The 56,231-nt window shown below is 69.9% G+C and carries 48 protein-coding genes, 1 tRNA gene and 2 pseudogenes; 24 read left to right on the top strand and 27 right to left on the bottom strand.

Translation table 11 applies throughout. The features are described 5' to 3' along the window. Nucleotides 1-124 precede the first annotated feature (124 nt). Complete coding sequence (locus ACT3SQ_RS04640) at nt 125-2,122, top strand: HNH endonuclease (protein ID WP_442331976.1); 1,998 nt, start codon at nt 125-127, stop codon at nt 2,120-2,122. 45 nt (nt 2,123-2,167) lie between these two features. Here ACT3SQ_RS04640 and ACT3SQ_RS04635 read toward each other — a convergent pair whose 3' ends face one another. The 3 genes from ACT3SQ_RS04635 to ACT3SQ_RS04625 all read right to left on the bottom strand — a co-directional run bounded on the left by ACT3SQ_RS04635 (nt 2,168) and on the right by ACT3SQ_RS04625 (nt 5,352). Next, nucleotides 2,168-3,163 (bottom strand): RNase H family protein, encoded by a 996-nt coding sequence (locus tag ACT3SQ_RS04635; protein WP_441443440.1) that lies wholly within the window; start codon nt 3,161-3,163, stop codon nt 2,168-2,170. Nucleotides 3,164-3,296: 133 nt separating this feature from the next. Then, entirely contained in the window at nt 3,297-4,331 is a 1,035-nt protein-coding gene (locus ACT3SQ_RS04630; protein WP_441443441.1) for an alcohol dehydrogenase catalytic domain-containing protein, read from the bottom strand. A 10-nt stretch (nt 4,332-4,341) separates the two neighbouring features. Further along, nucleotides 4,342-5,352, bottom strand: coding sequence for a GNAT family N-acetyltransferase (locus tag ACT3SQ_RS04625; RefSeq protein ID WP_441443442.1), 1,011 nt, complete (start codon nt 5,350-5,352; stop codon nt 4,342-4,344). 403 nt (nt 5,353-5,755) lie between these two features. Between ACT3SQ_RS04625 and ACT3SQ_RS04620 the strand changes: the two genes are divergently transcribed. Further along, a complete protein-coding gene (locus tag ACT3SQ_RS04620) occupies nt 5,756-6,232 on the top strand; it encodes a hypothetical protein (protein WP_441443443.1) in 477 nt (158 codons plus the stop codon). Nucleotides 6,233-6,275: 43 nt separating this feature from the next. Here the strand turns inward: ACT3SQ_RS04620 and ACT3SQ_RS04615 are convergent, their stop codons facing one another. Next, on the bottom strand, nt 6,276-8,225 hold the full coding sequence (locus tag ACT3SQ_RS04615; protein ID WP_441443444.1) for a glycoside hydrolase family 2 protein: 1,950 nt from the start codon (nt 8,223-8,225) through the stop codon (nt 6,276-6,278). Between the two features lie 110 nt (nt 8,226-8,335). Further along, nucleotides 8,336-9,355, bottom strand: a complete 1,020-nt coding sequence (locus ACT3SQ_RS04610) for a LacI family DNA-binding transcriptional regulator (RefSeq protein WP_441443445.1) — start codon at nt 9,353-9,355, stop codon at nt 8,336-8,338. Nucleotides 9,356-9,699: 344 nt separating this feature from the next. On the opposite strand from ACT3SQ_RS04610, the gene ACT3SQ_RS04605 reads away from it, so the two are divergent. From ACT3SQ_RS04605 to ACT3SQ_RS04590, 4 genes are all read left to right on the top strand, one after another. Next, nucleotides 9,700-11,304, top strand: coding sequence for a DEAD/DEAH box helicase (locus ACT3SQ_RS04605; RefSeq protein ID WP_442332199.1), 1,605 nt, complete (start codon nt 9,700-9,702; stop codon nt 11,302-11,304). Continuing rightward, the gene (locus ACT3SQ_RS04600; RefSeq protein ID WP_441443447.1) at nt 11,301-11,750 is read left to right on the top strand and encodes a rhodanese-like domain-containing protein; all 450 of its coding nucleotides are present in this window, start codon (nt 11,301-11,303) and stop codon (nt 11,748-11,750) included. The genes ACT3SQ_RS04605 and ACT3SQ_RS04600 overlap by 4 nt, the downstream gene beginning before the upstream one ends. Nucleotides 11,751-11,931: 181 nt before the next feature. Continuing rightward, nucleotides 11,932-12,291 (top strand): ArsR/SmtB family transcription factor, encoded by a 360-nt coding sequence (locus tag ACT3SQ_RS04595; protein ID WP_441443448.1) that lies wholly within the window; start codon nt 11,932-11,934, stop codon nt 12,289-12,291. Then, complete coding sequence (locus ACT3SQ_RS04590) at nt 12,288-13,280, top strand: cation diffusion facilitator family transporter (RefSeq protein ID WP_441443449.1); 993 nt, start codon at nt 12,288-12,290, stop codon at nt 13,278-13,280. The genes ACT3SQ_RS04595 and ACT3SQ_RS04590 overlap by 4 nt, the downstream gene beginning before the upstream one ends. A 17-nt stretch (nt 13,281-13,297) precedes the next feature. On the opposite strand, the pseudogene ACT3SQ_RS04585 reads toward ACT3SQ_RS04590, so the two are convergent. Then, nucleotides 13,298-13,690, bottom strand: a pseudogene (locus ACT3SQ_RS04585) (putative PEP-binding protein); the annotation flags it as partial. Between the two features lie 94 nt (nt 13,691-13,784). Between ACT3SQ_RS04585 and ACT3SQ_RS04580 the strand changes: the two are divergent. Beyond that, complete coding sequence (locus ACT3SQ_RS04580) at nt 13,785-14,606, top strand: hypothetical protein (protein WP_444599050.1); 822 nt, start codon at nt 13,785-13,787, stop codon at nt 14,604-14,606. 8 nt (nt 14,607-14,614) lie between these two features. Here ACT3SQ_RS04580 and ACT3SQ_RS04575 read toward each other — a convergent pair whose 3' ends face one another. Further along, on the bottom strand, nt 14,615-15,586 hold the full coding sequence (locus ACT3SQ_RS04575) for an MsnO8 family LLM class oxidoreductase (protein WP_444599051.1): 972 nt from the start codon (nt 15,584-15,586) through the stop codon (nt 14,615-14,617). A 106-nt stretch (nt 15,587-15,692) separates the two neighbouring features. Here ACT3SQ_RS04575 and ACT3SQ_RS04570 point away from each other — a divergent pair, with 106 nt between their 5' ends. Next, a complete protein-coding gene (locus ACT3SQ_RS04570; RefSeq protein ID WP_441443465.1) occupies nt 15,693-16,697 on the top strand; it encodes an LLM class flavin-dependent oxidoreductase in 1,005 nt (334 codons plus the stop codon). Next, nucleotides 16,694-17,293 (top strand): hypothetical protein, encoded by a 600-nt coding sequence (locus ACT3SQ_RS04565; RefSeq protein ID WP_441443466.1) that lies wholly within the window; start codon nt 16,694-16,696, stop codon nt 17,291-17,293. Before ACT3SQ_RS04570 ends, ACT3SQ_RS04565 begins: the two co-directional genes overlap by 4 nt. A 139-nt stretch (nt 17,294-17,432) precedes the next feature. Here the strand turns inward: ACT3SQ_RS04565 and ACT3SQ_RS04560 are convergent, their stop codons facing one another. The 4 genes from ACT3SQ_RS04560 to ACT3SQ_RS04545 are packed head-to-tail and all read right to left on the bottom strand — an operon-like array spanning nt 17,433 to nt 20,469. Then, on the bottom strand, nt 17,433-18,761 hold the full coding sequence (locus ACT3SQ_RS04560; protein ID WP_441443467.1) for a TRAP transporter large permease: 1,329 nt from the start codon (nt 18,759-18,761) through the stop codon (nt 17,433-17,435). Between the two features lie 2 nt (nt 18,762-18,763). Continuing rightward, a complete protein-coding gene (locus ACT3SQ_RS04555) occupies nt 18,764-19,219 on the bottom strand; it encodes a TRAP transporter small permease (protein ID WP_441443468.1) in 456 nt (151 codons plus the stop codon). Nucleotides 19,220-19,222: 3 nt separating this feature from the next. Beyond that, nucleotides 19,223-19,369 (bottom strand): hypothetical protein, encoded by a 147-nt coding sequence (locus tag ACT3SQ_RS04550; protein WP_441443469.1) that lies wholly within the window; start codon nt 19,367-19,369, stop codon nt 19,223-19,225. Continuing rightward, nucleotides 19,369-20,469 carry a TRAP transporter substrate-binding protein gene (locus tag ACT3SQ_RS04545; RefSeq protein WP_442332203.1) on the bottom strand — a complete coding sequence of 367 codons (1,101 nt, stop codon included), beginning with the start codon at nt 20,467-20,469 and terminating at the stop codon, nt 19,369-19,371. The genes ACT3SQ_RS04550 and ACT3SQ_RS04545 overlap by 1 nt, the downstream gene beginning before the upstream one ends. Nucleotides 20,470-20,788: 319 nt before the next feature. Between ACT3SQ_RS04545 and ACT3SQ_RS04540 the strand changes: the two genes are divergently transcribed. Then, the gene (locus ACT3SQ_RS04540) at nt 20,789-21,628 is read left to right on the top strand and encodes a CPBP family glutamic-type intramembrane protease (protein ID WP_441443471.1); all 840 of its coding nucleotides are present in this window, start codon (nt 20,789-20,791) and stop codon (nt 21,626-21,628) included. Nucleotides 21,629-21,869: 241 nt separating this feature from the next. Here the strand turns inward: ACT3SQ_RS04540 and ACT3SQ_RS04535 are convergent. The 4 genes and pseudogenes from ACT3SQ_RS04535 to ACT3SQ_RS04520 form a co-directional block, all read right to left on the bottom strand. Next, nucleotides 21,870-22,124, bottom strand: a pseudogene (locus tag ACT3SQ_RS04535) (SRPBCC family protein); the annotation flags it as partial. A 408-nt stretch (nt 22,125-22,532) separates the two neighbouring features. After that, nucleotides 22,533-24,170 carry a chaperonin GroEL gene (groL, locus tag ACT3SQ_RS04530; protein ID WP_444599054.1) on the bottom strand — a complete coding sequence of 546 codons (1,638 nt, stop codon included), beginning with the start codon at nt 24,168-24,170 and terminating at the stop codon, nt 22,533-22,535. Between the two features lie 428 nt (nt 24,171-24,598). Then, nucleotides 24,599-25,198, bottom strand: coding sequence for a LytR C-terminal domain-containing protein (locus ACT3SQ_RS04525; RefSeq protein ID WP_441443474.1), 600 nt, complete (start codon nt 25,196-25,198; stop codon nt 24,599-24,601). 63 nt (nt 25,199-25,261) lie between these two features. Beyond that, a complete protein-coding gene (locus ACT3SQ_RS04520; protein ID WP_442332204.1) occupies nt 25,262-25,729 on the bottom strand; it encodes a DUF3263 domain-containing protein in 468 nt (155 codons plus the stop codon). Between the two features lie 128 nt (nt 25,730-25,857). Here ACT3SQ_RS04520 and ACT3SQ_RS04515 point away from each other — a divergent pair, with 128 nt between their 5' ends. Then, on the top strand, nt 25,858-26,535 hold the full coding sequence (locus tag ACT3SQ_RS04515; protein ID WP_441443476.1) for a uracil-DNA glycosylase: 678 nt from the start codon (nt 25,858-25,860) through the stop codon (nt 26,533-26,535). A 46-nt stretch (nt 26,536-26,581) separates the two neighbouring features. Here the strand turns inward: ACT3SQ_RS04515 and ACT3SQ_RS04510 are convergent, their stop codons facing one another. After that, complete coding sequence (locus tag ACT3SQ_RS04510) at nt 26,582-27,238, bottom strand: hypothetical protein (RefSeq protein ID WP_444599055.1); 657 nt, start codon at nt 27,236-27,238, stop codon at nt 26,582-26,584. Nucleotides 27,239-27,366: 128 nt separating this feature from the next. Between ACT3SQ_RS04510 and treS the strand changes: the two genes are divergently transcribed. Further along, complete coding sequence (treS, locus tag ACT3SQ_RS04505; RefSeq protein WP_441443478.1) at nt 27,367-29,166, top strand: maltose alpha-D-glucosyltransferase; 1,800 nt, start codon at nt 27,367-27,369, stop codon at nt 29,164-29,166. 75 nt (nt 29,167-29,241) lie between these two features. On the opposite strand, the gene ACT3SQ_RS04500 is transcribed toward treS, so the two are convergent. After that, complete coding sequence (locus tag ACT3SQ_RS04500; RefSeq protein ID WP_441443479.1) at nt 29,242-29,706, bottom strand: hypothetical protein; 465 nt, start codon at nt 29,704-29,706, stop codon at nt 29,242-29,244. A gap of 358 nt (nt 29,707-30,064) precedes the next feature. Between ACT3SQ_RS04500 and ACT3SQ_RS04495 the strand changes: the two genes are divergently transcribed. Then, nucleotides 30,065-31,435 (top strand): variant leucine-rich repeat-containing protein, encoded by a 1,371-nt coding sequence (locus ACT3SQ_RS04495; protein WP_444600866.1) that lies wholly within the window; start codon nt 30,065-30,067, stop codon nt 31,433-31,435. A gap of 92 nt (nt 31,436-31,527) precedes the next feature. Here ACT3SQ_RS04495 and ACT3SQ_RS04490 read toward each other — a convergent pair. The 3 genes from ACT3SQ_RS04490 to ACT3SQ_RS04480 form a co-directional block, all read right to left on the bottom strand. After that, a tRNA-Thr gene (locus ACT3SQ_RS04490) sits at nt 31,528-31,599 on the bottom strand. Nucleotides 31,600-31,688: 89 nt separating this feature from the next. Beyond that, nucleotides 31,689-32,510: a thioredoxin domain-containing protein gene (locus ACT3SQ_RS04485; protein WP_442332206.1), complete on the bottom strand. Its 822-nt coding sequence runs from the start codon at nt 32,508-32,510 to the stop codon at nt 31,689-31,691. A 127-nt stretch (nt 32,511-32,637) separates the two neighbouring features. Next, entirely contained in the window at nt 32,638-34,758 is a 2,121-nt protein-coding gene (locus ACT3SQ_RS04480; protein WP_441443825.1) for a protein kinase domain-containing protein, read from the bottom strand. Between the two features lie 209 nt (nt 34,759-34,967). Here ACT3SQ_RS04480 and ACT3SQ_RS04475 point away from each other — a divergent pair, with 209 nt between their 5' ends. From ACT3SQ_RS04475 to ACT3SQ_RS04450, 6 genes are all read left to right on the top strand, one after another. Further along, the gene (locus ACT3SQ_RS04475) at nt 34,968-35,645 is read left to right on the top strand and encodes an AIM24 family protein (protein WP_441443826.1); all 678 of its coding nucleotides are present in this window, start codon (nt 34,968-34,970) and stop codon (nt 35,643-35,645) included. A gap of 36 nt (nt 35,646-35,681) precedes the next feature. Further along, complete coding sequence (locus tag ACT3SQ_RS04470; RefSeq protein ID WP_441443827.1) at nt 35,682-37,949, top strand: circularly permuted type 2 ATP-grasp protein; 2,268 nt, start codon at nt 35,682-35,684, stop codon at nt 37,947-37,949. After that, nucleotides 37,942-38,940 carry a transglutaminase family protein gene (locus tag ACT3SQ_RS04465; protein WP_441443828.1) on the top strand — a complete coding sequence of 333 codons (999 nt, stop codon included), beginning with the start codon at nt 37,942-37,944 and terminating at the stop codon, nt 38,938-38,940. Before ACT3SQ_RS04470 ends, ACT3SQ_RS04465 begins: the two co-directional genes overlap by 8 nt. A 176-nt stretch (nt 38,941-39,116) precedes the next feature. After that, a complete protein-coding gene (locus ACT3SQ_RS04460; protein WP_441443829.1) occupies nt 39,117-40,037 on the top strand; it encodes a formate/nitrite family transporter in 921 nt (306 codons plus the stop codon). A 156-nt stretch (nt 40,038-40,193) separates the two neighbouring features. After that, nucleotides 40,194-41,669, top strand: coding sequence for an FAD-dependent oxidoreductase (locus tag ACT3SQ_RS04455; RefSeq protein ID WP_441443830.1), 1,476 nt, complete (start codon nt 40,194-40,196; stop codon nt 41,667-41,669). Between the two features lie 156 nt (nt 41,670-41,825). Then, nucleotides 41,826-42,803, top strand: coding sequence for a zinc-binding dehydrogenase (locus tag ACT3SQ_RS04450; protein ID WP_441443831.1), 978 nt, complete (start codon nt 41,826-41,828; stop codon nt 42,801-42,803). Nucleotides 42,804-42,924: 121 nt separating this feature from the next. Here the strand turns inward: ACT3SQ_RS04450 and ACT3SQ_RS04445 are convergent, their stop codons facing one another. After that, nucleotides 42,925-43,347 carry an organic hydroperoxide resistance protein gene (locus ACT3SQ_RS04445; RefSeq protein ID WP_441443832.1) on the bottom strand — a complete coding sequence of 141 codons (423 nt, stop codon included), beginning with the start codon at nt 43,345-43,347 and terminating at the stop codon, nt 42,925-42,927. After that, a complete protein-coding gene (locus tag ACT3SQ_RS04440) occupies nt 43,344-43,934 on the bottom strand; it encodes a TetR/AcrR family transcriptional regulator (RefSeq protein WP_441443833.1) in 591 nt (196 codons plus the stop codon). Before ACT3SQ_RS04440 ends, ACT3SQ_RS04445 begins: the two co-directional genes overlap by 4 nt. Nucleotides 43,935-44,061: 127 nt before the next feature. Here ACT3SQ_RS04440 and ACT3SQ_RS04435 point away from each other — a divergent pair, with 127 nt between their 5' ends. Next, nucleotides 44,062-44,451, top strand: coding sequence for a DUF1304 family protein (locus ACT3SQ_RS04435; RefSeq protein WP_441443834.1), 390 nt, complete (start codon nt 44,062-44,064; stop codon nt 44,449-44,451). A gap of 153 nt (nt 44,452-44,604) precedes the next feature. Here the strand turns inward: ACT3SQ_RS04435 and ACT3SQ_RS04430 are convergent, their stop codons facing one another. Further along, nucleotides 44,605-45,816 (bottom strand): pyridoxal phosphate-dependent aminotransferase, encoded by a 1,212-nt coding sequence (locus ACT3SQ_RS04430; RefSeq protein WP_444600865.1) that lies wholly within the window; start codon nt 45,814-45,816, stop codon nt 44,605-44,607. 162 nt (nt 45,817-45,978) lie between these two features. Between ACT3SQ_RS04430 and ACT3SQ_RS04425 the strand changes: the two genes are divergently transcribed. The 4 genes from ACT3SQ_RS04425 (at nt 45,979) to ACT3SQ_RS04410 (ending at nt 51,644) form a co-directional block, all read left to right on the top strand. After that, nucleotides 45,979-48,219: an alpha-galactosidase gene (locus tag ACT3SQ_RS04425; protein WP_444600864.1), complete on the top strand. Its 2,241-nt coding sequence runs from the start codon at nt 45,979-45,981 to the stop codon at nt 48,217-48,219. Nucleotides 48,220-48,344: 125 nt separating this feature from the next. Continuing rightward, nucleotides 48,345-49,259, top strand: coding sequence for a carbohydrate ABC transporter permease (locus ACT3SQ_RS04420; protein WP_442332527.1), 915 nt, complete (start codon nt 48,345-48,347; stop codon nt 49,257-49,259). A gap of 13 nt (nt 49,260-49,272) precedes the next feature. Continuing rightward, nucleotides 49,273-50,244, top strand: coding sequence for a carbohydrate ABC transporter permease (locus tag ACT3SQ_RS04415; RefSeq protein WP_442332526.1), 972 nt, complete (start codon nt 49,273-49,275; stop codon nt 50,242-50,244). Between the two features lie 8 nt (nt 50,245-50,252). Then, complete coding sequence (locus tag ACT3SQ_RS04410; protein WP_441443839.1) at nt 50,253-51,644, top strand: ABC transporter substrate-binding protein; 1,392 nt, start codon at nt 50,253-50,255, stop codon at nt 51,642-51,644. A 99-nt stretch (nt 51,645-51,743) separates the two neighbouring features. Here ACT3SQ_RS04410 and ACT3SQ_RS04405 read toward each other — a convergent pair whose 3' ends face one another. The 4 genes from ACT3SQ_RS04405 to ACT3SQ_RS04390 all read right to left on the bottom strand — a co-directional run bounded on the left by ACT3SQ_RS04405 (nt 51,744) and on the right by ACT3SQ_RS04390 (nt 56,125). After that, nucleotides 51,744-52,907, bottom strand: a complete 1,164-nt coding sequence (locus ACT3SQ_RS04405; protein WP_444501787.1) for an ROK family protein — start codon at nt 52,905-52,907, stop codon at nt 51,744-51,746. Nucleotides 52,908-52,916: 9 nt separating this feature from the next. Continuing rightward, nucleotides 52,917-53,894 (bottom strand): LacI family DNA-binding transcriptional regulator, encoded by a 978-nt coding sequence (locus ACT3SQ_RS04400; protein ID WP_441443841.1) that lies wholly within the window; start codon nt 53,892-53,894, stop codon nt 52,917-52,919. Nucleotides 53,895-54,071: 177 nt separating this feature from the next. After that, nucleotides 54,072-55,073, bottom strand: a complete 1,002-nt coding sequence (locus tag ACT3SQ_RS04395) for a Gfo/Idh/MocA family protein (protein WP_444600863.1) — start codon at nt 55,071-55,073, stop codon at nt 54,072-54,074. Further along, nucleotides 55,070-56,125, bottom strand: coding sequence for a Gfo/Idh/MocA family protein (locus tag ACT3SQ_RS04390; RefSeq protein ID WP_444599077.1), 1,056 nt, complete (start codon nt 56,123-56,125; stop codon nt 55,070-55,072). Before ACT3SQ_RS04390 ends, ACT3SQ_RS04395 begins: the two co-directional genes overlap by 4 nt. Nucleotides 56,126-56,231: the final 106 nt, after the last annotated feature.

The following is a 56,231-nucleotide window of genomic DNA, read 5'->3' as shown; positions in this document are numbered from 1 at the left end:
ACCTTTCCTCCACAGTGGTCATCCATCCACAATTTCATCCACAATTCCGTCCACAACCTTGGAGGCTATCCACAGATTCCCTGCAGGGGTAGCGGACATTTTCGAATCTACATACGATGGAAGCATGGAATCGACACCGATGGGCCGCGGGGACCACCCCGGCGAGGACACCCCTCGCCGGGACGTGGCGCCGCCGTCGGGAGATGTCCTCGAGGAGGTGCTGGGCCGGTTCAGCGCAATCGAGACCAGTCCTGAGGCCCGCGCGCTCGTCGCCCAGGTCCTGGCCGCGACCCTGATGGCGTTCACCCGCACCCGCTCAGTGCGCGACTCGCTCCCGGATACCGCCCCCGAGAGCGCCGAAGAAGCGCTCGCCGTCCTCGCTGGCGTCGATCAGCTGCGCGCCTCCCTCGCCGCGATCGATGCGTCCTGGCAGGTCGCCGCCGAGGACCGGATCCGGCGCGATGACCTCGCGCGGGGCGTGCCGTCCTCAAAGCAGGGCCGCGGCGCCGGGCAGGAGATCGCGCTCGCCCGCCGGATCTCGCCGTCCACCTCCTCGTTCTCCCTGGCGAAGGCCCGCCGACTGACGCAGAACATGCCCAGTGCGATCGAGCGTCTGTGGGCCGGTGCCATGACTGATCAACAGGCCTCCGCAGTCTCTGGTGCGCTTGACGGTGCCAACGCGGACACCTGCCACAGGGTGGATGACCACCTCCGCGAGCACCCCGAGTTCCTGCAGGGCAAGGGATACAAGCGCTTGCGAAGCGACACTCAGAAGCTGGTTCAGCAACTCGAGCCCGAGACATCCCGCCAGCGTGCGGAGCGTGCCGCTCGCGCCCGGCACGTGCGGATGACTCCCCTGGCTGACGGGATGGCCAGGGTGACCGCCGTACTGCGAGGGGTCGACGCCGCCGGACTGATGAACTCCCTGAATACCCGCGCCGAGTCACTGCGCGTCGCAGGGGCCAAGGCCTCCGTCCCCGCGCTGGAAGCGGATCTGCTGGTCGACGACGTGCTGCGTGGTGGGCAGGCCGAGGAGCCCGGCGATCAACACGTCGAGCCCAGAGATCAGCACGTCACACCCGACGACCAGCACATCACCCCAAGCGACCCGGGCGCAGAGCCTGTCGATCCGGTCCACGAGCCCGGCGCTTCCGAAAAGCCTGAAGAGGCTCGGGAATCCCAAGAAGCCCAGGAAGCCCATGCGGCAGGCGCAGCCCCCGAGGTTGACGCCGCCGAGCAGGCGGCTCCGAGGATGCCCCGCACCCGTCCCGGCCTGGACGTCGGCATCGTCATCTCCGACACCGCACTGCTGGGTCAGGACGATGGCTCCGAGACCGCTGAACTCGAGGGCTACGGCACCATCCCCGCCCACATCATCCGAGACACCCTGCTTGGTCAGCCACCAGGTCACCTTCGAGCCGATGAGGACGAGCATCCCGATGACGTGGTCTCGGCCTTCTACCGTCGGCTGTACCGAAGTCCGCGCACCGGCGATCTGATCGCGATGGAGTCCCGGGCGCGGGTATTCCCCGCCGGTCTCGCCCGGATGATCCGCTGGCGCGACACGACCTGCCGCACCCCCTGGTGCAATGCGAAGATCCGCCACATCGACCACGTCGTCCCGCATCACAAGGGCGGCCCCACCAGCTATGCGAACGGCCAGGGGCTGTGCGTGCGCTGCAATCTGCTCAAGGAGCTCGGCCTGTGGGTGCTCAGCCCGCTGAGCAGTTCCCACGCTGCCGCCGACATGACCGCGGCTGGCAACGCGAATGGGCCTGCGACCGAGACGGGTGCAGCGACCGGGACAGGGGCCGAGGCAGAGACTGGGATCGAGACCGAGACAGGATCCGAGGCAGACGACTCCGGGACAGCTCTCGCCGACCCGTCATCACCGCCGCGAGCCTGGATCTGGAGCAGCCCGCACGGGGCCATGGGCACCTCGTTCACACCGTCACAGCTCACGCCATCTGAATTCACGCCGTGGCCCGGTCCCCCGCCCGAGAAACACAGCGGCGACGAGCCCAAGCACGACGACTCCGAGGACCACAATTCAGCGGACAACCCCGATTGCGGCGATGCCGACGACGAGTCGGAACCGCCGGAGACGCCGACCACCTCGTAGGCCGCTGAGTCCCAGCCTCGCGCTCCAGTGACGAGCAGGTGCGACTCAGCGACCTGCGCTGGCGCGGGTGCCCTGATGGTGGCGCAGCAGCCAGCGACCGTTCTCGCGCACCCACAGCGAACTGCGGTGCACGGTGTCGCCCTGCCCATGGGTCGAGTACTGCAGGAGCACCACGCCGGGGGCGATCTCGTCGGCGATGAACTCTTCCGCCTCGATGGCCTCCAAGGGTGCGAGGTGGGCGAGAATCTCGTCGCGGTCGTAGCGGCGCCCGCTCGCACCGACCTCGCTGAAGTCCGGGTGCAGCAGCTCGGCGGCGCTCGGCGGATCCGCGCGCAACGTCGCGCTGAGCAGTGCGAGCTCGCGTGCGGTGATCTGCTCGAAGTCGGTCGCGCCGGGCGCGTCGGCCACCAGCACCGTCTCCTCGGATGCGGTCGAGCAGCTCGCCGGGGTCGGCTGGGCGGCGGGTTCGTCGAAGAGGCTGAAGAGGTCATCAGCCGGGGCGGCGGCACTGGGCGCGCCCGCGGCGGCCTCCGGAGAGACCTTTGCGGCGGCTGGAGCTGACGGCGCAGCATCCGCGCCGGGATAGCCGGGGCCCACCTGCGGGTCCTGCTTCCTCTGGAAAGCCGTCGCGGCGGCGTTGGCGCGCTTGTCCGCAGCCTCGTTCATGGCATGGCCGGAATGGCCCTTGACCCATTCGAATTCGACGCTGCGCCCGGCGAGGGCACGGTCGATGTCCTTCAACAGCTCGACGTTCAGCACCGGCTTGCCGTCCTTCTTGCGCCAGCCCTTGCGCTTCCAGCCCGGCATCCACTTCGTGACCGAGTTGATGACGTACTGGCTGTCGCACAGGATGTGCAGGTGCTGGTCGGCGTCGACGGCGGTGGCCTCGAGCAGATCGAGCACAGCCTTCAGCTCGCCCATGTTGTTGGTGCCGTGGGGCCACCCGCCCGCACGCCAGGTGTCCTCGTCGATGTACCAGGCCCAGCCGGCCGGGCCGGGATTGCCGAGGGCGGAGCCGTCGGCTGCTGCAGTGATGGTCATGCGCTCAATGCTTCCACAGCAGGCGAGTTCGGCCGGGCACGGCGGGGCCGGTCGCGGCGTTCCTCACCCCGGCCGTGGTCTGCAGTGCCTGGGCGACGCACTTCCCGCCCGGCATCCATCCCACCCAGGCATCTCAGCGCCAGCGAGCGACGGTCATCCCCGGGGTGGTGGGCGGCTGGTCCATCGCGACCATCGCCGCCGGCAGCTCGGCGGCGTCGATCACACGGCCGACGGTCCCTGCCAGATCCAGTCGACCGCTCGCAACATCAGCGAGCAGCTCGCCGTATTCGGCGACGGCGAGGCCGTGACTGCCGAGGATCTGCAGCTCCTGGGCGATCACGCGGCCGATCGGCAGGGCGGGGTCGGCGTCCTCCCCCAGCAGCAGCCCCACCTGCACGTGCCGGCCGCGGGGTCGCAGTGACTCGATCCCCGCGCGGGCGGTCGCGGCGGAGCCGAGCGCATCGAGGCTGACGTGAGCGCCGCCACCGGTCACCTCCCGCACCCGGGCGGCGATGTCCGGCGACGAGGTCAGCGCAGCGGCGCCGAGAGCCTCGGCAGCGGCAAGGGCGCGGGGCGAGACGTCGACCGCGACCACCTCGGCGCCCGCGGCGAGCGCGACCATCACGCAGGCCAGGCCCAGCCCGCCGCAGCCGAACACGACGACCTGCTCCCCCGGCTGCACGTCGGCCTGTGCACGCACAGCGTGGTGGGCGGTGCCCACCCGGCAGCCGAGCCCGGCGGCGAGGGTCATGTCGATCCCGTCGGGAAGGGCGACGAGGTTGTGGTCGGCCTCGATCACGACCACCTGCTCGGCCCAGGATCCCGGCAAGTCGAAACCGGGCTGGCGCTGCTGGGGACACACCTGCGGGGCGCCCGCGAGGCACTGCTCGCACTGCCCGCAGGCGAGGATGAACGGGGCGGTGACGCGGTCACCGGGCGCGAAGCGGGTCACCTCCTCCCCGACTTCGGCGACGACGCCGGCGAACTCATGGCCGGGGATGTGCGGCAGCTGCACGGAATCGTCGTGTCCCTGCCAGGCGTGCCAGTCGCTGCGGCACACGCCGGTGGCGTGCACGGTGACGACTGCGCCGCGGGGCGGGCAGACGGGGCTCGGTACCTCGACCAGCTCGGGCGTTCCTCGGTAGGTCTCGAAGCGGACTGCTCTCATCGGGTGCTCCTCAGACCAGTCGGCCGACAGGCTTCTCGAACGTGCCGTAGACAGCGTCGCGGGCGAAGCCGAGGGCGTCGTAGAGGCGGGTCGCACCGGTGAGGGACTCGGCGTCGACCTCGAGCTCTGCCTTGGCATATCCGGCGTCGGCCGCCGCGGTGAGGGTGCGGGCGATGACCGCCCGCGCAAGGCCCCTGCCACGTGCCCCGGGGCGGGTGCCCACCAGTGCGATGTGCAGCACGCCGGGCTTGTCCTCCGAGGTGATGACGTAGGCGAGCACGGTGCCCTCCGCGTCGAGCGCGATGCTGGAGAGCTCGCGACGAGCGGTGTGGGAGGACCACCAGATGTTCCAGCGCTCCGGCGGGACCGGAGCCGAGCCCCAATGGTCGTCGAAGGCATCGATATGGGCGAGCCGGGTGGCCTCGGCGTGATCGTGCTCGGGCGCGATCACCTGCACCTGCTCCCGCTCGAAGGAGGGAAGCGCCGCCCCGGGGAGGTCGCGGACCATGACGAGCCAGCTGCGGGCCCGGCGGTAGCCGCGCCGTTCGATCAGCGGGCGCACGTCGGCGCCGCCGGTGAGCGGGGCGTCCTCCCGCGCGTCCAGGTCCGGGTCACGGCCTCCGGAGACACGGAAGATCGCGTCGGCCTCCGCGGAGTGACGCTCGGCGGCGAGCTGCGCGGCGCGGCTCTCGGCCCATTCGAACAGCTCCGCACCCAGGCCCTGGCGACGGTGGGCGGGATCGACCCCACCCATCAGCTGGCAGCGCACGCGGCCGTCGCGGTCCAGCGAGGTGTGGACGTCGATGGCGGCGAAGCCGATCAGCTCATCCCCATCGCGGAGCGCGAGGGTGTCCTCGCTCAGATCGAGCCCGGGCATCGTGAGCCATTCCCGGATGCTGGGCTCCTCGGCAGGTTCACCGAGCTCATCCGCCACGTCGATGCGATTCATCAGCGCGGTGAGCGCGGGGACGTCGTCAAGGGTGAGCGGGCTGCGGGTCATCACGGTGTCGGTGGAGGTCACCGGAACAGCGTAGTCGGGTGCCGCGGGCACCGCAGGCAGGCGATGAGATGCCGTTCGACGCCCTCTGCGCGACATCCCGCAGCTCCCCGGATCCGTGCTCTGTGAGTACCGGCTGCACGATCTCGGCGGCGTCGTCGAGGGAGGAGCGGAGACGATTTCCTTGCGGAGGGTGTCGTAAGTGTCCACAAGCGTAAATGTCTACAAGTAAGTACCCGAGCTCGGAGACCTGGTGAGTATTTCTCCATGCGGCATCGATCATTGGGATCAGCAATCATGGTGAGCTCTGGGGAGCAATGACTGGGGAGCAATGAAGGGGGAGGACGCGATCACATGGGTATCGGCGACCACATGAGTCTCGCCAGCTGGAAGGCGAAGCTCCGGACAGTGCCACGATCAGTGCGCCATGAATGATCCCCGATTCCCCCGCCGCGTCATCGCGGGCGTGATCGCATCGCTCGCCCTCACATCCTGTTCACTGCTCGATCCCGAGGAGGTCCCCGTGCCGGCGAAGAACATCGACAAGTCCGCGCAGACCGATCCTGCACCAGTGCAGAAAAGAACCAGAGATCTGCCCGAGGACGCCGAGTTCCTCTGGTACTCGGGGACCCTGGGCTCCGGGGCCCCCGGCCCCTCGACGTACTGGGTCGATGCCCGCCTGAGCACGACTGACCAGGTCATGAACAATTTCCGTGCGCTATGCCCGGACGGGTCCGTGAGCGTGCCGGACGTCGTCGACGAGCTGGCTCAGGAGCTCGGCGAGGAGGACTACGTGGAGTGCCCTGCGGCGGCGGGCGAGATCGCCGTCGACGGGTGGCGGACCCGGGTCTGGCTCGCGCAGGCCTCGCCGGTCATGGTCGTCACCCTGGTGGGCCAGGGCTGAGCCCTCGCCGGGACGTCGGCACGACGCCCCGGCACCGCGATGCTCAGTCCTGCTCGTACGCAGCCGGCTTCTCCTGCACCGCACGCAGTCGGGCGAGGTCGAGCTTGCGGCCGCGGTCGAAGTCGACCACGCCGTTCTTCTCCTGGAAGACGTCCGTCATCTGCGTGTAGCAGTAGCCGAACATGAGCGGGTCCTCGAGCAGCACCCGGGTGAGTCCCTCGAACCGCGTATAGAGCTCTTCCTCGCTGCGCACCCGCTCGCCGTAGCCCCAGGACTCGGCGGCGTTGTTGCCAGCGCGTTCGGCTTCCTGTGCCTCCCGGGCCTCCTGCTCGTTCCACCAGATGCCGCCGTACTCGGAGACGAAATAGGGCTGGCCGGCGAAGGGCAGGGAGAAGGTCCCGTCGGCGAAGGGCATCTCATCCGGGGCGAGCTCGCGACGGTTCGCCCAGGGGGTGCCGTCCGCCAGCCCGGACTGCTCGACGCGGAAGCGCTCCACATCCTGTTCGTAGGAGTGGGAGTCATAGATGTCGGCGCCGCGCACCCGGTGGGAGTAGCCGGAGGCGTCCAGGACCGGGCGGGACGGGTCGGCGAGCTTGGTCGCGTCGTACATCGCCTGGGTGACGTCATCGAGCTGGGTGAGCTGGTCATGCCTCACCTGATGGGTCTCGTTCAGCGGGCACCAGCCGATGATGCTGGGATGGCTGAGATCCCGCTCGACGGCCTCGATCCACTGGCCGATGAACGTCGCAGTGGGCTGCTGGTTGTCGCCCATCGGGCCGTGGCCGGAGATGCCCCAGTCCCCGAACTCGCCCCAGACCAGGTAGCCGTGCAGATCCGCCCAGAACAGCATCCGCTGCTCGAAGACCTTCTGGTGCAGGCGGGCGCCGTTGAACCCGGCCTCGAGGGCGAGGCGGATGTCGGTGGTCATCGCCTCGTCGGCCGGGGAGGTCATGAACGTCTCCTCCCAGTAGCCCTGGTCGAGCACGAGGCGCTGGAAGACCTTCTCACCGTTGATCCGGAACTCGTGGTCGCGCAGGGTGGTCGCGCGCAGGCCCGCATAGGAACGGACCTCATCGAGCACCGCGCCGTCCGCGTCCAGGAGGCGCGCGGTGAGGGAGTACAGCTCCGGGGCACCGGGTCCCCAGATCCGCACCTTATCCTCGGGGATCACCAGCTGGAGGTGCGGGGCGAGATCGAGATCAGCCCGCACCTCGGCGCGTGCGACCTCCTCGCCGCCGGGCACGGAGGCGACGACCTCAAGGCGCGTGCCGCCGGTGGTGCGCGCAAGCGGCGCGGTGAGGGAGAAGGCACGGCCGCCGAGCGAGGGGACGATCCGCAGGGAGCGGATCTCGTCGAGGGGGACGCCCTCGAGCCAGACGCTCTGCCAGATGCCGGTGGTGCGGTGGTAGCTGGCGTGGGTGGCGTGGAACCAGGTGGACTGCTTGCCGCGGGCCTGGGGGACGTCATGCGGGTCGCGGGCACGGACCACGATCTCCACCTCGGAGCCGGGGCCGACGCCGGGCACGCTCGAGAGGTCCGCCGCGAAGGGGGTGAAGCCGCCTCGGTGGCGGGCCACCTCGACACCGTCGGCCCAGACCGTGGTGTCGTGGTCGACGGCCTCGAAGCGCAGGATCGGGCGCAAGCCGTCCCAGTCTGCGGGAATGGTGACGGTGCGCCGATACCAGACGGCGTTCAGAAAATCGCGGTTCCCGATCCCGGAGGCCTCGGTCTCCGGCGCGAAGGGCACGGTGATCGTCTGCGCGAGCTCGCGCTCCAGCAGCCCACGCTCCCGACCGGAGTCGCCCTGGTCGATCTCGAACTGCCAGGTCCCGTTGAGGCTCAGCCAGGCGGGGCGCTGCAACTGGGGCCGCGGATGCTCGGGCCGGGGGACTCCAGCGGCCGACGGCGGGGCGTCCAGGATGGCAGCGAGCTCATCGGCCCGGGCGAACAGGGCGGCGAGCTGCGCGGGCAGGGTGGGGGTCTGAGCGGTCATAGGGCGGCTCCTCGGCACGAGATCGGCACTGATCGGGCGCGTCCAGTCAAGCGCATCTCGCCTGGGATTGCAACGTGGGAATTCAGCCTTCCCGTGGGATGCCCTCGCAATCAATCCTGCTCTCGGACGCCGGTGGATCCGCGCTCGATGAGTCGGTGCCCGACCACCAGTTCCGCGCCGCCTGACGCCGCTCCTCCAGCCTCGGCCAGTGCGGCATCCAGGGCGGCGGAGATCAGGGCCTCGAGGTCCGGGGCCACCGTGGTCAGCGAGGGGGATGCCCAGGTGGCCTCCGGAATGTCATCCCACCCCACCACCGCGACCTGCTCGGGCACGGCGACGCCGCGCTGGGCGAGCGCGCGCAGAGCGCCCAGGGCCAGCAGATCGTTGCCGGCCACCACCGCGTCCACCTCGAGCCCGGCCGCGAGCACGGCCTCCAGCTCTCGCCACCCGGCCTCGCGGCTCCACTTCGTCACGGTGCGGATCAGCTCGGGCACGATCGGCACCCCGGCGAATCGCAGTGCGGCCCGGAATCCGGTGAGGCGGTCGGTGGCCGTGGAGCGGACGGCGCCGTCGCCGCCCAGGAACAGCAGTCGCCGCCTCCCCTGATCGACCAGGTGGCGCACCACGTCGGCGGCTGAGGCGGCATTGTCGATCGCCACATGGGAGACCTCCGGTGCTGCGGGCAGCATCTCGCCCAGCAGCACCACCCGGGGCCCGCCGGAGGGGAGCAGATCGGCCGGCACCAGCGCGGAGGGGGAGATGATCACCGCATCCACGGGCCGGGGCGTGTGGCCGCGCACCAGGGCCCGTTCCGTCGGGGCGCTGCCCAGGGACACCTCGACGCTGACGGTGTACCCCCGGTCGCGAGCCGCGACCTGCATGCGCTCGGCGAGGCGCGCGAAATAGGGGTTCTGCAGCTCCGGCACCACCAGCGCGATGGTCCGGGTGGGCCCGCCGCGCAGTTCCCTGCCCGCATGATTGGGCACGTAGCCGAGCTCCTCGATCGCCAGCCGCACGCGGGCGCGGGTCTCGTCCCGCACCACGGGGCGATCATTGACCACATTGGAGACGGTCTTCCAGGAGACTCCGGCGTGCAGGGCGACGTCCTTGATGCTGACGCGACGTGTCATCGGCCCTCCTGGAAACGGGATGAATGCTTGCGCAGGAGGCTACCGGAGGGTGCCCTTGTGTCCCACGTGAGAACGCGGGCACCCGGCACATCCCACCGCATCGTCGGCGACCCGGTGGTATCTCACACCACGGGCCCGCTTCATCGCCACCGAGCTGGCCTGGACGTAGTGTGGTTGGCAGTGCCGTCCTCCCGCCGCGGCACAGGTCCCGCACAGGCAGCCCCGATCCACGCGATCGGCTGGCTCCGCTGCGGAGACAGCGTCGGCCGAGGATCACTGCCCCTGGGCAGTGCCGTGCGACGATGCCCCGGGTGGGATGCACTGAGCAGAACGGATCACCTTTCGTGACCACCCCTGATTTCGCACGCCTCGGCGTGCCCGCCGCCCTCATCAAGGCGCTCGCGCCGCGAGGCATCACCCAGCCCACCCCGATCCAGGCCTCGACGCTGCCCGACTCGCTGGCCGGCCGGGACGTGCTGGGCCGGGGCCGTACCGGCTCGGGCAAGACCTACGCCTTCCTGCTGCCGCTGGTGGCCCGCCTGATCGCGGAGCCCCGCCGTCGCGTCGCGCGCCGCCCCCGCTCCCTGATCCTCGCGCCGACGCGTGAGCTCGCCTCGCAGCTCGCCGAGTCGCTGAAGCCGCTCGAGCTGGCCGCCGATCTGCGCAGCACCGTCGTCTTCGGCGGCGTGGGCCAGAACCCCCAGGTGAAGGCCCTCGCAAGCGGCGTCGACGTGCTCGTCGCCTGCCCCGGCCGTCTGCTCGACCTCATGAACCAGGGTCACGTGGACCTCGGTGCCGTCGAGATCACCGTCATCGACGAGGCTGACCACATGGCTGACATGGGCTTCCTGCCCATGGTCCGCAAGATCCTCGCCAAGACGCCGTCGAAGGGCCAGCGGATGCTGTTCTCCGCAACCCTCGATTCCGGGGTGAACAAGCTGGTCAAGGAGTTCCTCCACGAGCCGGTCACCCACTCCGCGGATCCGGCGACCAGCCCGGTGGGCACCATGGAGCACCACGTGCTCGAGGTCGCCGCCACCACCCGCTTCGATGTGCTGCGTGATCTTGCCGCCGCACCCGGGCGCACCATCATGTTCACCCGCACCAAGTACGGCGCGAAGAACCTCGCCCGCAAGCTCAGCGCGCGCGGCGTCGATGCGGTGGACCTGCACGGCAACCTCTCGCAGAACGCCCGCACCCGGAACCTCGAGGCATTCGGCGACGGCACCGCGACGACGATGGTCTGCACCGACATCGCCGCCCGCGGCATCCACGTCGACGATGTGGCCCTCGTGGTCCACGCCGATCCGCCCGTCGAGCACAAGGCGTACCTGCACCGCTCGGGTCGCACCGCCCGCGCCGGCGAATCGGGCACCGTGATCACCGTGCAGACCCCGGATCAGAAGCGCGATGTCAGCGACCTGATGCGCAAGGCCGGGATCACCCCCACGTACCACTCCCAAGTGCAGCCCACCAGCCCGGTGCTGTCCTCGCTCGCCCCGGGCGAGCGAGTGGCCACCCATGAGCCCCGCCAGCCCGAGCCCGAGCTCGACCAGGCCCGCATGAACGGGGAGCGTCGCGGACGCTCCGGCGGTCAGGGTCGCGGGGGCCAGGGTGGCGGCCAGGGCCGTGGCGGTCAGGGCGGCGGACAGGGCGGCGGCGCCCGCCGTGGCGGTCAGGGCGAGGAGACCCGCACCGAGGGTCAGGGTCGCGGGGGTCAGGGCCGACGCGGCCAGGGCGCCGGCGGTCAGGGCCGTGGCGGTCAGGGCGGCGGCGGTCAGGGCGGCGGTCGCCGTGGCGGCCAGGGCGGGCAGGGCGGCAGCGCCTCCGGCGCGCGCCGTCAGGGCCAGGGCGCTCCGTCCCGCTACTCCACGAGCTCCGACGGCGGCGGCACCGGCAACTCCGTCGGCGGCGGTCTCGCCTCCTTCTCCTCCGGTCGCAAGCGGTGAGCAGCACCGCCCCGGCCGGCGGTCGACGCCGCGCCGGAGCGCCTGCGCCGCACAGCATCGACGAGGTGCTCGAGGCTGCCCGGCAGGGCGTCCATCGGCTCACGCCGGAGGACCTCCTCACCGCTCAGGCGCAGGGGGCGCACGTGATCGACATCCGCTCGGCCGCGACCCGGGAGTCCGAGGGGCATCTGCCCGGAGCCACCGTCATCGAGCGCCTGGTGCTCGAATGGCGGCTTGATCCGAGCAGTGCGCACCGGATGGCGGACGGGCCGGAGCATGATGATCTGGTCGTCGTGGTCTGCAACGAGGGGTACTACTCCTCGCTCGCGGCCCGCGACCTGCGTGACCTCGGCTTCCACCGTGCCACGGATCTGATCGGCGGCTTCCGGGCCTACCGCGATGCTGGCCTGCCGATCCAGGCGGAGCCCGCTCGCAGCGTGGACTGACCCGCACCTGCACGGCGGGGAGAGGACGACGGGGAGAGGACGACCTTCGGGCATCGTCCGCTCCCCGCCGTCCTGCTCTCTGTCGTCTTGCTCCCTGCACCCGCCAGCGCCCGACTGCGGCATGCCCCACAACCTCACTTCGCTTATTGCGCAACTATGGAACCGCTGGGATCCTGGACCCATGACGATTCCGGGACCCCCTGCGGGCTCCTCCCCCACCGCGCCGCAGCTCGCCGCCGCGGCGAACACCTTCGCCCTGCTGGCGAGCCCCTCACGGCTGCATCTGGTGCGCCTCATGAGCGGCGGCCACTTCGATGTGGGCACCCTTGCCGAGAAGGTCGGGCTCAGCCTGCCCACCACCAGTCAGCATCTGAGCAAGCTGCGCCTGGCCGGGATCGTCTCCGTTCGCCGCGAGGGCCGCCACAGCTACTACACGGTGGAAGATCCGCACGTCCTCTCCCTGGTCGAGCAGATCTTCGAGCACATCGCACCCGACGGCACCCTCGCCCCCGATCCGACCACGAAGGATTCCCGCGCATGACCGCCCCCGCTCCGACCACCCCTGCCGCGGGCAAGCGCGTGGATCTGCGCAGATTCGCGTGGCTCTCGATCGTCGCCGCAGTCATCACCATCGCCCTGAAGACGGGCGCCTGGGCGATGACCGACTCCGTCGGCCTGCTCTCCGACGCCGCGGAGTCCACGGTGAACCTGGTCGCCGCCGTGGTCGCCCTCATCGCGCTGACGGTCGCCGCCCGCCCCGCCACCGAGCGCTTCCTCTACGGCCGGGCCAAGGCCGAGTACTTCTCGGCCGCCGTCGAGGGGCTGATGATCTTCGTGGCGGCCGCGGTCATCATGGTCACCGCCGTCGAACGCTTCATCAACCCGCGGCCGCTCGAGAACCTCGGCATCGGCCTGGTGATCGTCGTGATCGCCTCGCTGATCAACGGCGGGGTCTCGCTGGTGCTGATGCGCGCCGGGAAGGAGCACAACTCGATCACCCTGCGGGCCGACGGGAAGCACCTGATGACCGATGTGGTCACCAGCGCCGGCATCCTCATCGGGGTGGGCCTGGTCGCTCTGACCGGCTGGGAGAGACTGGATGCGCTGGTCGCCTTCGCGGTGGGCGTGAACATCATCGTCACCGGCATCGGGCTGCTGAACGAGGCGGTCTCAGGCCTGCTGGACAAGGCGCTGCCGGAGGAGGACCACGAGGTCATCACCGAAGTGCTGCGCCGCCGCACCGACGGCACCATCACGTTCCATGGGCTGCAGACCCGTGAGGCCGGCCAGCAGAAGTACATGAACGTGCACGTGCTGGTGCCGGACGAGTGGACCGTCAAGCGCGGCCACGACTACATCGAGGGGCTCGAGGACGAGCTGCGCGACTGCCTGCCGGACCTCACCGTGCTCACCCATCTCGAGCCGATCTCCGATCCGGCGTCCTATGAGGACATCCCCGAGCAGCACGTCCCGATCCACGGCGACGATCACGACCCGACCCGGCCTCCGGCGGAGCCGGGCACTCCCTGACCCCCGGCGCCGAACGATCAGACCGTGGCGAGCCGCTTCCAGGTGTCGACGATCGTGTCCGGGTTCAGCGAGATCGACGAGATCCCCTTCGCCCTGAGATGCTCGGCGAGCTTGGGATGGTCGCTCGGGCCCTGTCCGCAGATCCCCACGTACTTCCCCCGGGCCCGGCAGGCATCGATCGCCATGTCGATCAGGCGGATCACCGCAGGATCGCGCTCGTCGAAGGCTCCGGCCACGAGCTCGGAGTCGCGGTCGATCCCGAGGGTGAGCTGAGTGAGGTCGTTCGACCCGATCGAGAATCCGTCGACATGGTCGAGGAAGGCATCGGCGTCGAGCGCATTCGAGGGCACCTCGCACATCATCACGATCTGCAGCCCGTTCACCCCGCGCTCGAGCCCGTGGCCCGCGAGCGCGGGCGGCGCTCGATCTCTGCGGGACGATCTGAGCAGGACCGGCTCGTCGGAACCCGGCGCGCCTCACCATGAACGGTGACAGGATGCCGCCATGGTGACCCGGCGCACAGCAAAGTCGTCCCCGGCCTCCGCCCGACCGCTGCTCCTGAACAACCTCGTGGCCGCGCTCATCGCGAGCGCGCTGATGATCTTCGTGCACGAGCTCACGCATCTGGTCGCCGGGCTCGCGCTGGGACACGCCTCGGTCCTGTACCCCTTCGGGGTGATCGACCGCGGTTCTCCGCCGGAGGGCGATCAGGTGCTGACGCTGCTCGTCGGCCCCGCCTTCAGCCTGGTCACCGGCGTGCTGCTGCAGCTGTGGACCCCGCTGCGGGCGCGTGCTGACTTCCTGCACCTGGTGTGGCTGTGGTTCGCCTTCACCTCGGTCCAGGAGGGCATCATGTATCTGTGCCTGACTCCTTTCGGCGCCGGCGACACCGGGCAGGCCGCACAGCTGCTCGGGCTATCCCTCCCGCTGCAGTTCCTCGCGCTCGCGATCGGCATCGGCGGCATGTTCCTCAACGCCCGGGCCTTCGCGCCCCACATGGCGCGCCACGCCGGGGCCGATCCGCGCCTGCGCAATGCGATGACGCTGTTCCCGTGGCTGTACGGGATGACCGTCTCGGTGCTGCTGAGCATCGTGTACCTCGCGATCAGCCCGGCCGAGCTGCCGGCCTCCGCACAGATCGCGATCCTCGCGGCGGGGACGGCGCTCCTGGTCTTCGCGCCGATGGCGCACATCTTCGCCCGCAGCGTCACCGCGGTGCCCTCTGAGCCGCTGCGGCTCCGCGCGATCCCCGTCGGCGGCCTCGTCGTGCTGGGCGTGCTGGTGCTCGGGAACATCCTGCTCAGCTTCGGCCTGCAGCTCGGCTGAGCGGAGGCTCAGCCGGCCAGCAGCTGCGCGAGCGCCCTGTCCGAGGTGCTGAGCGCCTCCCGGTCATAGGTCGCGCCGGTCGCCATCACCTCGTGGGCCCCGGTGCGTTCGACCAGCTCCTCGATCCGTCGGCGCACGGTCGTCGCCGCCCCGGCCACGGTCGCCGCCAGGCCCCTCTCCACCCGGCGAGCCTCCTTCTCGCTCATGGTGGACGCTCGGATCCGCGCGACGGGCTCGAGCGCCTCGAACAGGCCGGTGGTGCGGGAGCGGCCCATCGCCCAGACCTCCGGCAGCGCCAGTTCACGAGCCTCCTCGTCGGTGTCCGCGATCAGCGCATCGATGGAGACGATGACCTGCGGCGAACTGCCGCGATGCGGCCGGAAGCGTCGTCGGTAGGCGGCGAGCCGATCCGCCAGCTCCGGCGAATCCAGGAAGGGGCCGCCGAGCACCACCGGCAGGCCGAGCGCAGCGGCGGTGTCGACCCCGCTGCCGGTGGCGAGCACGAACATCGGCACCTCGCCGGCGTCGGCGGGCCGGACGGTCAGCGGGGCGGAGCCCTCGAGAAGCGCCCGCACGTCGGTGATCTCCTGCGCGAACTCCTCAGGGCTCGCCTCGAGGCGGCCGAGGGCGCGCCGCACCGGCTCGGTGAACCCCAGCGACCGACCGAGGCCCAGATCGACGCGGCCCGGAAACAGCGCGGCCAGCATCCGGAACTGCTCGGCGACCACGAGCGGCCGATGGTTGGGGAGCATCACCCCGCCGGAACCCAGCCTGATCCGCCGGGTGCGAGCACCGATCGCCGCCAGCAGCACCGCCGGGGCGCCGCTCGCAATCCCGGGCACCGCATGATGCTCTGCGACCCAGAAACGTTCATAGCCCAGCTGCTCGACATCGATCGCACGCTCGACGGAATGCTCCAGAGCAGCGGCCTCGGGCAGCCCATGGCGGGTGCGGGAGCGGTCGAGCAGGGAGAACCTCATGCCGGGGCCAACGCCTGGTGGGGCGCGAAGCTTCCCTGATCGGAGGTCGAGAAGCTCTCATCCCCGAGCCCGCCACCGCAGCGGCTCCCTCGATAGCCTCAGCAGTATGAACGCTCCTCATGTGCCGCTGTCCATCCTCGATCTCGTCTCCATCTCCGAAGGGATGACGACCCGCGAGGCGATCAACGCGTCGATGGACGGCGCGAAGGCCGCCGACCGGCTGGGCTACGAACGGCTCTGGTTCGCCGAGCACCACAACACCAACAGCCTGGCCTCCTCCGCCACGTCGCTGCTGATCGACCGGGCGGCATCACTGACCGAGCGCATCCGTGTCGGCTCCGGCGGGATCATGCTCCCCAACCACGCGCCGCTGACGGTGATCGAGCAGTTCGGCACCCTGGTGCAGTTCCACGGCGACCGCATCGACCTGGGCCTGGGTCGGGCGCCGGGAACGGACCAGCTCACCGCACAGCTGCTCGCGCGCACCTCGGCGGAGCCGTCTGCCTTCATCGCCGCCGTCGAGCAGATGCGGGACTGGTCCCGCGAGGTGCCCATCGGTTCCCTGCCGATCACCGCGGATGTCGCCCGCGGGACCGAGGTGCCGATGTGGATCCTCGGCTCGACCGCCAATGGCGCCCGCCTGGCCGCTCAGCTGGGGATGCCCTTCTCCGTCGCCTCGCACTTCGCCCCCTTCCAGTACCTGCACGCGCTCGACGTCTACCGCGACAACTTCGACCCGGACGCCGCCTCGGCACAGATGTCGACGCCGCGCACCATGGTCGGCGTCAACCTGGTGGTGGCCGACACCGACGAGGAGGCGCAGCGTCAGTTCACCACCCTCCAGCAGATGTTCCTGGGGGTCGTCACCGGCCGGCGCCAGAAGATCCAGCCCCCGCGGCCGATCGACGAGGTCGCCGCGCCGCAGCTCATCGCACAGGTCGACCAGACCCTGTCGATCAAGGCAGTCGGCTCCCCCGCCACAGTGGTCCGGCAGCTCGAGGAGATCGTCGCCGCCACCGGCGCCGACGAGCTCATCCTCACCGCCTACTACTACGACCCGGCGGACCGGCTGCACGCGCTCGAGCTGCTCGCGCAGGCGTGGGGCTTGTGAGACGACGCCACCAAGGCGCGGCTCCCGCCGCATGGCTCGCGCTGCTCTGCCTCTCCGCAGCAGCGCTCACCGGCTGCGGCGAACTCGAAGAATCTCGCCCGGGGCAGGGCGACCCATGGATTCACGACGAGGACAGCGAGCGCTGGTTCCTGCCTGACTCCCTGACGACCAGCTCCGAGCTGGTGGCCGAGCACCTGCCCACGCTGGACACGGCCTCTGAGCTCACACTGATCGGCGGCCAGTTCACTGATCCGCACGAGCGGGTCCCGATCCCCGCCCAGGACGACTACTGGTGGCAGGCTGTGGTGACACTGGCCCCGGCGGAGGTCGAAGAGCTGGCCACGACCGCACAGTCACAGGCTGCCGCAGGATCGATCGGCGGCGAGCCCGAGCGGCTCACGGACGGAGAGCTGCGCGCTGCGATCGTCGGCCCGCTCGAGGAGGCCCTCTCCTCCTGCCCCGAGGAGTGGCTCACCGTGATGCCGGTCCTCACCCAGCCGGGATATGAGAACCGGACCGCGGCCGGCGACGGGTTGGGCGTCCTCGCGGTCTGCCCCGGCGGCGATCAGCTCGTCATCTCTGCCTTCGACATGTGAGCGGCCCGCAGGTCGCTGCTGCGAGTCGCTGCCGCAGGCCGCTGCCGCAGGCCGCTGCCGCAGGCCGCTGCCGCGGGCGACACCGCGAGCATGAGAACGGGGCCACGGCGCGTACGCCGTGGCCCCGTCGCGAGCAGCCTCACTCGCTGGACATCCCGAGCAGATCGGGGATGAACATCGAGATCTGCGGGACGAACACGATCAGCAGCAGGCCGATCACGAGCGGCACGTAGAAGGGCAGCAAGCGCATGATCACCGGCTCCACCTTCATCCGGCCCACCCTCGCGCCGACGAACAGGATCACACCGACCGGCGGGGTGATCGTGCCCAGGCACAGGTTGAACGTCATCATCAGGCCGAAGTGGATCGGATCCACACCCAGCTCAAGGGCGACGGGCAGGAAGATCGGGGTGAAGATCAGGATCGCCGGGGTGGGGTCCATGAACATGCCCACCACCAGCAGCGCCAGCATCATCAGCAGCAGCACGATGATCGGGGAGCTGGAGACCCCCAGCAGGGCACCGGCGATGAACTGCGGGATGGTCGCATAGGCGAGCACCCAGCCCAGCACTCCGGAGACCGCGATCAGCAGCAGCACCACGGCGGTGGTGCGGGTCGCCGCCAGGATCACCGCGGGCAGCTTCTTGACGGTCAGCGCCCGGTAGATGAAGCCGAGGACCAGCGAGTAGACCACGGCGATCACCGCGGATTCGGTGGCGGTGAAGAACCCGGCCACCAGACCGCCGATGACGATGACCATCATGAACACCGCCGGCACCGCGGCCAGCAGGGTGCGCAGTGCCATGGCGAGGGTGAGCTCGCCGCGGGCAGCACCGTTGTCGTTGCCCACCAGCTCGGGGCGGCGCTTCGTCATGATCCAGACCATCGCGATGCAGGCCAGCATCCATACCGCGCCCGGGCCGTAACCGGCGGCGAACAGCGTGGCGACCGAGGTCGAGGACACAAGCGAATACACGATCAGAGTGTTCGACGGCGGGATCAGCATGCCCGAAGGCGCCGAGGCGACGTTCACCGCGGCGGCGAAGGCCGGGTCATAGCCTTCCTTGCGCTGCCGGGGGCTGAGGATCCCGCCGACGGCTGCGGCAGAGGCCACAGCCGCGCCGGAGACGGAGCCGAACATCGCGTTGGCGACCACGTTGGTCTGGGCGAGCGAGCCGGGCATGCGGCCCACCAGCACCTTGGCCGCGTCGATCAGCCGGGCGGCCACTCCGCCGGTGTTCATCAGCTGGCCTGCCAGCACGAAGAACGGTATCGCGAGCAGGGAGAACGAATTCGCGCCCATGAACATGCGCTGCGCGGAGACGAACACGGCCGGCTCGATGCCGATGACGGCGATCAGGGCCACCACAGAGGGCAGGCCGATGGCGATCGCGACCGGGGCGCCGATGGCGATGAGGACGAGGATGCCGATGATCAGGATGATCCCGGCGAGCATTGCGGGATCCATGATCAGCGCTCCTTCTCGGTGTCGGTGCGGGGGTCGGAGTCCGGGAGCGACTGCCCGTCGGAATCCTGGATGACGGCTGCCGCCGCGGCGGCTCCGGCGCTCTCGGCGGCCTCGTCGTCGGTCTCCTCGAGCGGTGCGAGCTCATCGCCTCGCACAGCGAGCAGCAGATCTTCGAGCGCGAGGAAGGCGATCATCAGCCCGCTGACGGGCAGTGCGAGGTACATATGGCCCACGGAGAACGGGAAGCCCGGGATCACCTGCTCCCAGGACATCGCGACCCCGCGCAGCCCGCCCCACACCATGCCGAGCGCTGCGAAGGCGAGCGTCGAGGCTTGGACGGCGACGACCAGCACGCGGCGGGAGAGCCCCGGGGCGCGCTGCGCTAGCACGTCGACCGCGATGTGACCACGTTCGCCGAACACCAGGGTCGCGGCGAACAGGCTCAACCACACGAACATGTACTAGGCGGTGACGGTGGGCCAGGCGCTGGGGGCACTGAGCACCTGGCGGGTGAACACCTGCCACACCACGACCAGCACGAGCACCGCGAACAGCACGATGCACAGCACCTTGAGGGCGGAGAGCAGCCCTTGACGGATCTTCCACATCAGGAATCGCCCCCTTCGGCCGCACCGCGGATCGCCTCGTACAGGGCGAAGTCCGCCGGGTCCTCCAGCAGGGAGATGCCGGTCTCCTCGATGATCGCGGTGAACACCTCGGGGTCCGGCTCCGTGATGACCACTCCGCGCTCGAGCATCGTCGCGGTGGCGTCCTCGGTCTGCTGCTTCCAGATCTCGACGAACTCGCTCTGGGTCTCGGCCCAGGCGGCTCGGAGAGCCACCGAGTCCTGCTCGTCCATCGTCTCGAGCAGGTCGGTGTTGGCCAGCAGGAAGTCGAAGCCGATCAGGTGATTGGTGAGCGTGAAGTGCTTGGCGACCTCGTAGTGGCGCTGGGTGACGTAGGAGATCTCATTGTTCTCCGCACCGTCGAGCACCCCCGCCTGCAGCCCGGTGTAGACCTCGCTGTAGGCCATCGGAGTGGGAACCCCACCGATGTTCCTGATCAGGCGCAGGAAGATCTCGGACTCCTGGACTCGGACTTTGAGCCCCTCCAGATCTTCGACGGACTCGATCGGACCCTGTGCCGTGTAGAGGTGCCGGCCGCCTTGGGTGTAGCCGCCCAGGACCGACAGCCGCTTCTGCGGCTCAAGCGATGCGAAGAGCTCGCCGACGATCGACTCGTCGAGCATCACCCGGTTCTGGTGGTCGATGTCGTCGAAGACCCCGGCGACGTTCATCGGCAGGAAGCGCGGTGAGGAGTTCTCGATCTGGGTGCCGGAGACGACGGCCATGTCGATCGCGCCGTCGGAGACCAGCTGCACGGTCTCCTGCTGGTCGCCGAGGGAGTTGTTGGCGTACACGCGGGCGCCGTAGCGGCCGTCGGTCGCTTCCGCGATCCGCTCACCGAAGGAGACCAGCGAGCCGTAGCTGGGGTGGGACTCCGCCTGGCCCAGGGAGATGGACAGCACCCGGTCGACACCGGTGACTGCACCCTCCTGGGAGGCACAGCCGCCGAGCAGCGCAGCACCTGCGCCGACCACGGGCAGGGACTTGAGGAATCCGCGACGTCCCACTCCCTCCCTCACATCGGCACGAGTACCGGCGAGCGAGCGGGGGGCTCCTCGTCGGCGGGAGAAAGGTGTTCGCACTGCATTCCTCCTCGAATGGGACGCTCCGTACCGCACCGCCGGGGACGGCGCAGACGTGCGTTCGCCACCATCGAGCCGGTCTGGCCGACGGCGGGACGCTCAGGGTTCTCACTGTGATGCGCGGCGGTGAACCCTGCCGAGGGCCCACCCGAGGGCAATCTCCGTGCCCTATGGCGACGGTGCCCGGTCGCATCAAAAGCTCGACCACGGACAGGGTGCCAGCGCCCGGGAAACCGGTCTCACCACTTGCCGCATGTTGCCACTGGCGGGCCGTAGTGAGTTGTGTCCCACCGAGCGCTCGACTGGCATGCTGGTGCCCATGGCAACGCCGCCCACCCCCACCGCTGTCACCGCTGTCGACACCGCGCCGCCCACCCCGACGACCTGGCTGCTTCCTGCCGCCGGGGTATCAGCCTCCGCCTTCCTCCTCTTCGGCCTCCAGCTCGCCGGCTGGGGCCACGGACTGCTCGCGCTCAGCCTGCTCGGCGCCTTCGTCCTCTCCCGGGAGCTCGGCAAGGATCTCTCCCTGATCGGCCTCGGGATCGCGATCGTCTCCACCACCTCGGTGAAGGCGAATGTGGACTGGGACCGCTTCTTCACGATCGGGACCGTGCTGCTCCTCGCCGTGGCAGTGCCGCTGCTGGTGGACCGTCTGGTGCTGCGCCGTCGGGCGATCCGCTTCCCCTGGCTCTCCGGCGAGAGGTGGAATCGGTGGCAGTGGGGGTACATCATCGCCGTGCCCGTGCTGGGCTGGCTGATCCTGCCGTACTACTTCATCACCTCGGGCGCCTACGAGAACTGGCCGGCGATCACGGACAGCGGCGCGCTGGGACGCTTCCTCGTGGGCGTGAACTTCGTGGGCACCTGGGACGAGCTGTTCTTCATCTGCACCTGCTTCGCGCTGCTGCGCCGCCACTTCGGGCTCTGGACGGCGAACCTCCTGCAGGCGGTCATCTTCGTGTCCTTCCTGTGGGAGCTCGGCTATCAGGCCTGGGGGCCGCTGCTCACCGTCCCCTTCGCGCTGCTCCAGGGCTGGCTGTTCTCCCGCACCGGCTCGCTGCTGTACGTGCTGGTCGTGCATCTGCTCTTCGACGTGATCGTGTTCCTCGCCATCGTCCACGCGCACAACCCCGGGGTGATCCCGATCTTCCTGATCTGACCAGGCCTGGCGTGGCGTGGCGCGTCCGGTCAGAGCAGGGCCTGCTCAGCGGCTGGCGAGCACCTCACGGATCGCGGCGAGCGTCGCCGGGATCCCGGTGCGTGCGGCCCGCTGACGCACAGCGATCTCCTCCTCGGCGCGGTCGCCGTAGCGTTCGGCGAACACCTCTTCGAAGTACGGGGGGGGTGAGCGTGTACTCGGTCAGCTCCGTACCGCCGCCCGCGGCCGGCCGCAGCCGGTACCCCCACTGGGCACGGCCGGGTCCCACCGACCAGGCGAAGTGCTCTCCCGGGGTGGCCGCGATGACTTCGGAGGTGGTCTGCCATTCGCGCTCCGGGGTGCGGTTGAACCCCGTGAAGCGGGCGCCCACTCCTCGCTGCTCGCTGTCCCACTCGCAGCGCAGGCACTGCTGACTCCACTCGCCCGTCCGCGTGACGTCGCTGATCAGCGCGTACACCTCGTCCGGGGTGGAGGGGACGACGATCGAATCCTGCATCTCGTAGGTCATGGCTCCATTGTCCCCGCGCCCGACTGCGTCGTGGCTGGCGGCCGCGCGGAGCAGGTGATCAGTCCTGGACCTCGACCAGAGACACCCGGACCGTTCACGGGTTCGTCATCGAGGCCTCGCTCCGAGCATCATCTCGAGATGCTCCGCTCGCTCCCGGGCGACCTGCTCCCGCAGTCGGCGGCGTCGTGCCGCCTCCCGGCACTGCTGATGCTCGCCATTGCCCTCGAGACAGGGTCAAGGGCCCAGGGTGAGCACCGGGGATGGGGAGGAGTGCGGCAGCAGGGCCACCGGACAGCGCAGGGCTGGATACCGCTGGGCCGGACAGCACAGTGCCCCGACCCTCCGGAGAGGATCGGGGCACTGCGGTGCTCCGGTGGGAGCGGCGTGATCAGGAGATCACATCATGCCGCCCATTCCGCCCATGCCACCCATGTCGTCGCCGCCGCCGGCCGGGGCCTTGGGCTCCGGCTTGTCGGCCACGACGGCCTCGGTGGTGAGGAACAGGCCCGCGATCGACGCCGCGTTCTGCAGCGCGGAGCGGGTGACCTTGACCGGGTCGATGATCCCGGCGGCGATCAGATCCTCATACACACCGGTCGCGGCGTTCAGGCCCTGGCCGACGGGGAGGTGCTTGACCTTCTCCGCGACGACGCCGCCCTCGAGACCGGCGTTGACCGCGATCTGCTTGAGCGGGGCCTCGATGGCGACCTTGACGATGTTCGCCCCGGTGGCCTCGTCACCCTCGAGGGTGAGCTTGCTGAAGGTGTCGGCACCGGCCTGCAGCAGCGCGACGCCGCCACCGGCGACGACGCCCTCATCCACAGCAGCCTTGGCGTTGCGCACGGCATCCTCGATGCGGTGCTTGCGCTCCTTGAGCTCCACCTCGGTGGCGGCGCCGGCCTTGATGACGGCCACGCCGCCGGCCAGCTTCGCGAGGCGCTCCTGGAGCTTCTCGCGGTCGTAGTCCGAGTCGGAGTTCTCGATCTCGGTGCGGATCTGGGACACGCGACCGGCGATGCGCTCGGCGTCGCCGGAGCCCTCGACGATGGTGGTCTCGTCCTTGGTCACGACGACCTTGCGGGCCTGGCCGAGCAGCTCGAGCCCGGCGGTCTCCAGCTTCAGGCCGACCTCCTCGGAGATGACCTGGCCACCGGTGAGGATGGCCATGTCCTCGAGCATCGCCTTACGACGATCGCCGAAGCCCGGTGCCTTGACGGCGACGGACTTGAAGGAGCCGCGCAGCTTGTTGACCACGAGCACCGCGAGCGCCTCGCCGTCGACATCCTCGGCGAGGATCGCGAGCGGCTTGCCGGACTGGATGACCTTCTCCAGCAGCGGCAGCAGATCCTTGACGGAGGAGATCTTCGAGGAGATCAGCAGGATGTAGGGGTCCTCGAGGACCGTCTCCTGGCGATCGGCGTCGGTGACGAAGTAGGGCGAGATGTAGCCCTTGTCGAACCGCATGCCCTCGGTGAGCTCCAGCTCGAGGCCCATGGTGTTGGACTCCTCGACCGTGATCACGCCTTCCTTGCCGACCTTGTCCAGCGCCTCGGCGATGAGCTCGCCGATGGCCGGGTCAGCGGCGGAGATGGCTGCGGTGGAGGCGATCTGCTCCTTGGTCTCGATCTCGTGAGCCTGCGAGAGCAGGGTCTCCGTGACGGCTGCCACGGCCTTGTCGATGCCGCGCTTGAGCGCGATCGGGTTGGCGCCGGCGGCCACGTTGCGCAGCCCCTCCTTGACGAGGGCCTGTGCGAGGACGGTGGCGGTGGTGGTGCCGTCGCCGGCGATGTCGTCCGTCTTCTTGGCGACCTCCTTCACCAGCTCCGCGCCGATCTTCTCGTAGGGATCGTCGAGCTCGATCTCCTTGGCGATCGACACGCCGTCGTTGGTGATGGTGGGCGCGCCCCAGGACTTCTCGAGCACGACGTTGCGGCCCTTGGGGCCGAGGGTGACCTTGACGGCGTTCGCGAGCTGGTTCATTCCCCGCTCGAGGCCGCGCCGGGCCTCCTCGTCGTATGCGATGAGCTTGGCCATTGTGGAATCTCTCCCGTGTGGTGTGGTGTCCACCCGACCCTGTGCCCGCGACGGACGAGAGCCGACGCCGTGTTCATGTCCCACAGCGGCGACCCCCTCACGGGGCCGGAATGTTCGTGGTCGGCGAAGCGGTGGACCGCCTGCCGATCGTGCCCCCGGTGCGCGCGAGCTCGAGCGCACGAGGCGCTGTCACTCTCGATCACCGAGTGCCAGATCATCATAAGCACTCGAAGGCGGAGAGTGCTAACTCTCTGCTCATGGCGGACACATCGGTCGAGTCGCTGTCGGGTCGCAGTCGCTTCGCCCTGTGTCAGAGCTCCGCGCTGCGGAGCCCTCCGGAACGGCCCGGGAATCAGGAGAGCGACAGGCGCCGACCTCCTGGGTCGCCGCCTGCCGCTCGAGCCTCCTGCTGTCGAGAGCGAGCTCTGTCAGCCTTCGCCCTCGGCGTCACCGCCGGCATCGCCGGGCTCAGCCACGGCGACCAGGGTGATGCGGGCGTCGTACTCGTCGCTCTGACGGGCTTCGCCGGCGCCGGCGCGCTCGGCGAGAGCCTGAGCGGTGTCCGCGTCGCCCTCGTCGCGGTAGAAGACCACCGGCTCCTGCTGGGCGTTGTCCGAGGTGGTGACGCTGACGTCCTCCCAGCCTTCACCTTCGAGGGTGTCGCGCCAGGTGCCGGCCAGGCCGTTGATGCCGCCGGCGTTGACCACCAGCACCGGAGTGGTGAGGTCGGGCTCGGGGGCGGGCTCGGCTTCCTCCTCGGCAGCGGTCTCCTCGGCGCTCTGCTCGGCGGCTTCGCTCTCGGCCGCGGCGGAGGTGGGGTCCTCTGCGCGGTCATCGCCGTTGTTGCCCATGCCTCCGATGAAGAAGAGCAGCACGACGAGCAGCACCGCGGCGGCGCCGATGATGATGATGTACAGCAGGTTCTCCCGCCAGAACGGGAGCTCGGCGCGGTGGGCGCCGTGGAAGGACACGGCGTCCGCCTCATCGTCGAAACGGTCCGGCGGGTACGGATACTGGGAATCAGCCACGGCCCCATTAAACCTGCTCCACCCGCGCCGGGTGCGGAGCACACGCCCTGCGGGTGACTCCGCTCAGGCCACTCGGTGGGTGTCGGCGGCGCCCGTGGCGCCATCCTCGGACGTGCGCCGGCCCCGCAGTCGGTGGACGACGGAGGGCGCGGCCCGCAGTGCGGCGGGCTCGTCCAGAAGTGCATTCAGACGCACGTAGTACGCGACCTTCGACAGGCCGATCTGCTCACGGATCGCCCGTTCCTTCGCGCCGACGTAGCGGAAGGTGCGACCTTCGAGGGCGAGGATCCGGCGGTCCCGCTCGCTGAGCCCGCCCTGCGGGCCGGGCAGTGACGCATCGGACATCGTGGCGGGAGTGTCGTCGCCCTGCTCCGGTTCTTCACCCGCGGAGAGCTGCTGCTCCGATTCTGTGGCCTCCACAGCCTCCACAGCCTCCAGAGCCTCCAGAGCCTCCAGAGCCTCCGCAGCCTCGACGGTTCCCGCGGCGGCGAGCGCTGCGCGGGAAGCTCGATGAGCGATATCGGAGGACATAGCCCCAGGGTAAGGGCCGGGACGCGCCGGTCCTGTCCGGCGCGCCGCTGACCCGGCCCGGGTGGGGAACGGCTCACGCGCGCCGCTCAGCGGGGCGCCGGTGACTGGTCCGGTGGAAGACTGGAGCCGTGTCGACATCGCTCGCCGAGAACATCGCCGCCGACTGGGCTGAGGCGCTCGCGCCCGTCGAACCCCGCCTTCGGGAGCTGGAGGGGTTCCTGCGTTCCGAGGAGGACGCCGGTCGCGGCTATCTGCCCGCTCCTGATCGGGTGCTGCGCGCCTTCACGCGCCCGCTGGCCGAGGTGCGGGTGCTGATCGTCGGCCAGGATCCGTATCCGACCCCTGGCCATCCGATCGGGCTCTCCTTCGCGGTGGAGCGGGAGGTGCGCCCGCTGCCGAGGTCGCTGACGAACATCTACACGGAGCTCGAGAGCGATCTGGGGATCCCGCGCGCACCCCATGGCGATCTCTCCGCCTGGCAGGACCAGGGTGTGCTGCTGCTGAACCGGGTGCTCACCGTCGCCCCCGGGGCCGCCGCCTCACACCGTCGCCGCGGCTGGGAGGAGATCACCGGGCAGGCGCTGCGCCAGCTGGTGGCGCGCGGCGGTCCGCTGGTGGCGATCCTGTGGGGACGCGATGCCCAGTCCCTGATCCCCCTGCTGGGCGAGGTGCCGTACATCGCCAGCCCGCACCCCAGTCCGCTGTCGGCCTCGCGAGGGTTCTTCGGCTCCCGGCCGTTCTCGGGTGCGAACGCGTTGCTCGCGAAGCAGGGTGCGGCGCCGATCGACTGGCGCGTCGGGGACTGACGCGGGGACTGACGCCGGGGATTGACGCCGCCGGCGCAGCCCGGGCTCAGCCCTCGGTCCAGACCCAGCTGTCGAGGATCTGCCGGATCTCGGGAGACAGCTCCGTCGCGCCGTGGGTCTCGACCACGATCTGCACCACGTCATCGGCCACGTCGGCGCAGTACATCTCCCCCACCGCGTCCTGTCCGTCATGGGTGCCCGTGGTGCGATGCGCCGCGAGCTCCTTGCCGTCGAGGGTGATCGGGTCCAGCTCCTCGGGGTCCCCGGGCTCGTCCCAGCCGAAGCCCGTCCAGGTGGCCTGCGTGCGGCAGGTCATCACCGCGTGCAGGTCGGAGTCGAACATGTACACCGTGATGCTGTTGGTCGCGAAGCTGTAGAGGTCATCGGGGGCGATGTCCTCGTCGGCGAGCTCCGCCACTCCCACGGCATCCGCCGGGTCTGCGCTCTTGTTCAGGTCGAACCACGTCGCCGGATAGGCGAAGCTGAAGAACTCGTGCTCGAAGCTCACCAGCTCGGGTCCGCTCGCGGTCTCCGTCGGCCCCGGCGGGGAGCCCCGGTCCCGGCTCACGAGGTAGACCACCCCGCCGGTCACCGCCAGGAAGACGATCGCGAGGAGGGTGAGGACGCAGGCCAGCGCGCACCAGAAACCGGTGCGCGAGCGCTGCTGCGGCGAGGGCTGCTGCCCCGGATATGGATGCCCCATTGGTCTCCCCCGACGTGCTGACATGATCCGCGAACGGCACTGTCCGCAGCTGCCCCGCCATAGTACGGCGGACGCTACTGTGGTGGCACGTCGCACGCCCTGCTCCTTACCCCGCCGTGGAGGACCCGATGCCCCTGCACACCACTCAGTTCACGCCGCAGGGACCAGGGGTCGACTACGACCCCCACTGGTACCGCAGGGCCGTCTTCTACGAGGTGGTGGTGCGCGCCTTCGCCGACGGCAACGGCGACGGCACGGGCGACTTCTCCGGCCTCATCGAACGCCTGGACTACCTGCAGTGGCTGGGCATCGACTGCCTCTGGCTGCCGCCGTTCATGGCCTCGCCGCTGCGCGACGGCGGCTACGACATCTCCGACTACGAGGCGGTGCTGCCGGAGTTCGGTTCGATCACCGATTTCGAGCGCCTGGTCAGCGAAGCCCATCAGCGCGGGATCCGGGTGGTCATCGACCTGCCGATGAACCACACCTCGGACAAGCACCCGTGGTTCCTGGAATCGCGTTCGGACCCGGAGGGGCCCTACGGCGACTTCTACGTGTGGTCGGACACCGACGAGAAGTACTCCGAGGCCCGCATCATCTTCGTGGACACCGAAGAGTCCAACTGGGCCTTCGACCCCGTGCGTCGGCAGTTCTTCTGGCACCGCTTCTTCTCGCACCAGCCCGATCTGAACTTCGAGAACCCGAAGGTCCGCGAGGCGATGTTCGACGTCGTGAAGTTCTGGATGGACAAGGGCATCGACGGCTTCCGCGCCGACGCGATCCCCTATCTCTACGAGGAGGAGGGCACCGACGGGGAGAACCTCCCCGCCACCCACGACTTCCTCGCCGAGCTGCGCAGCTACGTCGACGACCACTGGCCCGGACGCGTGATCATCGCCGAGGCGAACCAGTGGCCCCGCGACGTCGTGGACTACTTCGGAACCGAGGAGAAGCCCGAATGCCATATGTGCTTCCACTTCCCGGTGATGCCCCGCCTGTTCTACGCACTGCGTGAAGGCAGCGCCCGCCAGATCATCGACATCCTCGAGGACACCCCGGAGATCCCCCGGGGTGCCCAGTGGGGGACCTTCCTGCGCAACCATGACGAGCTGACCCTCGAGATGGTCACCGGGGAGGAGCGCACCGCGATGCTGGGCTGGTACGCCCCGGACTCCCGGATGCGGGCGAACGTGGGCATCCGTCGGCGTCTGGCGCCGCTGCTGGACAATTCCCGCAGCGAGCTCGAGCTGATCCACGCCCTGCTGCTGTCCCTGCCCGGCTCCCCGTTCCTCTACTACGGGGACGAGATCGCGATGGGTGACAACATCTGGCTCACCGATCGTGATGCCGTGCGCACGCCGATGCAGTGGACCCCCGATCGCAATGCCGGGTTCAGCGAGATCACCGATCCCGGCAAGCTGTACCTGCCGGTGATCCAGTCGCTCGTCTACCACTACGCCACCACCAATGTGGAGGCGCAGATGGCGCATTCGAGCTCATTGCTGCACTTCGTGCGCTGGATGCTCGCGGTGCGCAAGGAGCACGAGGCCTTCGGCATGGGCGCCTACCGCAACGTCCCCGCCGATTCGGACCGCGTGCTCGCCTTCACCCGCACCTACGACGGGGCCGAGCACGGCGAGGACGCGGAGTTCCACGCCGAGACCCTGCTGTGCGTGTTCAACCTCTCCGCACGTCCCGTGACCGTCTCCCTGGAGCTCGGAGGGCTGGCTCGGCGCACGGTGCGCGACCTGTTCGGCGGGCACGAGTTCCCGCCGGTGGGCGAGGACGGCTCGATGACCATCACCCTGGGCGGGCACGGCTACTACTGGCTGAAGGTGCGCCCGCTGCACCCCGACGGGGAGCCGATGACGGTCACCACCGCGCTGCCGGTGATCACCGTGGAGGATGCCCAACCGCCGGCGAGCTGACGCCTGCTTCCAGGGCGGGCGGGGCCCGTCAGTCCGAGCGGGCGGGGTCCGTCAGCCGGAGCGGGCGGAGCCTCGTCAGCCTGTGAAGGCTGCGGCGAGGGTCGCGCCGGCGAGGACGATGCCGCCGACCATCGCGAGGATCCCGATGACCTCCATCGGGATCCAGAACACCGAATGGGGACCGTGGCGGCCGATCGCGCGACGGCCATCGGCGATGACGGACTCGATCATCTGCGCCGCCTCCTCGGGGCTGCTGGGCAGCGTGTTGCCCACGACCAGCACTCCGCGGTCCGCTGCGTCCTCGAGCCGGGGCCGTTCGGCCGCCTCCCACTGCTCCGCCCGCTTCCGGGGCAGGAGCACGTTGAGGTACCACCCGTGCACTGCCGTGATCGCCCCGCCGATCAGGATCCCCAGTCCCGCCAACGGTCCTGCCGCTGTCGAGGACTGCAGGATCGAAGCGCCGAGCAGCCCTCCCAGAAGTGCCGCGCACGCTCCGATGTACACGATGGCCAGGCCGCCCCATCCGCGCCAGATGATCATGTGGTCCCCTCTCGATCCGGCACCTGCGGCGCCGGCGCCCTTGAACTGCCCCGGCATCCGCCGCGGCACAGTGGTCGAGGCTATCGGGGTCCCGGGATCGGCGATATGGGGAGAACTCCCCTGCGGCACCACCGCAGGCGATCTCCTCCTGCCTCGCCTCCCGCGAGATGCCGACGGGGCGGCGCACATGGCCAGTGAAAAATCTCCGTTGCACACCTGCCCCGTGCCTCGAGCACGCCCGATGTGCCATTCTCGGGGATCGGCACGAGGCGCGGGCACGAGGTCCGAGCTCGAGATGCGGGCGGCGGGACACTGTCTCGTCGCAACGGCCGACACAGCGTGACGAAGGGAGAATGCGGTGGCAGAGCCCCGTTCAGCGGCACAGGAGGCAGGCGATCCGAGCACCAGCCCGGAGCGTCTGCTCGAACTCACCGAGAAGCATCCTCAGCTGCAGCGGATGATCCTCCTGAACCCGTCGTGCCCCGAGGTCGCGCGCCAGTGGATCCTGGCCACGAATCCATGGGCGAAGCGCGCCTACGAGGAGAGCCGTGAGCAGGATGTCTCCGAGCCAGAAGCCTCTGAGAGGGACACTGCCGACGACGACACCCAGGTCGCAGGTCTCGCTCCCCTCCCGGCTCCCGGCCCCTCCTCCGAACTGCAGCCAGAGCTCGTCGCGGAGCCGGCGGCCGAGGACCCCGACGACGTCTCTGTCTGGGGCGACTTCGGAGACGACGCCTTCTGGAACGGCGCAGACGACTCTGACGAACCCGCGCCCGGTGCCCCGACCTCCTCCGTGAGGATCGCGCAGGATGCGGGCGTGGTCCCCCTCGGTCCGGCGCCCTCCCCGGCATCGCCGGATGCTCCGCCCGCAGCAGCCGCGGCACCCGCCGCCACCCCGGCCCCGGCCCCCGCACCAGCACCAGCACCAGCACCAGCACCAGCACCAGCACCAGCTGAGTATCCGGACTACGCCTTCCCCGCCGTCCCCGGTGCCTATGACGCCACAGCGATGCACGGCGCGCAGTCCTCCGCCGCACCGCAGTTCCCGCAGGGGCAGAGTCCGCAGACGCCCTACGGTGCCGCGGCATACGGTGCCGCGGCACCCGCTGCGGCAGCTGCCGCGACGCCCCCTGCACAGCACCCCGGCGCGACGGGCGACGAGGGCTCGGGGCCCTCCCGCCGCATCTGGTGGGCCTGTGGCGGCTGCCTGCTGCTCTCCCTCCTGCTGGTGGTCGTCATCGCCTTCGCCGGACGCGCCTGGCTGTCCGCAGACGACGACGGGTATGAGCGAGACAGCTCGACCACGGCACAGGAGGCCCCGGCGGAGCAGCCCACCGAAGAACCCACCGAGGAGACCCCCAGCCAGGACCCGGTCTCCCCTGCCCCCGACGGCGCACAGGAGATGACCGAGCTGCGCTCCCCGACCGGGAACATCATCTGCCTGCTGGAGGGCGACTCGGTGTCCTGCAGCGTGCTCGAGCGGGACTTCGGCGAGTCCGGTCTCGAGGACTGCGAGAACGGTCCGTTCTCGATCCAGGTCTCCGACGGCGCAGCCGCCACGGCCTGCGGATCGTCCTTCCTCAGCGACTCCGCGACTGCGCTCGAGTACGACCAGAGCGCGACCTCCGGGAATGTCGCCTGCACCAGCCGCTTCGACGGCATGACCTGCTGGAATATCATGACCGGCAAGGGGTTCATGGTGAACCGGGTGACCTACGAGACGTTCTGACCCCCGGCGCGGACGCTATCGGGATCGCAGAACAGCCCCTCACCGGAGCACATCGGAGACGATGTCCTCGCAGGTGAGGGGCTGTTTCTTCGAGCTGGAGACGGGAATCGAACCCGCAACCACCTGTTTACAAGACAGGTGCGCTACCGTTGCGCCACTCCAGCGGGCGGACCGGCCGACGGATCAGCCGGTCCGAAGCAGTCTAGAGGGAATTGCAGAGCTGCTCGTCCCCCACCGCAGGTCGCTCAGAGGGTCAGCCCTCGCCGCCGTCGGACGCGGGCGCCTCGCCACCGCCGTCGGACGCCGCAGGAGCGCCGCCGGCCGCCAGCACCGCCTCACGCAGCGCACCGGGCTGGGTGAAGCCCTTGAACTCCGTGCCGTCGATCTCGACGTACGGGGTCCCGCCGCCGGTCTCCTCGCCGTACGGGTTCGAGACCCGCTTCACCCACGGCTCGTACGTGCCGGCCTTGATATCGCTGATCGCCTGCTCGGAGGCCCCTGCCTCCAGGGCGAACGCCTCGATCTGCTCGTCGGTCAGCCCTTCCGCGCCGGGCTGGTTGGCGAACATCAGGGTCTGGAAGGCCATCGCATTGACCGGATCATCCGCGTAGACCGCGACCAGGGCGTTCGCCGCGCGCGAGGAGTAGTCGCCGGAAGAGGACTGCATGTCCATGAAGTTGCGAGGCACGATGTGCACGATCGCCTCCTCATCCGCGACCATGGTCGAGATGTCCTCGGCGTTGATGTTCTCGAACTCCCCGCAGTGCGGGCACAGGAAGTCCAGGTGAATCTCCACCACAGGTTTCCCGGAGTCCTCCGGGGCGCCGAGGGTGAGGTACGGCTGGTCCGCGCTCATGCCCTCGGGCACCGCGACCGGGCCCTCCGGCTGCATCGAACGGAATATGAGGTAGCCCGCTCCGGCGACGATCACCAGCGCGACCACGGTGATCGCGGCGATCACCACGGTGCGCACGGTGCGCTGGCGCTTGAGCTCCGACTGCCGCTGCTTGCGCAGGACCTCCCGCTGCGCTTCGCGGCGCTCCTGCGCTGACTTTGATGAACCGGTCGCGGCCATGGAATCTCCTCGCCCCCGATGCGGGGCTGCGGTGGGTGATAGATCGATGAGAGTTTAACGGCCTGCAACTGGACGGTGCCGGGAAGGATGGGGCACCTCACGTGCCAGCCCCTGACCGAGCGCGAGCTCAGCGCCGCCAGATGGCGATGTCCTCGAGCCGAGGTCCGCTGGGGAAGGGGAAGTAGTCGACCGCTCCCCCGCGGGCCAGGAGGGTGAAGATCACCGCGCCCAGCAGGAGCAGGAGCAGCACCGCCACCACTGCGCTCCAGAGCAGGTCCGGCGCGGCGGCGTCGACCATCCGGTGCGCACCGTTGCGGGTGGTGCGACTGCCCAAACCCACCCAGGTGATCAGCAGGGTGATCGCCGCCGCGGTCGCGAAGGCGACTCCGTCCGGCGGCGGAGCGCCCTGGAGCAGCGTCCAGGACACATCGAGAGCGATACACACCAGCACCCCGAGGACCAGCGGGAACACTGCCTGCACCGCGATCTCGAGCAGCCCCAGCAGGAAACGGAAGGGACTGGCGAGGCCCGTCCTCCACTGCGGCCCCGCACCGGTGGCTCCGCGCATCCGCTGAGCGGTCACGGACAGATGCGACCGCTCCCAGGTGCGGGCCAACGCCCCCAGCAGCAGCAGCACGGCCAGCGACACATAGGGCGCGATCGCAGCGAGGGACACGATCAGCAGGTGCCCGATCCACACCAGCAGCGGACGGCGCGGCGGCGGCGCCGGCCACGCACCGTACGGCGCCGACGGCTCGGCTGCGGAGGGCGGGTACTGCGCAGGGTGCTGCGGCCGTGCCTCGATCGTCTGCTGAGCCTGACGCTGCGGAGCCGGATGCTGCAGATTCGGATGCTGCGGAGCCAGCTGCTGGGAGTAGGCGTACGGCTGGCCCGGGTGCTCCTGCACCGGAACCTGCTGGCGCGGCAGCTGCTGAGTGGATGGTTGCTGAGGGGGCGGTTGCTGGAAGGACTGCGGCTGAGGGGAAGGCTGCGGGGAGTAGTGCTGCGGCACATGCGACGGCGGCGCGCTGTGCTGCGGCGAGGAGACGACCGGCAGCGCCATGGTGGGGTTCCCGATGACGGGCAGCGCCTCGGTGACCGAATCCGCGGCAGTCGTGATCCGCGGCAGCGCCTCGGTGGGATGCTCCGCTGGGGTGGCGATCATCGGGATCGCCTCGGTGGGCTGGTCCTGGGCGCCTGCGGTCGCCTCCGCGGCAGCGGCCGGTGCCCCGGGCGACGCCCCCTCCGGGGTCCCACCTGTCGGGTCTGCGTCCTCAGCACCGGGCGGGGCCGCTCCGATCACCGGCAGCACCGCGGTCCGAGACCCCGCATCCAGCATCTCCGTGTCCCCGGGGTCCGCATACCGCGTGAGGTCCAGCTCGGCGAGCCGCGCGATCATGTCCTCGGGAGCCGGGCGTTCCGCAGGGACGGAGCGCAGCGCCGCGCGCAGCCAGTCCGCGAGCTCCGTGGGCAGCCCGTCGACGTCGATCTCCCCGCGCTCGGCGCGCAGGAACACCAGGTCGGCACGGCCGCTGCCGAAAGGATCACGGCCGGTGGCCGCGAAGGAGAGCAGCGCGGCCCAGGCCCACCAGTCCCCCGCCTCTCCCGTGTGATCGCTGCGGATCACCTCGGGATCGAGATAGGCGGCGGTGCCCATGACCAGGCCGGTGGAGGTCAGTCGGGATTCCTCGGCCGCGATCGCGATGCCGAAATCGATGATCACCGGATCCAGCCGATCCCCGTCGGGATCGAACCCGGTCAGGTCGCCCTCGGTGGCGCCACGCAGCATCACGTTGCTGGGTTTGAGGTCGCGGTGGATCACCCCGGCACGGTGGATGTCGCGCAGTGTCTCCCCCATCACCAGGCCGATCTCCCGCACCGACTCGGGGTGCAGGCCACCGTGGGAGCGCACCGCATCCTCGAGCGTCGGCCCGGGGATGAACTCGGTGACCACGAAAGCATCCGAGGAGTCGAGCTCCGCGTCGAGGATGCGCACGATGTTGTCGTTGCGCACCAGCTTCTGCGCCGTGACCTCACGCGCCAGGCGCTCGCGCGCCTGCGGGTCGTCCGAGATCTCGTGACGCAGCAGCTTGATGGCCACGTCATTGCCGTCGGCATCGTGCGCACGGTAGACGATCCCCATACCGCCGGCACCGATCCGGCCGAGGATCTCGTAGCCGGAGTCCTCGGCGAGCGCGAGCAGCCGCGGGTCGCGGGCGTCGCGGCGGGAGATGCGGGACTCTGCCATGGTCTCCATGCTACGAGGCCCGTGCCCGGCATCGTGCCCGCTTCACCGCTCCCCCACACTGTCCGCACCTCGGCCGCACCCCGGACACGGGCCTGATGGAGCATTCCTGAGGGGTGACGGCGTGAGACGATCGCCTCGCGGCGCGGTGGGCGCCGTGGTGCGGGGCGGCTGCCGTCCGGCACCCGAGAGCGACCGAAGGACTCCGTGCCATGCGTTCGAACCTGTTCGATGCCTCCAACCAGGAGCGCCAGACCAACGACCGATGGGCGCTGCAGTCCAACAAGATGCTGCGCTGCTCGCTCACTCCGGACGCGCCGGAGATCATCTCCGCCTCCGGGGCGATGGTCGCCTACCAGGGGCAGATGGACTTCTCGTACCAGGGCTCCGGAGGCGGCATGAAGCTGCTGAAGAAGATGGCCACCGGCGAGGGCGGCAACATGATGCGCACCCGCGGGCAGGGCGAGATCTTCTACGCCCGTCAGGCCAATGAGATCTTCCTGATCCAGCTCGAGGGCGAGGCCCTCACCCTGAACACCAAGAACATGCTCGCCTTCGACAGCTCCATCCAGTGGGACATCAAGTCCCTCGGCGGCGCGGGCTTCATGGCCGGGGGCCTGTTCAACCTGTTCCTGCAGGGCCAGGGCATGGTCGCGGTCACCTCCGACGGCCCGCCGATGCTGCTGGACTGCTCCCAGCAGCCCACCTACGTGGATCCCCAGGCCGCGGTGTGCTGGTCGGCGAACCTGCAGCCGCAGATCAAGAACGACTTCAAGATGGGCTCGCTGATCGGCCGCGGCTCCGGCGAGTCCTTCCAGCTCGCCTTCCACGGCCCGGGCTTCGTCGTGGTCCAGCCCTCCGAGGGCATCCCGGTGGTCAGCGGTTCCTGACTGCCCGCACCGCGGCGTCATGTCTACGATGTTCCGGTGATCTCCACCCCGCCTCAGGCCCTGGTCGACGAGCTCGATGCTCTCGGACCACTGGGCCGACGGCGCGCGGCGACGTCGGCGGCGCGCATGTTCGCCGCCGACGTCTCCACCGCCACGCCCGTGATCGATCCCGTGCCGCTGGTCCTGGATGCCGATTCCTGGTCGGTGCTGTCCACGGGCCTGATCCAGCGGGTGCGGCTGCTGGACGCCCTGTACGGGGATCTCTACGGCCCGCGCACCGTGCTCGGCACCGACGTCGCCCCGGCCGCACAGCTCCTCCAGGATCCTGCGTACCTGCGCTCGGCCGTCGGGATCCCCGCTCGCGGGAACCATCATCTCTTCGCGCTGACCAGCACCGTCACCCGCACCGCCGAGGGGTCATGGGTGGTCCTCGAGGACTCCGTGGACGTGCCCGGAGGCGCCGGCACCACCCTCGAGCTGCGGCGGGTCCTCTCCCGCTGCGCGCCCACCCTGTACCGCTCCACGCCGCTGCGCCGCCTGCATCCGTTCTTCGATGCCCTGCGCACCTCGCTGCATCAGCGCACCCGGTCCGACGGCCGCGCCGGCCGCACTGTGGTCCTGACGGATGAGTCCGAGGACCCGATGCGGGGATTCGACCACAGCTGGCTGGCGAACCTGCTGGGCGCCCCGATGGTCTCCGCCGGGGATCTGCGCACCGGCTCCGGCTCCGTCACCCTGCGCCTGCCCGGTCTGGATTCCGATCCCGGTGATGCGGTGGACGCCGTGCTGCGCCTGGTGCCCTCACAGCTGCTGGACCCGTTGGACCTGGGCCCGACCCCGCTGGGCGGGGTGACCGGCCTGGTCGAGGCCGCCCGCTGCGGCGACGTGGAGATCTTCAACCCGCTCGGCGCCGGACTGCTGGAGAACCCGGATCTGCGCTCCGCGCTGCCGGACCTGTGCCGGCAGATGCTCCATGAGGACCTGCTGCTGCGCCCCGCCGATCCGGAGGCCGCTGGTGCCCGGTGGCTGAGCCTGGACCCGCGCGGCGGCGACGCCCTCGTCGAGCGGCCGGTGCGGATCCAGCTGCTGGTGATGGGCACGGAGGACGGCTACGAGGTGCTGCCCGGTGGGATCGCCACGACCTCCGATGACGGACCCCCGGCGCTCAAGGATGTCTGGGTCACGGTCGCGGAGACCTCTCCGGTCGCTGACCCGGCACCGCCCGCGGAGAACGTCGCCGAGCCGCGCACCGCCGCCCGGACCCGCGGGATGCTCAGCGCGTATCCCGCGATGACCCGGTCGATCGGCTCGGACCTGTTCTGGTTCGGCCGCTATCTCGAGCGGGTGGATTCCACCGCCCGCCTGCTGCGGACGGTCCTGGACACCGTCAACGACCTGGATGCGGAGCACAGCCCCGCCGCCCGCACCGCCCAGGCCGTGCTGCTCGAGGCGGTCACCGAGGCCACCACCACGTACCCGGGCTTCCTGGATGTGGAACTGCAGGACCGTGAAGAGGTGCGCACCGAGCTCGAGAGCCTGCTCACCGACCTGGCGCGGCCCGGCTCCCTCGCCCAGTCCTACACCGCGCTCGCCCACACCACCCGCACGCTCAGGGATCTGATCTCGGATGACGTCTGGCCGGTGATCGCCCGCATGCGCCAGGAGGTCCGGGCGCTGGGCGGCCCGGACCGTCCGCCGCTCGAGCAGGGGCTGACGGACATCGTGGACGGCTGCCTGACGCTCTCCGGCGCGGTCGCCGATTCGATGCCGCGGAACCTGGGCTGGGATCTCACCGAGGTGGGGCGCAAGATCGAACGCGCCATGAGCCTGCTGGCGCTGCTGCGGGCCACTCTGGGTCGGCGCCGTGTACGCGCCGCTGAGGTGCGGGTCGCCGGTGCCGTCGCGCTGATCACCGAGTCCGGCGCCTCCTACCGGCGCTCCTACCACGCCGCCGTGCAGCCGGAACTGCTGCTGGAGCTGCTGCTGAACGACCCGACGCTGCCCCGTTCGATCGCCTTCCAGCTCGAGCGGCTGGGGATGGCGCTGGACAGGCTGCCGGAGGTCACCCCGTCTCCCGAGCTGCGGGCCCCGCTGATCGCGCTGCGCTCCCGGATCGGTTCCTGGGAGGCGCGCGAGCTGCTGCGCCCGGTCGCTGACGCCGACGACTCCGCGAGCGCCCCGACCGCGCTGCTGGAGGAGGTCGATGCTGCGATCGACCTGCTGCGGGAGCTCGCGACCGCCCTGGAGAACCGCTTCTTCCGTCCTTCTGAATCCACCTCACGATGGGGTATCGACGATGTCTGAGCATGACCAGGATGCGAAGCGCCTGCGACCGCTGATCCCGTTGCGGGACGACGAGGCGGGCGCTGCCGAGCCCGTCCACTACCGCGTCCACCACCTGACGTCCTATCGGTACGCCAAACCTGTCTCGCGCAACTACGGCCGCGCCCATATCGAGCCGCGCGCCACACCGCATCAGAGGGTGCTCTCGCACGAGGTGGTCGTGGACCCGGCCCCGGCCCGCCTCACCGCACACACCGACTTCTACGGGAACTCCTCGACCTATCTGCTGGTGGACACCCCTCATGCGCAGCTCGACGTCCACTCTCACGCCCGCGTCACCGTCGCGGAGCGCCGCTATCCGATCGAGCCGATGTCGCGCCCCTGGGAGCAGTGCACCCCGGAGCACTGGGGCTCGCTGCTGCCGGATTCCGGCCTCGACTTCGTCCACCCCTCCCCGCGCATCCCCGCAGGCACCGCGGCGCAGGAGATCTCCGCCGAGGTGTTCACCCCCGGCCGCGCGATCGGTGAGTGCCTGTCCGATCTCACGGCGCTGATCCACACCGACTTCACCTACGACTCCGCCGCCACGACCGTCTCCTCGACCCTCGAGGAGGTGCTCGCCGCCCGGCACGGCGTCTGCCAGGACTTCTCTCACGTCGGGCTCGCCGCGGTGCGCGCTGCAGGGCTCGCGGCCCGTTATGTCTCCGGGTATCTGCGGACCGCGCCGTCGGCCGGCGGGGTGCTGGGCACCGAGCCGGTCGGGGAGATGGTCGGCTCCGCCGCCTCCCATGCCTGGCTCAGCGTGCTGGTCCCCGGAACCGGCTGGGTGGACATCGACCCCACCAACCGCGCCTTCGTGGACCAGCGCTTCGTGACCACCGCCTGGGGCCGGGACTACGCGGATGTGCCGCCGCTGAAGGGCATCGTGGTGGGACCGCCCGGCGCCAGCAGCACTCTCGCCGTCGCCGTCGGAGTGGTGCCCGAGGCACCGGGCGCCGGCAGCCCGGAGTGAGTCGCCGGAGTGAGCCTGGCCACCTCTCGCCGCACGACGAGCAGGTCCCGGGATGGCGACTGCCGAAGGAGCGCGCTCGACTGTCCGGTCAGGCGTAGCCTGACCGCCGGTAACCGGACGGTGCACGTCATGCAGGGCCCGGTCGCCGTCCCCTGCCACCTCCTGGAGACCTTCCCATGAACGTGCCCGCGCCCGCGGACCCCACTCCTGCCGCCACGCCCAGCGCGCCGAGCCCCGTGATCCCCACGCCGAAGGCACTGACGACCGCGCTCGAGGATGCGATGTACGCGAAGGCCACCGCACCGTGGAGCCGGATGTTCCTGCAGACCCTCACCGGGGGCGCCTTCATCGCCCTGGGATTCGTCTTCATGGTCACCACCCAGCAGGGGATGGGCGACTGGCCGGTCGGCATCGCCAAGCTCATCGGCGGCACCGTCTTCTCCGTCGGCCTCGGGCTCGTGGTGATCAGCGGCTCCGACCTGTTCACCGGCACCACCCTGACGTTCATGCCTAGGCTGTCCGGACGGATCTCCACCGGTCGGATGCTGGGCCACTGGGGGATGTCCGCAGGCGGCAACCTGCTCGGCGCCCTCCTCATCGCACTGCTGATGCTCGGCGCCGGGACCCATGCGACCAACGGGTCCGCCTGGGGGCTGATCGTCCTGGACACCACCCGGTCCAAGCTCGATCACGACTGGCACCAGGCCTTCTTCCTGGGGGTCCTCGCGAACCTCGCCGTCTGCCTGGCCGTCTGGGTCGCCACCGCCGGCAAGACCGTCACGGACAAGGTCCTCGGCGTGGCCGGGCCCATCGCCCTGTTCGTGGCCACCGGCTTCGAACATTCCGTGGCCAACATGTTCATGCTCCCGATGGGACTGCTGATCAAGACCTTCGCTGGCGACTCCTTCTGGCAGGGCGAGGCGATCCAGGCAGTCGGGACGTCCCTCGAGGACTACTCCTCGATCACGGTCGGCGCCGCGATCTGGGACAACATGATCCCGGTGGTCCTGGGCAACATCGTGGGCGGGGCGGTGCTGGTCGGCGCCTACTTCTGGGCGACCTACCGCCGAGGAGATGCTGACCTGGCCAGGAGCTGACCCGCGACGTCAGGCCGCTCACAGTGGCCCGGGTCCGGGCGAATTTCGCGTATAGAGTGGTGCGGAAATCTGCGCAGAGCGGAGTCGGCGGATGACGTCGCGACCGCTCCGGACCGCATCCGACCCGGCGCCACCGCGCCATGAGACCGAGGTGAGATGTCCTCCTCCCAGCAGCCCTTCCGTCTGGCCGTGATCGGCTCCGGCCCCGCCGGCGTCTATGCCGCTGAGACCCTGCTGCGCTCTGCGCCGGTGAAGAACGGTGAGCTCCAGGTCACGATCGACCTGTTCGATCGCCTCCCCGCTCCCTTCGGGCTGATCCGCTACGGCGTCGCCCCGGATCACCCGCGCATCAAGGGGATCATCACCGCGCTGCATCGGATCCTGGGTCGCGGTGACATCCGTTTCCTCGGCGACGTCGAGTTCGGCACCGATCTGACCATCGAGGACCTGCGGACCCATTACGACGCGGCCATCTTCGCCACCGGCGCGCTCAAGGACGCCGAGCTCTCGGTGCCCGGCGTCGAACTCGCAGGCTCCCACGGCGCCGCAGACTTCGTGGCCTGGTACGACGGCAACCCGGACTATCCCCGCACCTGGGAGCTGGACGCCGAGTCCGTCGCCGTGGTCGGCAACGGGAACGTCGCCCTGGACGTCGCCCGCGTGCTCTCCAAGACCGCGGATGAGCTGCTGCGCACCGAGATCCCCGCCAACGTGTACGAGGGCCTGCAGGCTGCGAAGACCACCGACGTGCACGTCTTCGGCCGTCGGGGACCTGCGCAGACCAAGTTCTCCCCCCTCGAGGCGCGCGAGCTGTCCCACCCGCGGGGTCTCCAGGTCGTCATGGATCCGCGCGACATCGAGCAGATCACCGAGGCCCAGTGGGAGACCATCAAGGCCGACAAGCGCACGGACCAGGTGGTCCAGACCTTCGTGGGCTGGCTCGAGGAGCAGCAGCGCCGCGAGGCCGCCGGTGAGGAGCCGACGGACCGCGAGGGCCGCCCGGTCCAGCGCCGCCTCCACATGCACTTCTGGCACCGCCCCGTCGAGATCCTCGGCGAGGGTGGCGACGGAGGACGAGTCACCGGCATGCGCTTCGAGCGCACCCAGCTGGATGAAGAGGGCAACCTCGAGGGCACCGGCGAGTTCGTGGACTACGAGCTCGGCGCGATCTACCGGGCCGTCGGGTACCACGGCTCCGAGCTGCCCGGCATCCCCTACGACGCGAAGCGCGGCGTGATCAGCAATACCGCCGGCCGTGTCACCGCTGCCGAGGGCGATGTGCTGCCCGGCCTCTACGCCAACGGCTGGATCAAGCGCGGCCCGGTGGGCCTGATCGGCGCGACCAAGTCCGACGCCATCGAGACCATCGCCAGCCTGCTCGAGGACATCGAGTCCGGTGTTCTGCACTCCGCGCCCGAGCGTGACGGCGACGCTGTCCTGCGCCTGCTCGAGGACCGTGGCGTGCCGTACACGACTTGGGACGGCTGGATGGCGCTGGACGAGCACGAGAAGGCGCTCGGCGCCGCCGCGGTCGACGCCGACGGAGAGCCCCGCGCCCGGATCAAGGTCGTCGAGCGCGAGGAGATGGTGCGCGTCTCCCGCGACGCGGTGAACCAGCCCTCGCACGCCTGACCAGCACCACAGCACCACCGGCCACCACGAGGAGCCGGGACCGTCGCCTCGACCCGGCATCGGTCCCGGCTCCTCGTCTCCCACCTCACATGCGCGGGACAGCACCCCTGACGACCCCTATTCTGTAGTGAGCATTCCACTACTGAGAGGTCCCCCATGCGCACCGTGTCCTACGACCGCTTCGGCGAGCCCGCCGACGTCCTGCAGACCCGCGAGGTCGACGCCCCCTCCCCCGCCGCAGGCGAGGTTCTGCTGCGGCTGGTCCTCAGCCCCATCCACCACCACGACCTGTGGACGATCCGCGGCACCTACGGCGTGCGCCCTGAGCTTCCCGCGCAACCCGGCAGCGAGGCCGTCGCGGTCGTCGAGCAGCTCGGCGAGGGCGTGGACACCGTCGCCCCCGGGGACCGGGTGGCGGTCACCGGCGTCCCGTGCACCTGGGCGGAGCTGTTCACCGCGCCCGCCGGGGCCCTGATCCCGCTGCCGGCGGAGCTTCCCGACGAGGCCGCCGCCCAGCTGGTCGCCATGCCGTTCAGCGCCCTGTCCCTGCTCGAGCACCTGGACCTTGCCCCCGGCGAGGTGCTCGTGCAGAACGCCGCGACCGGGGCCGTCGGCCGTCTGGTCGCCCAGTTCGCACGGGGCCGCGACCAGCGGGTGATCAGCCTGGTGCGCCGCAGCAGCGGCATCGAGGAGCTGGCCGCACAGGGCATCGGCGACGTGGTCGCCACCGACCAGGAGGACTGGGAGCAGCAGGCCCGCGCCCTGATCGGCGACGCGCACGTCGCCGCGGGACTGGATTCCGTGGGCGGCGAGGCCGCGGGGCAGGTGGCCTCCCTGCTCGGCGAGGGCGGGCGCCTGGTCGTCTTCGGCGCGATGGGCGGCACCACGATGGCGCTGCCCTCCGGCCCGATCATCTTCCGCGACCTGAAGGTCGAGGGATTCTGGGGCGCGAAGGTCTCCGCGCGAATGAGCCCCGAGATGCGGCGCGGGCTGATCACCGAGATCATCACCCGGCTGCTCACCGGCGAAGTCACGCTGCCCACGGCCGGCACCTTCGCTCTGGACGAGGTGGTCGGCGCCGTGTCGGCGACGCTCACCGATGGCCGACAGGGCAAGGTGCTGCTGCGCCCCTGATCAAGCCATTGCCGGAGCACATCGTCCCGGCCGCACGCAGGAGGCAGGACCCCGACGGGATCGATCCCGTCGGGGCCCTCCGTCACGCATAGGCCGGCACCGAGCCTCCGGCAGGCGACGTTCAGTCGTCGCTGACGGTGACCGTGACCGGGATGTTCCCGCGGGTGGCGTTCGAGTACGGGCACACCTGATGGGCGGCCTCGGCGAGGGCCTGGGCGGCGTCGTGGTCCAGCTCCGGAATGACCACCTCGAGCTCGACGGCGAGCGAGAAGCCCCCATCCCCCTCGGAGCCGATGGTCACGCGGGCGCCGACGCTCGAGCCGTCGATCGCGATCTTCTGCCGGCGCGCGACGGACTGCAGCGCGGAGTGGAAGCAGGCGGAAAAGCCGGCGGCGAAGAGCTGCTCGGGGTTCGCGCCGTTCCCGCTGCCGCCCATCTCGGCGGGGATTGCCAGATCCAGGGCGAGATCGGCGCCGACGACGTCGACGTGTCCGTCGCGGCCGCCGCCGGTGGCGAGAGCTTCGGTGGTGTAGAGCGGCTTCATGGAGTGTCCTTGTTCTCGAGATGGGAGAGGGCGACGTCGAGGGCGGCGAGCGCCGCCCCGTGATCCACCCGGGCCATGGCCAGCGCGCTGATCAGCAGCGAGACGCAGGTCTCCACCAGGCGCTCGCGGTCCGCGGGCGTGCGGTGGGGGCGCTGGGCCGCGGCGCCGCGCGAGAACGCGGCGTGCAGCTCGGCGCGATAGGCGCGCACCACCTCGGCGATGGTCCCGTCGCGGGCGATACCGGAGCAGGCGGTGTTCACCAGCAGGCAGCCGTCGGCGGGGGTGCGGCCGGTCGGGTCCGCGAAACGTTCGCGGGCCGCACGGAAGTAGGCGACGAGAGCATCGGGAGCGATCGCCGGCGCGCGCAGCGGAGCGAGGCCGGGGCGCACCACCTGGTCGAGATAGTCCTCCAGAGCGGCGTCGAAGAGGCCGCGCTTGGAACCGAAGGCGTGGTAGATGCTGCTCGCGCTCAGGCCGGTGGCCTGCTGGAGGGTCGCCATGGAGGCGGGTTCGTAGCCCTCGCGCCAGAACACGTCGCGCGCGGCGCGCACCGCCTCGTCCCGATCGAAAGCTGCCGGTCGCCCCATGATCCCTCCCGAAGTGCTCGCGCCCGTCCGTGCATCCTGTCGCCGATCGCACCGGGAACCGGGGCGACGGGCGACGTGGCACCCACTATAGTGGAGCAATCACTTCACAATGCCCTCGGAGGTTCCTTTGATCATCCTCGGTTCCGTGCTCGCCCTGGCCGCCGCCGCCCTGCACGTCGCGATCTTCGCCCTCGAGTCCCTGCTGTGGGGCACTCCGCGAGCCGCCGCCGTTTTCGGCGAGCAGAGCCCGCAGGAGGTCGCCGCGACGAGGCTGATGGCCCTGAACCAGGGCTTCTACAACCTCTTCCTCGCGGTGCTCGCCGCGCTGGGGGCCGTGCTGCTGCTCGCGGGCACGACGGCGGTCGGGGCGGCGCTAGCCCTCGCGGGCACCGGCAGCATGCTCGCCGCGGCGCTGGTGCTGCTGCTCGCCTCCCCCGCCCATCGCGGGGCGGCGCTCAAGCAGGGCGCCCTCCCGCTGCTCGCGGTCCTCGCCCTGACGGCGGGCCTGGCCCTCTGAACCCCAACCCCGGATCCCCCACCTCCTGACCCCAGGACGCGGCGCAGGCTCGATCGCCCGGTCACACAGGCGAGCGCAGGCTCGAGCGCCCGGTCACGCAGGCGAGCGCAGGATTGAGCGGGGCGAGCGGGCGGTGATCCAGCGCCGAACCGTTCAGCGCCGGATTCCGGCCAGGAAGTCCCCGATCCGGTCGATGGCGTCCGCCAGCACCTCGACGGACGGCAGGGTGACCAGTCGGAAGTGGTCATGCGTGGGGAAGTTAAACCCGGTGCCCTGGGTGACCAGCAGCTTGCGGGCGCGGAGCAGGTCATAGGCGAACTGCTCGTCGTTGTCGATGCGGTACATCTCCAGATCGAGCTTCGGGAACATGTACAGCGCACCCTGCGCCTTCTGCACCGAGACGCCGGGAATCGCGCTCAGGCCCTCGTAGGCGACATCGCGCTGCTCGCGCAGCCGGCCGCCGGGCAGGATCAGCTGCTGGATCGACTGCTGGCCGCCCAGCGCCGTGGCCACGATGTGCTGCGCAGGAACATTGGGGCACAGGCGCATATTGGAGAGCACGTCCAGGCCCTCGATGAAGCTCGCCGCGTGGTCCTTCGGGCCGTACAGCGCCATCCAACCGGCCCGGAACCCCGCCACCCGATAGGCCTTGGAGAGGCCGTTGAAGGTGATCGAGAGCAGATCCGGGGCGAGCGATGCGATCGGGGTGTGGACGACGTCGTCATAGAGGATCTTGTCGTAGATCTCGTCCGCGAGGATCATCAGCCCGTGCTTGCGGGCGACCTCGAGGATGTCTCGCAGCACATGCTCGGGGTACACCGCGCCGGTGGGGTTGTTGGGGTTGATCACCACGATCGCCTTGGTGCGCTCGGTGACCTTGTCGGCGATGTCGGTGACATCCGGCCACCAGTGCTCGTCCTCGTCGCATCGGTAGTGCACGGCGCGGCCGCCGGCGAGCGAGACGGAGGCGGTCCACAGCGGATAGTCGGGCTGCGGGACCAGCACCTCGTCGCCGTCGTCGACCAGGGCCTGGCACACCATCTGGATCAGCTCGGAGACGCCGTTGCCGAGGTAGACGTCCTCGAGCCCGATGCCGGGCATGTTCCGGGTCTGGTAATACTGCGCGACCGCTCGACGAGCAGAGGGGATGCCCTTGGAGTCGGAGTAGCCCTGTGCGGTGGGCAGGTTCTTGATCATGTCGACGAGGATCTCGTCGGGCGTCTCGAAGCCGAACGGCGCGGGGTTTCCGATGTTCAGCTTGAGGATCTGGTGGCCCTCGGCCTCCATGCGAGCTGCCTCTGCGGGGACCGGTCCTCGGATCTCGTAGCACACGTCGCGCAGTTTCGAGGACTGGGTGAAGATCATTCTGGGGCTCCTGGCCTTCTCGGGTGTGCGACAGCGTAGCGCTCACGATGACAGGAAGTCGGGCGCGGGCACTTGACGAGACGGCTTTAATTTCATAGTTTCAGTAAGGCGGTGTCGCAGAGGACGTCGCACCGTCGCCACGACCGCCCCTGGAGGCCGCAGTTGTCCGCTCATGAGATCCCCGCCGATCACCCGGTGCTCGCTCCCCGCCCCGGTGCGACCCACCGCCTCCACCTCACCGCCTCCGGTGTCTCGGTGGTCCTGGATGTCACCGATGGGCGGGCGCCGACGATCGCCCACTGGGGCGCGGCGCTCGGTGAGCTCGGTGAGGCAGGGCTCGATGCGGTGTGCGAGAGCGCCGTCGACGTCGTCCCCCAGAATGCGGTCGACGTCCCGGTGCGGATCGGGATCATTCCCCAGCAGAGCGACGGCTGGATCGGCCGGCCCGGCCTCAGCGGCTCCCGTCCGGACGGCTCCGGCTGGAACCCCCGGCTCATCACCGAGAGCATCGCCCTGGGCGGCACCCCGATAACAGCCGCACACATCGAGAGCGGCGCCGCCACGGTGCGCTTCGTCCTGACCGACGCCCTGCTCGGTCTCGCACTCCGCCTCGAGGTCGAGCTGCTCCCCTCCGGGCTGCTGCGGATGCGCACCACTCTCACCAACACCGCGAAGACCCCGTACTCCCTGGCGGAGCTGACGCTCACCGTCCCGGTCCCGGCAGATGCCGAGGAGCTGCTCGACTTCGCCGGTCGCTGGGCCAAGGAGCGCACCCCGCAGCGCTCCGCGTTCACCGTCGGCACCCACCTGCGCGAGAACCGCCGCGGACGTACGGGACCCGACTCCGCATACGTCCTGCACGCCGGCCGCCCCGGCCTCGGCTTCCGCCACGGCGAGGCGTGGGCCGTGCACACCGCCTTCTCCGGCAACCACCGCCACCTCGCCGAGCAGATCAACACCGGCCGACGGATCCTGGGCGGCGGCGAGCTGCTGCTCCCGGGCGAGCTCCACCTCGCCCCCGGGGAGGAGTACGCGGGCCCCTGGCTCTATGCCTCCTACGGCGAGGGGCTCGATGCCGTCGCCTCCCGCTTCCACCGCCATCTGCGTTCCCGGCCCCAGCACGTGGACACTCGCCGGCCCGTCACCCTGAACGTCTGGGAGGCGGTCTATTTCGATCACGATCTGGATCGGCTCAAAGACCTCGCCGAGCGTGCAGCGGCGCTCGGCGTGGAACGCTTCGTGCTGGATGACGGCTGGTTCGGCTCCCGTCGCGATGACACCTCCGGGCTCGGCGACTGGGTGGTCTCCGACGACGTCTGGCCCGACGGGCTCGGCCCGCTGATCGACCACGTGCGCGGACTGGGCATGGAGTTCGGCCTCTGGTTCGAGCCGGAAATGGTCAACGAGGACTCCGACGTCGCCCGCGCCCATCCCGAGTGGATCATGGCCTCCTCCCCCGAGCGGATGCCCCTGGAATCACGGCACCAGCAGGTGCTGAACCTGTCTGTCCCCGCCGCCTTCGCCCACGTCCGGGACCAGATGATGGCGATCCTGGACCGGTACGAGATCGGCTACCTCAAGTGGGACCACAACCGTGACCTGCTGGAGGCTTCCACCTCGCAGACCGGCCGGGCCGCGGTGCATGAGCAGACCCTCGCCGCCTACGCGCTGATGGATGAGCTGAAGGCGGCCCACCCGGGCCTGGAGATCGAATCCTGCTCCTCGGGCGGGGCCCGCGTGGACCTCGAGGTGCTCGAGCACACCGACCGGGTGTGGGTCTCGGATTGCATCGACCCCCTGGACCGCCAGCAGATGAACCGCTGGACCTCGCAGCTGATCCCGCTCGAGCTGATGGGCAGCCACATCGCCTCCGGCCGCTCCCACACCACCGGCCGCCTCCACACCCTCGCCTTCCGCGGCCTGTCGGCCCTGTTCGGACATCTCGGCATCGAGTGGGACCTGGCCCGGGCCACAGCCGCGGAGCTGGAGGAGCTGCGGGAGTGGATCGCGCTGTACAAGGAGCGCCGCGAGCTCATGTTCACCGGCGAGCTGGTGCGCGTGGACCGCGGCAACAGCCCGCTGTGGATGTACGGAGTGGTGGCCCCGGACCAGGCGGAGGCGCTGTTCGCCCTCGCCGCCGTCGGGCGGTCCTCCGAGTCCCAGCACGAACGGCTGCGCTTCCCCGGGCTCGACCCCCGCGCCCGCTATCTCCTCCGACCGCTGCTGATCGGCGAGCGCCCCACGGGCCTGGCCCTGCCGCCCTGGTGGCAGCGAGCAGCGGCGGAAGGCGGACTCGCTCTGCCCGGCGCCGTGCTCACCACCTCCGGCCTGGCCGCACCCCTGATCGATCCCGAGCAGGGCGTGCTGTTCTCCCTCACCCGGCTGCCTGACTCGGCCGCCTGACCCGGCTGCCTGACTCGGCCGCCTGAGGCAGCTACCTGACGCGGCCGCCGCCCGATGACCCCTTTACACCGCGGTCCGGCATCTCCGGACCTCGCAATCTCGCCCCCCATAGGAAGAAGAACGCCATGTCCACCGTGACGACGTCGACACGGTCGGCTCCCACCAGACGCCGCAGGAAGGACGACACGAAGCTCGCGCTGATGTTCATCGCGCCAGCGACCGTCGGCCTGCTGGTGTTCCTCGTGTGGCCTCTGCTGACCGGCATCTATTACTCCTTCACGGAGTACACCACCCTCACCCCGCCGGTCTGGGTGGGGCTGGAGAACTATCAGAAGCTGATCGCGGATCCTGTCTTCTGGAACTCGCTCAAGGTGACGGTCTGGTACGTGCTGATCAACATCGGCGTCCAGACGGTCGTCGCCCTGCTGATCGGGGTGCTCATGCAGCGCCTCACGCAGTCCACGATCCTGCGCTCGCTGGTGCTCACCCCCTACCTGGTCTCCAATGTGGTCGCCGCGATCGTGTTCCTGTGGATCCTGGACACCCAGCTGGGCATCTTCAACATCTTCCTGCAGTGGATCGGCTTCGACCCGGTCTCCTTCTGGGCCAACGAGACCTGGGTGATCCCGACGATCGCGCTGGTCAACGTATGGCGCCACATGGGCTACACCGCGCTGCTGCTGTTCGCGGGCCTGCAGTCCATCCCCGTCTACCTCTACGAGGCGGCGCGCACCGAAGGGGCGGGCGAGATCGCCCAGTTCCGACGCATAACCCTGCCGCTGCTGCGCCCGATCCTGGCACTGGTGCTGATCATGACCATCATCGGCTCCTTCCAAGTGTTCGACACCGTGTCCGTGACCACCCAGGGCGGTCCGGCCGACGCCTCGAAGGTGCTGCAGATGTACATCTACGAGAACGCCTTCGCCCAGTACCAGTTCGGCTACGCCTCAGCCCTGTCCGTCGCACTGCTGGTGATCCTCATGGTCATCACCTTCACGCAGTACTGGCTGACCAAGGCCGGACAGTCGGACCTGGACTGACGGGAGAGAGAACATGACCATCACATCGCAGCCCGTCACGGGCAGCCCCGGCACCGCCGGCAGCACGAACTCCACCGACCCCACGGGTCGCTCGATCCATCGGCCGAAGAAGCCCATCCCCTGGGGGAAGATCGCGGCCTGGGCCGTGATGGTGATCTTCCTGCTGATCACCCTGTTCCCCTTCTACTGGATGCTGCGCACCGCGCTGTCCAGCAACAATGCCCTGGCCACGGATCCGGGCAGCCTGCTGCCGGTGGGCCTGAACCTCGGCGGCTTCGAGCGTGTCTTCGGCCTGCAGGATGTCGAGACCGCGATCTCCCAGGGAGGCAGCGGCGCGTCGATCAACTTCTGGCGCTATCTGCTGAACTCCGTCATCGTCGCCACGGTGATCACCGTCGTGCAGACCTTCTCCTGCGCGATGGCCGCCTATGCCTTCTCGCGCCTGCGCTGGCGCGGCCGGGAGACGGTGTTCCTGATCTTCCTGGGCTCGCTGATGATCCCGCAGATCTTCACCCTGCTGCCCAACTTCATCCTCATCAAGAACCTGGGCCTGGTGGACACCCTGGCAGGGATCATGCTGCCGACGCTGTTCATCTCGAGCTTCGCGATCTTCTTCCTGCGGCAGTTCTTCAACAACATCTCGAGGGAGGTCGAGGAGGCCGCCCTGATCGACGGGGCGAGCAAGTCGCGGGTGTTCTTCACCCTCATCCTGCCGATGTCCAGCGCACCGCTGGCCACTCTGGCCCTGCTCACCTACATGGGCGCGTGGAACGAGTACTTCTGGTCGCTGATGGTGTCCTACACCGATCAGTCCCGGGTGCTCACCGTCGCGCTCGGCGTCTTCCGAGCCCAGTCGCCCGGCACCGGCCCCGATTGGTCGGGCCTGATGGCGGCGACGCTGGTCGCCGCCGCTCCCATGCTGATCCTCTTCGCGCTGTTCGCGAAGAAGATCGTCAACTCCATCGGCTTCAGCGGGATCAAGTGAGGTCACCCATGCATACCCACAAGCGCACACTCCCCTCCCCCACGGCTCTGTCCCGGCGCCGCCTGCTCCAGGGCTCTGCCGCACTCGCGGCGGGCGCCGTCAGCGCCGGTGCCCTCTCCGCCTGCGGTGCGGCCTCTGCCCCGGCAGGTGCCACCGAGATCGACTACTGGCTGTGGGACGCGAACCAGCTGCCCGCGTACTCCGCAGCGATCAATCGCTTCATGGAGCTGAACCCCGACATCTTCGTGCGCGTCACGCAGCTGGGATGGGGTGACTACTGGACGAAGCTGACGGCCAGCTTCGTCGCAGAGGCGGGCCCCGATGCCTTCACCGATCACCTCGCACGCTTCCCCGAGTTCGTGAGCCTCGGGGTGATCGCGCCGCTGGACGGGCTCGCCGCCCTCGAGGACGTCACCGCAGACCATTTCCAGGATGGTCTGCAGGAGCTGTGGAGCGATCAGGAGGGCACCCGCTACGGGATCCCCAAGGACTACGACACGATCGCGATCATGTATGACAAGAACCTGCTCGCCGAGGAGGGGTTCACCCCCGAGGACCTCGAGACGCTGGACTGGAACCCCGAGGACGGCGGCAGCTTCGAAGAGTTGATCGCCCGGCTCTCGCTGGATGCGAACGGTGTGCGCGGCGATGAGGAGGGCTTCGACCCGAAGAACGTGGTGCGCTACGGCATGGCCGCGGACGCCGGGACCGACTACACGGGTCAGACCAGCTGGTCGCCGTTCGCGCTCTCGACAGGTTGGACGTTCACCGATGCGAACACTTGGGGAACGCGCTTCAACTACGACGACGAGCGCTTCGCCGCCACCATGGACTGGTACTTCGGCCTGGTCGACAAGGGGTTCTTCCCACCCTTCGGCATGTTCGGCGACTCCAGCCCCGGCCAGACCCAGCTGCAGTCCGGGAAGGCGGGGATCGCACTCGCGGGCTCCTGGATGATCTCCACCTTCGCGAACATGGAGGGCATGGAGCTGGGGATCGCTCCGCTGCCGACGGGTCCGGTCGGCACCCCGATGTCGATGTTCAACGGCCTCGGGGACTCGATCTCCTCGCAGTCGGAGAAGAAGGAGGAGGCGGCGCGCCTGATCGCGTTCCTCGCCTCCGACGAGGCGCAGCGGATCATCGGCGAGCGCGCACCGTTCTTCCCGGCGACGGATGCCGGCACCGAAGCTGCGATCGAGAGCTACGCCGCCAAGGGGCTCGACGTCACCCCGTTCACCGATCGCGTGGCCAACGGTGAGACCGGTCTGTACCCGCTGGTGGAGAACTCGGCCTCGATCATGCCGCTCATGCAGACGGCCTTCGACCAGTGCTGGATGAGGAAGATCGACGGCGCGGACTTCGCCTCGTTCAACGAACGGGTCAATGCCCTGTTCGAGTGACGCCCTGTTCGAGTGACGCCCTGCTCGAGTGGCGCCCTGCTCGAGTGGCGTCCTGTGTGAATGACAGAGCAGCCGGCGGAGCATCGTCGGGGTCGTGCCTCAGGGCTCGACCCCGACGAACTCCTGCACGGCGATGACGGCGACCCCGCGAGCCCATTCGTCGAAGTCGCCGCTGAGGGTGCGGATCGCCAGTTCCTGCTGTGAGCTGGCGAGACCCCGCCGCAGGATCTCCTCGAAGGTGGGTGCGGCGGCCCGCAGCACGTCCACGTTCTCCCCGCCGAGCACGATCGCTTCGGGATCCACCACCGCGACCAGGCCGACGGCCGTGACCGCGAGCGCGTGCGCCATCTCCGTCGCGACCGAGAGCGCGCCGTCGTGCCCCGTCGCGAGCAGTCCGCGCAGGTCCTCGATGTCCCCTCCCGCGGGAAGCACGCCCTGGTCGTGGGCGCGACGGACCACGGCCTGCGTGCTGGCGACCTCGCGGATCGCGATCATGTCGCCGCCTGGGCCGACGCCGACGGGAACCAGGCCGGTCAGCCCCGCCATGTGGTGGCGTCCGCGCACGATCCGGCCATCGACCACCGTCGCGATCCCCACCCCGGCGCCGACGGTGAGCACGGCGAAGGAATCGTAGGAACGCCCCATCCCGAACCAGTGCAGGCCGTTGACCATGGCAATCAGGTCGTTCTCGACGACCACGGGAAGCTGGATCTGGGCCTCTAGGGCAGCGGCGAGCTCGACGGGCTCGCGCCAGCCCAGCAGATGCGCGGAGACCACGGTGCGGCGCTCGGTGACCAGTCCTCCGAGACCCACTCCGATCCCGACCACATGGGGATGCGCCGCGATCATCGCCTCGACGGCGATCAGGATCGTCTCCTGGATCGTCGCGGGCGCGGTGTCCTCCAGGGAGAGCGTCAGCTCCTCGAGGACGTTGGCGCGCACCGTGGTGACCACGGCGTGGACCTCGTCGGCCGTGACCTTGACCCCGATGAATCGGGGTCCGCGGTTCTCCTCGACGTCGAGCGGCTCATGGGGACGTCCCTTGGCCTGCTGCACGATGCCGAGCGGATGCAGGAGGTCGCGCTCGAGCAGATCTCGGCTCACGCGGGTGACGGTGGGGGCCGAGAGGCCGAGCCTCTGGGACAGCTCGCTGCGCGAGCGGGGGCCGAACCGCAGCAGGTCCCGGTAGACCGTGCGCGTGCTCTCACCGCCGAGATCCGCCATGGTGGCGGAACTGGTGCCTGTGTGTCCGTCCCCCTGCATGCTGAGAGCCTATCGGGGCGGGCCGATCGTCCCGCGCATCACTGGGGTGCCGGGCAGGGTCACCGTGCGTGCCGGGCCGCCGGCGATGGCCTCTCCCAGCACCTCGACGGAGGCGCGGCCGAGCTCGGTGAACGGAGCGGCGACGGTGGTCAGCCCCGGGGTCATGGTGCGGGCGAGCAGCACGTCGTCACAGCCGACGATGCTGCGGTCGGCGGGGACCCGCTCCCCCCGCTCGCTGAGGCCCGCGATCACTCCGGCGGCCATCAGGTCGTCGAAGGCGAAGACGGCGGTGGCGTCGACATCGATGATCTGCTGCGCCGCGGCGCGGCCGTCCTCGAACTGCGCCTCGAAGGGGCCCAGCTCCACGAGCTCAACCCCGGAGCTCTCGGCCCAGGAGCGCACGGCCCGGGCACGGCTGGTCGCAGCCCAGGACGCACTGGGCCCGCGCAGCAGCGCGAAGCGGGAATGGCCGTGCTCGCGGAGATGCTGGGCCAGGCCCTGCAGTGCTTCGGTGTTGTCGCACACCACCGCCGGCAGCGAGCGCACCGCACGGTTGACGATCACGGCGGGGACACCCCGGAGCACGTCATGCAGCTGCTTCGAGGGAAGACGGGCGGAAGCGATGATCAGCCCGTCGACCTGCGGACGGATCCGGGCGACGAGATCCTGCTCCGCGCTCGCGCTGAGCTCGGAGTCGATCAGCAGCAGCTCTGCGTCCTGCTCGCGCGCGGCATCCTGGACCGCGCGGATCAGCGGCGGGAAGAAGGGGTTCTCGACGTCGGGCACCAACATGCCGATCACGCCGGTGCGGCCGGTCGCCAGCCCTCGTGCGGCGCGGTTGGGGGTGTACCCGAGCTCGCGCGCTGTCTCGAGGATCTGCTCGCGCACGGACTGCTTGACCATCTCCGGGCGGGAGAAGGCACGCGAGACCGTCGAGGGCGAGACCCCCAGACTCTCCGCGATCGAGTAGATCGTGGCTCTGCGCATCGCCCACCTCCTGAATACCGGTCACCGCGCAGCGACGGGATCGGTTCCGGCGATGCCGCGGCCCCCGGACACGGTGTCTCTGTTCTCACCCTGCGTGGTCTGGAACCTCATTGTGCCGCACCGGATCCGGTGCGGCGGCCCTGGCCCACCAACGGCCGGTGTCGAGCGGTGAGGGGGTCAGAAGCCCAGCGGCGCTCCCCCGGCCTCCGCGCTCCGCTGCGCCTTGAGTGCGACCTCGGTGGCCTGCAGGCTCGCTGCGGTGGTGACCTCGGGCTCGCGGCCGGCCAGGAGCGCGTCGAAGAAGTACTGGGCTGGGCGGGGCGCCGGCCCCAATGGCTCCTCCCAGGTGGGACGGTCGTGGGTGGTGACCGTGAGGCGGTGGTACGCCCAGTCCAGCTCAGCGGTCCCCTTCCCTCCGGTGATCCTCATCCGGTAGTGGCCGTGGACCTCTGCCGCTTCAGGCGCCAGCCAGTTCGCCTCGATGGTGGCGGGGACTTCCCCGACGCGCATCAAGAGGCTGACGTGGTCGTCGAAGCCGGGATGGTCCTGCGGCCGGGCATTGCCGACGAAGGCGCTCACGCTGCCGTGGAGCGCCGCCAGGCCGGACTGCCCGGCGACCAGGTCCAGGACCAGATCGATGTCGTGGATGGGAAGGTCCCCGGCGATCCCGCCGTAGGTGGCCGGGTCCATGAACCAGGCCGGACGAGCGGACTGGCCGAGCTTGTGCGGGCCGGTGCTCGCGATCATCGCGATCCTGCCCAGCACCCCGTCGGCGAGCAGTCGACGCAGCGCGAGGGTGGCGGGATAGAAGCGCTTCTCGAACACTATCGAGACGTGCCGCTGAGCCCGATCTGCCACGGTCCTGATCTTGTCGAGCTGGTCGAGGGTCGTGCACAGCGGCTTGTCGGCCAGCACATGCGCGCCGGCGTTCAGCGCGGCGATGCTCGCCCGTGCGCGTTCGCTGTAGATCCCGGCCACCAGGGCGACGTCGACGTCGTGGGCGGCGAGCAGCTCCTGCGCGGTGTCGTAGAGGGGAACCTCGACCCCGCCGAGGAAGCGTTCACGCAGGGCGACATCGGGCTCCGACGCGGCCACCAGCTCGAGCTCCTCGCGGTGCTGGACCTCTGCCAGCGCATAGTCGACGTGCTGGTGGGCTGCGCCCAGGATGGCGACCTTCATCGCAACTCCTTCATGGTGACCGTGCGGCCGGTGGCGGCCGCCGTGGTGAGCGCGTCGAGCAGGCGCACGGTCTCCGCGCCGTCCCGACCGGAGATCGAGGAGTCGCGTCCCTCGCGCAGCGCCTCGAGGATGTCGGTCCACTGCTGGACGTGCCCGGCGATGCCGATGGCAGCGGGATCCGAGGCGCCGACGCCGATGCCCTCCCCTGCGTTTTCCCCTGCCGCGCCGATCGTCGGTGCGGGGACGCCCGCGACGTCCCAGCGTCGCAGCTCGCCCTGGCCGATCTCGACCACTCCGCGCTCGCAGTGCAGGGTGAGGGTGGCCGGGGTTCCGGGCGGGGTCGCCGTCGAGGTGCTGATCAGCCCCAGGGCGCCGCTGGTGAAGCGGACCGTCGCGACGGTCGTGTCCTCGGCGCCGGGCTGATGGGCGAGGGTCGCGGACTGCGCGGTGACGGAGTCCACGGGCCCGACGAGCCAGCGCAGCAGATCGACGTTGTGGGCACCCTGGTTCATGAGGGAGCCGCCACCACCGGCCGCATCGCCGCGCCATGCGGCGGCGGCGTAGTAGCTCTCGTCCCGCCACCAGTGGACATGGGTGGTGGCGAGCCGCACCGCTCCGAGCCGACCGTCCTCGAGCGCGGCCCTCACGGCCTGCACCTCGGGCTCGAGGCGGCGCTGGGAGATGACGTGGATGCTGAGGCCCTTCTCCGCGGCGAGGGTGACGATCCGGTCGGCGTCGGCCGCAGTGAGGGCGAGCGGCTTCTCGACCACCACGTGCTTGCCCGCTTCGAGCGCGGCGAGAGCGCTCTCGGCGTGGGCGCCGCTAGGGGTGCAGATCGCGATCACGTCGACGGACTCGTCGCGCAGCAGCTCCTCGGGCGGGAGCTGCGCGACGTGCGGCCAGCCGGCGTCGGCTGCCTTCTGTGCGTCTCCTCCGCTGTAGCTCACGAGCGTTGCCCGGTCCTGGAGCCGGGTGAGCGCCTGGGCGTGCGAGCTGCCGATGGTGCCGAGCCCCAGCAGGCCCACTCCGATCGGGGGTGTCTTCTCGACCATGAGATCTCCTTCGAGTCTGCGCGGGCGCGGCGCCTGCAGCTGGCGCCATTGTCCCGGCCCTGTCGAGAATAGGCCCCGCTCGCGATCGGAGCAAGCGATTGCACCT

The sequence above is a fragment of the Brachybacterium sp. AOP42-C2-15 genome (assembly GCF_052377065.1).
Lineage (GTDB): Bacteria > Actinomycetota > Actinomycetes > Actinomycetales > Dermabacteraceae > Brachybacterium.
This window is presented reverse-complemented; position numbering and strand designations above follow the sequence as displayed.

Coding starts and splice junctions, on each gene's coding strand:
- ACT3SQ_RS04635 (WP_441443440.1), bottom strand. CDS start 3,163: ATGACCATCACTGCAGCAGCCGACGGCTCCGCCCTCGGCAATCCCGGC.
- ACT3SQ_RS04620 (WP_441443443.1), top strand. CDS start 5,756: ATGAATGATCCCCGATTCCCCCGCCGCGTCATCGCGGGCGTGATCGCA.
- ACT3SQ_RS04615 (WP_441443444.1), bottom strand. CDS start 8,225: ATGACCGCTCAGACCCCCACCCTGCCCGCGCAGCTCGCCGCCCTGTTC.
- ACT3SQ_RS04410 (WP_441443839.1), top strand. CDS start 50,253: ATGCATACCCACAAGCGCACACTCCCCTCCCCCACGGCTCTGTCCCGG.
- ACT3SQ_RS04595 (WP_441443448.1), top strand. CDS start 11,932: ATGACGATTCCGGGACCCCCTGCGGGCTCCTCCCCCACCGCGCCGCAG.
- ACT3SQ_RS04555 (WP_441443468.1), bottom strand. CDS start 19,219: ATGTTCGTGTGGTTGAGCCTGTTCGCCGCGACCCTGGTGTTCGGCGAA.
- ACT3SQ_RS04415 (WP_442332526.1), top strand. CDS start 49,273: ATGACCATCACATCGCAGCCCGTCACGGGCAGCCCCGGCACCGCCGGC.
- ACT3SQ_RS04560 (WP_441443467.1), bottom strand. CDS start 18,761: ATGGATCCCGCAATGCTCGCCGGGATCATCCTGATCATCGGCATCCTC.
- ACT3SQ_RS04430 (WP_444600865.1), bottom strand. CDS start 45,816: ATGATCTTCACCCAGTCCTCGAAACTGCGCGACGTGTGCTACGAGATC.
- ACT3SQ_RS04640 (WP_442331976.1), top strand. CDS start 125: ATGGAATCGACACCGATGGGCCGCGGGGACCACCCCGGCGAGGACACC.
- ACT3SQ_RS04550 (WP_441443469.1), bottom strand. CDS start 19,369: ATGTGGAAGATCCGTCAAGGGCTGCTCTCCGCCCTCAAGGTGCTGTGC.
- ACT3SQ_RS04395 (WP_444600863.1), bottom strand. CDS start 55,073: ATGAAGGTCGCCATCCTGGGCGCAGCCCACCAGCACGTCGACTATGCG.
- ACT3SQ_RS04610 (WP_441443445.1), bottom strand. CDS start 9,355: ATGACACGTCGCGTCAGCATCAAGGACGTCGCCCTGCACGCCGGAGTC.
- ACT3SQ_RS04440 (WP_441443833.1), bottom strand. CDS start 43,934: ATGGGGCGACCGGCAGCTTTCGATCGGGACGAGGCGGTGCGCGCCGCG.
- ACT3SQ_RS04450 (WP_441443831.1), top strand. CDS start 41,826: ATGCGCACCGTGTCCTACGACCGCTTCGGCGAGCCCGCCGACGTCCTG.
- ACT3SQ_RS04570 (WP_441443465.1), top strand. CDS start 15,693: ATGAACGCTCCTCATGTGCCGCTGTCCATCCTCGATCTCGTCTCCATC.
- ACT3SQ_RS04540 (WP_441443471.1), top strand. CDS start 20,789: ATGGCAACGCCGCCCACCCCCACCGCTGTCACCGCTGTCGACACCGCG.
- ACT3SQ_RS04580 (WP_444599050.1), top strand. CDS start 13,785: ATGGTGACCCGGCGCACAGCAAAGTCGTCCCCGGCCTCCGCCCGACCG.
- ACT3SQ_RS04460 (WP_441443829.1), top strand. CDS start 39,117: ATGAACGTGCCCGCGCCCGCGGACCCCACTCCTGCCGCCACGCCCAGC.
- ACT3SQ_RS04445 (WP_441443832.1), bottom strand. CDS start 43,347: ATGAAGCCGCTCTACACCACCGAAGCTCTCGCCACCGGCGGCGGCCGC.
- ACT3SQ_RS04575 (WP_444599051.1), bottom strand. CDS start 15,586: ATGAGGTTCTCCCTGCTCGACCGCTCCCGCACCCGCCATGGGCTGCCC.
- ACT3SQ_RS04390 (WP_444599077.1), bottom strand. CDS start 56,125: ATGGTCGAGAAGACACCCCCGATCGGAGTGGGCCTGCTGGGGCTCGGC.
- ACT3SQ_RS04455 (WP_441443830.1), top strand. CDS start 40,194: ATGTCCTCCTCCCAGCAGCCCTTCCGTCTGGCCGTGATCGGCTCCGGC.
- ACT3SQ_RS04485 (WP_442332206.1), bottom strand. CDS start 32,510: ATGGCCGCGACCGGTTCATCAAAGTCAGCGCAGGAGCGCCGCGAAGCG.
- ACT3SQ_RS04520 (WP_442332204.1), bottom strand. CDS start 25,729: ATGTCCTCCGATATCGCTCATCGAGCTTCCCGCGCAGCGCTCGCCGCC.
- ACT3SQ_RS04420 (WP_442332527.1), top strand. CDS start 48,345: ATGTCCACCGTGACGACGTCGACACGGTCGGCTCCCACCAGACGCCGC.
- ACT3SQ_RS04510 (WP_444599055.1), bottom strand. CDS start 27,238: ATGGGGCATCCATATCCGGGGCAGCAGCCCTCGCCGCAGCAGCGCTCG.
- ACT3SQ_RS04405 (WP_444501787.1), bottom strand. CDS start 52,907: ATGCAGGGGGACGGACACACAGGCACCAGTTCCGCCACCATGGCGGAT.
- ACT3SQ_RS04500 (WP_441443479.1), bottom strand. CDS start 29,706: ATGATCATCTGGCGCGGATGGGGCGGCCTGGCCATCGTGTACATCGGA.
- ACT3SQ_RS04630 (WP_441443441.1), bottom strand. CDS start 4,331: ATGAGAGCAGTCCGCTTCGAGACCTACCGAGGAACGCCCGAGCTGGTC.
- treS (WP_441443478.1), top strand. CDS start 27,367: ATGCCCCTGCACACCACTCAGTTCACGCCGCAGGGACCAGGGGTCGAC.
- groL (WP_444599054.1), bottom strand. CDS start 24,170: ATGGCCAAGCTCATCGCATACGACGAGGAGGCCCGGCGCGGCCTCGAG.
- ACT3SQ_RS04480 (WP_441443825.1), bottom strand. CDS start 34,758: ATGGCAGAGTCCCGCATCTCCCGCCGCGACGCCCGCGACCCGCGGCTG.
- ACT3SQ_RS04465 (WP_441443828.1), top strand. CDS start 37,942: ATGTCTGAGCATGACCAGGATGCGAAGCGCCTGCGACCGCTGATCCCG.
- ACT3SQ_RS04590 (WP_441443449.1), top strand. CDS start 12,288: ATGACCGCCCCCGCTCCGACCACCCCTGCCGCGGGCAAGCGCGTGGAT.
- ACT3SQ_RS04475 (WP_441443826.1), top strand. CDS start 34,968: ATGCGTTCGAACCTGTTCGATGCCTCCAACCAGGAGCGCCAGACCAAC.
- ACT3SQ_RS04400 (WP_441443841.1), bottom strand. CDS start 53,894: ATGCGCAGAGCCACGATCTACTCGATCGCGGAGAGTCTGGGGGTCTCG.